Annotated in this window: 60 protein-coding genes (2 of these 60 running past the window's edge); 32 read left to right on the top strand and 28 right to left on the bottom strand. The window is 70.5% G+C overall.

From position 1 onward, the window contains the following. Nucleotides 1-667 carry the 3' portion of a helix-turn-helix transcriptional regulator gene (locus BJ988_RS15270; RefSeq protein WP_179658743.1) on the top strand. It extends 92 nt beyond the left edge of the window, so only the last 667 of its 759 coding nucleotides appear in the window; its start codon lies beyond the left edge, outside the window; its stop codon occupies nt 665-667. A gap of 29 nt (nt 668-696) precedes the next feature. On the opposite strand, the gene BJ988_RS15265 is transcribed toward BJ988_RS15270, so the two are convergent. The 4 genes from BJ988_RS15265 to BJ988_RS15250 all read right to left on the bottom strand — a co-directional run bounded on the left by BJ988_RS15265 (nt 697) and on the right by BJ988_RS15250 (nt 4552). Beyond that, entirely contained in the window at nt 697-2004 is a 1308-nt protein-coding gene (locus BJ988_RS15265; protein WP_179658742.1) for an LPXTG cell wall anchor domain-containing protein, read from the bottom strand. A 421-nt stretch (nt 2005-2425) separates the two neighbouring features. Further along, on the bottom strand, nt 2426-2785 hold the full coding sequence (locus BJ988_RS15260) for a VOC family protein (RefSeq protein ID WP_179658741.1): 360 nt from the start codon (nt 2783-2785) through the stop codon (nt 2426-2428). Beyond that, complete coding sequence (locus BJ988_RS15255; RefSeq protein WP_179658740.1) at nt 2782-3600, bottom strand: MerR family transcriptional regulator; 819 nt, start codon at nt 3598-3600, stop codon at nt 2782-2784. The genes BJ988_RS15260 and BJ988_RS15255 overlap by 4 nt, the downstream gene beginning before the upstream one ends. Before the next feature lie 88 nt (nt 3601-3688). After that, on the bottom strand, nt 3689-4552 hold the full coding sequence (locus tag BJ988_RS15250) for a LysR substrate-binding domain-containing protein (protein WP_179658739.1): 864 nt from the start codon (nt 4550-4552) through the stop codon (nt 3689-3691). Between the two features lie 84 nt (nt 4553-4636). Here BJ988_RS15250 and BJ988_RS15245 point away from each other — a divergent pair, with 84 nt between their 5' ends. Continuing rightward, complete coding sequence (locus BJ988_RS15245; protein WP_218860891.1) at nt 4637-5569, top strand: EamA family transporter; 933 nt, start codon at nt 4637-4639, stop codon at nt 5567-5569. Nucleotides 5570-5640: 71 nt separating this feature from the next. After that, a complete protein-coding gene (locus BJ988_RS15240; RefSeq protein ID WP_179658738.1) occupies nt 5641-7320 on the top strand; it encodes an alpha/beta-hydrolase family protein in 1680 nt (559 codons plus the stop codon). A 12-nt stretch (nt 7321-7332) separates the two neighbouring features. Here the strand turns inward: BJ988_RS15240 and BJ988_RS15235 are convergent, their stop codons facing one another. Together BJ988_RS15235 and BJ988_RS15230 are read right to left on the bottom strand one after the other, a co-directional pair. Continuing rightward, on the bottom strand, nt 7333-7806 hold the full coding sequence (locus tag BJ988_RS15235; RefSeq protein WP_179658737.1) for a hypothetical protein: 474 nt from the start codon (nt 7804-7806) through the stop codon (nt 7333-7335). Continuing rightward, nucleotides 7797-8315, bottom strand: coding sequence for an RNA polymerase sigma factor (locus tag BJ988_RS15230; RefSeq protein WP_343051625.1), 519 nt, complete (start codon nt 8313-8315; stop codon nt 7797-7799). Before BJ988_RS15230 ends, BJ988_RS15235 begins: the two co-directional genes overlap by 10 nt. A gap of 239 nt (nt 8316-8554) precedes the next feature. Between BJ988_RS15230 and BJ988_RS15225 the strand changes: the two genes are divergently transcribed. The 7 genes from BJ988_RS15225 to BJ988_RS15195 are packed head-to-tail and all read left to right on the top strand — an operon-like array spanning nt 8555 to nt 11402. Further along, nucleotides 8555-9037 carry an Asp23/Gls24 family envelope stress response protein gene (locus BJ988_RS15225; protein ID WP_179658735.1) on the top strand — a complete coding sequence of 161 codons (483 nt, stop codon included), beginning with the start codon at nt 8555-8557 and terminating at the stop codon, nt 9035-9037. Between the two features lie 2 nt (nt 9038-9039). Further along, a complete protein-coding gene (locus BJ988_RS15220; RefSeq protein WP_179658734.1) occupies nt 9040-9396 on the top strand; it encodes an Asp23/Gls24 family envelope stress response protein in 357 nt (118 codons plus the stop codon). 11 nt (nt 9397-9407) lie between these two features. After that, nucleotides 9408-9584 (top strand): DUF2273 domain-containing protein, encoded by a 177-nt coding sequence (locus tag BJ988_RS15215; protein WP_179658733.1) that lies wholly within the window; start codon nt 9408-9410, stop codon nt 9582-9584. Continuing rightward, the gene (locus tag BJ988_RS15210) at nt 9577-9987 is read left to right on the top strand and encodes an Asp23/Gls24 family envelope stress response protein (RefSeq protein WP_179658732.1); all 411 of its coding nucleotides are present in this window, start codon (nt 9577-9579) and stop codon (nt 9985-9987) included. Before BJ988_RS15215 ends, BJ988_RS15210 begins: the two co-directional genes overlap by 8 nt. Beyond that, on the top strand, nt 9984-10589 hold the full coding sequence (locus BJ988_RS15205) for an Asp23/Gls24 family envelope stress response protein (RefSeq protein ID WP_179658731.1): 606 nt from the start codon (nt 9984-9986) through the stop codon (nt 10587-10589). Before BJ988_RS15210 ends, BJ988_RS15205 begins: the two co-directional genes overlap by 4 nt. Further along, nucleotides 10586-11170 (top strand): hypothetical protein, encoded by a 585-nt coding sequence (locus BJ988_RS15200; protein WP_179658730.1) that lies wholly within the window; start codon nt 10586-10588, stop codon nt 11168-11170. Before BJ988_RS15205 ends, BJ988_RS15200 begins: the two co-directional genes overlap by 4 nt. 58 nt (nt 11171-11228) lie before the next feature. Continuing rightward, nucleotides 11229-11402, top strand: a complete 174-nt coding sequence (locus BJ988_RS15195; RefSeq protein ID WP_179658729.1) for a CsbD family protein — start codon at nt 11229-11231, stop codon at nt 11400-11402. A gap of 197 nt (nt 11403-11599) precedes the next feature. On the opposite strand, the gene egtD is transcribed toward BJ988_RS15195, so the two are convergent. From egtD to egtB, 3 genes are read right to left on the bottom strand one after another with little or no spacing between them, the layout of a single operon-like run. Further along, nucleotides 11600-12604 carry an L-histidine N(alpha)-methyltransferase gene (egtD, locus tag BJ988_RS15190; protein ID WP_179658728.1) on the bottom strand — a complete coding sequence of 335 codons (1005 nt, stop codon included), beginning with the start codon at nt 12602-12604 and terminating at the stop codon, nt 11600-11602. Next, nucleotides 12601-13071 (bottom strand): hypothetical protein, encoded by a 471-nt coding sequence (locus tag BJ988_RS15185; protein WP_179658727.1) that lies wholly within the window; start codon nt 13069-13071, stop codon nt 12601-12603. Before BJ988_RS15185 ends, egtD begins: the two co-directional genes overlap by 4 nt. Continuing rightward, nucleotides 13068-14324, bottom strand: coding sequence for an ergothioneine biosynthesis protein EgtB (egtB, locus tag BJ988_RS15180; RefSeq protein WP_179658726.1), 1257 nt, complete (start codon nt 14322-14324; stop codon nt 13068-13070). Before egtB ends, BJ988_RS15185 begins: the two co-directional genes overlap by 4 nt. Nucleotides 14325-14515: 191 nt before the next feature. On the opposite strand from egtB, the gene BJ988_RS15175 reads away from it, so the two are divergent. Continuing rightward, complete coding sequence (locus BJ988_RS15175; RefSeq protein ID WP_179658725.1) at nt 14516-16090, top strand: peptide chain release factor 3; 1575 nt, start codon at nt 14516-14518, stop codon at nt 16088-16090. Nucleotides 16091-16347: 257 nt separating this feature from the next. Here BJ988_RS15175 and BJ988_RS15170 read toward each other — a convergent pair whose 3' ends face one another. Together BJ988_RS15170 and mftR are read right to left on the bottom strand one after the other, a co-directional pair. Next, nucleotides 16348-16737, bottom strand: a complete 390-nt coding sequence (locus BJ988_RS15170; RefSeq protein WP_179658724.1) for a hypothetical protein — start codon at nt 16735-16737, stop codon at nt 16348-16350. Between the two features lie 495 nt (nt 16738-17232). Beyond that, nucleotides 17233-17844, bottom strand: a complete 612-nt coding sequence (gene mftR, locus BJ988_RS15165) for a mycofactocin system transcriptional regulator (RefSeq protein ID WP_179658723.1) — start codon at nt 17842-17844, stop codon at nt 17233-17235. A gap of 153 nt (nt 17845-17997) precedes the next feature. On the opposite strand from mftR, the gene mftA reads away from it, so the two are divergent. The 8 genes from mftA to BJ988_RS15125 are packed head-to-tail and all read left to right on the top strand — an operon-like array spanning nt 17998 to nt 24587. Continuing rightward, a complete protein-coding gene (mftA, locus tag BJ988_RS15160) occupies nt 17998-18096 on the top strand; it encodes a mycofactocin precursor MftA (RefSeq protein ID WP_179658722.1) in 99 nt (32 codons plus the stop codon). A 26-nt stretch (nt 18097-18122) separates the two neighbouring features. Beyond that, nucleotides 18123-18392 (top strand): mycofactocin biosynthesis chaperone MftB, encoded by a 270-nt coding sequence (mftB, locus tag BJ988_RS15155; RefSeq protein WP_218860889.1) that lies wholly within the window; start codon nt 18123-18125, stop codon nt 18390-18392. 10 nt (nt 18393-18402) lie between these two features. Further along, a complete protein-coding gene (gene mftC / locus BJ988_RS15150; RefSeq protein WP_179658720.1) occupies nt 18403-19626 on the top strand; it encodes a mycofactocin radical SAM maturase in 1224 nt (407 codons plus the stop codon). A 27-nt stretch (nt 19627-19653) separates the two neighbouring features. Then, entirely contained in the window at nt 19654-20916 is a 1263-nt protein-coding gene (mftD, locus tag BJ988_RS15145) for a pre-mycofactocin synthase MftD (protein ID WP_179658719.1), read from the top strand. Further along, nucleotides 20913-21584 carry a mycofactocin biosynthesis peptidyl-dipeptidase MftE gene (gene mftE / locus BJ988_RS15140; protein WP_179658718.1) on the top strand — a complete coding sequence of 224 codons (672 nt, stop codon included), beginning with the start codon at nt 20913-20915 and terminating at the stop codon, nt 21582-21584. Before mftD ends, mftE begins: the two co-directional genes overlap by 4 nt. After that, the gene (locus BJ988_RS15135) at nt 21581-22387 is read left to right on the top strand and encodes a mycofactocin-coupled SDR family oxidoreductase (protein ID WP_179658717.1); all 807 of its coding nucleotides are present in this window, start codon (nt 21581-21583) and stop codon (nt 22385-22387) included. The genes mftE and BJ988_RS15135 overlap by 4 nt, the downstream gene beginning before the upstream one ends. Then, complete coding sequence (gene mftF / locus BJ988_RS15130; RefSeq protein ID WP_179658716.1) at nt 22384-23832, top strand: mycofactocin biosynthesis glycosyltransferase MftF; 1449 nt, start codon at nt 22384-22386, stop codon at nt 23830-23832. The genes BJ988_RS15135 and mftF overlap by 4 nt, the downstream gene beginning before the upstream one ends. Further along, a complete protein-coding gene (locus tag BJ988_RS15125; RefSeq protein ID WP_179658715.1) occupies nt 23823-24587 on the top strand; it encodes an SDR family NAD(P)-dependent oxidoreductase in 765 nt (254 codons plus the stop codon). Before mftF ends, BJ988_RS15125 begins: the two co-directional genes overlap by 10 nt. Nucleotides 24588-24653: 66 nt before the next feature. On the opposite strand, the gene BJ988_RS31010 is transcribed toward BJ988_RS15125, so the two are convergent. Genes BJ988_RS31010 through BJ988_RS15105 form a run of 5 tightly spaced genes read right to left on the bottom strand, consistent with a single transcriptional unit; the run spans nt 24654 to nt 28525 of the window. Continuing rightward, a complete protein-coding gene (locus BJ988_RS31010) occupies nt 24654-24839 on the bottom strand; it encodes a cytochrome P450 (RefSeq protein WP_218860887.1) in 186 nt (61 codons plus the stop codon). Next, nucleotides 24794-25867 (bottom strand): cytochrome P450, encoded by a 1074-nt coding sequence (locus BJ988_RS31375; protein WP_218860885.1) that lies wholly within the window; start codon nt 25865-25867, stop codon nt 24794-24796. The genes BJ988_RS31010 and BJ988_RS31375 overlap by 46 nt, the downstream gene beginning before the upstream one ends. After that, a complete protein-coding gene (locus BJ988_RS15115; protein WP_179658714.1) occupies nt 25864-27138 on the bottom strand; it encodes an NAD(P)-binding domain-containing protein in 1275 nt (424 codons plus the stop codon). The genes BJ988_RS31375 and BJ988_RS15115 overlap by 4 nt, the downstream gene beginning before the upstream one ends. Further along, nucleotides 27135-28334: an FAD-dependent oxidoreductase gene (locus BJ988_RS15110; RefSeq protein ID WP_218860883.1), complete on the bottom strand. Its 1200-nt coding sequence runs from the start codon at nt 28332-28334 to the stop codon at nt 27135-27137. The genes BJ988_RS15115 and BJ988_RS15110 overlap by 4 nt, the downstream gene beginning before the upstream one ends. Further along, on the bottom strand, nt 28331-28525 hold the full coding sequence (locus BJ988_RS15105) for a ferredoxin (protein ID WP_179658712.1): 195 nt from the start codon (nt 28523-28525) through the stop codon (nt 28331-28333). Before BJ988_RS15105 ends, BJ988_RS15110 begins: the two co-directional genes overlap by 4 nt. 114 nt (nt 28526-28639) lie before the next feature. Between BJ988_RS15105 and BJ988_RS15100 the strand changes: the two genes are divergently transcribed. After that, the gene (locus BJ988_RS15100) at nt 28640-29290 is read left to right on the top strand and encodes a TetR/AcrR family transcriptional regulator (RefSeq protein WP_218860882.1); all 651 of its coding nucleotides are present in this window, start codon (nt 28640-28642) and stop codon (nt 29288-29290) included. Nucleotides 29291-29301: 11 nt separating this feature from the next. On the opposite strand, the gene BJ988_RS15095 is transcribed toward BJ988_RS15100, so the two are convergent. The 4 genes from BJ988_RS15095 to BJ988_RS15080 are packed head-to-tail and all read right to left on the bottom strand — an operon-like array spanning nt 29302 to nt 32890. Continuing rightward, on the bottom strand, nt 29302-29730 hold the full coding sequence (locus BJ988_RS15095; protein ID WP_179658711.1) for a Zn-ribbon domain-containing OB-fold protein: 429 nt from the start codon (nt 29728-29730) through the stop codon (nt 29302-29304). Beyond that, a complete protein-coding gene (locus tag BJ988_RS15090) occupies nt 29727-30902 on the bottom strand; it encodes a thiolase domain-containing protein (RefSeq protein WP_179658710.1) in 1176 nt (391 codons plus the stop codon). Before BJ988_RS15090 ends, BJ988_RS15095 begins: the two co-directional genes overlap by 4 nt. Beyond that, nucleotides 30899-32116, bottom strand: a complete 1218-nt coding sequence (locus tag BJ988_RS15085; protein WP_179658709.1) for a CaiB/BaiF CoA transferase family protein — start codon at nt 32114-32116, stop codon at nt 30899-30901. The genes BJ988_RS15090 and BJ988_RS15085 overlap by 4 nt, the downstream gene beginning before the upstream one ends. Beyond that, nucleotides 32117-32890, bottom strand: coding sequence for an enoyl-CoA hydratase-related protein (locus tag BJ988_RS15080; RefSeq protein ID WP_179658708.1), 774 nt, complete (start codon nt 32888-32890; stop codon nt 32117-32119). Nucleotides 32891-33063: 173 nt separating this feature from the next. Between BJ988_RS15080 and BJ988_RS15075 the strand changes: the two genes are divergently transcribed. From BJ988_RS15075 to BJ988_RS15050, 6 genes are read left to right on the top strand one after another with little or no spacing between them, the layout of a single operon-like run. Continuing rightward, the gene (locus BJ988_RS15075; RefSeq protein WP_179658707.1) at nt 33064-34281 is read left to right on the top strand and encodes a CaiB/BaiF CoA transferase family protein; all 1218 of its coding nucleotides are present in this window, start codon (nt 33064-33066) and stop codon (nt 34279-34281) included. Nucleotides 34282-34312: 31 nt separating this feature from the next. Beyond that, nucleotides 34313-35455: an acyl-CoA dehydrogenase family protein gene (locus BJ988_RS15070; RefSeq protein WP_343051624.1), complete on the top strand. Its 1143-nt coding sequence runs from the start codon at nt 34313-34315 to the stop codon at nt 35453-35455. Beyond that, on the top strand, nt 35452-36498 hold the full coding sequence (locus BJ988_RS15065) for an acyl-CoA dehydrogenase family protein (RefSeq protein WP_179658705.1): 1047 nt from the start codon (nt 35452-35454) through the stop codon (nt 36496-36498). Before BJ988_RS15070 ends, BJ988_RS15065 begins: the two co-directional genes overlap by 4 nt. Continuing rightward, a complete protein-coding gene (locus BJ988_RS15060) occupies nt 36495-37721 on the top strand; it encodes an acyl-CoA dehydrogenase family protein (RefSeq protein ID WP_179658704.1) in 1227 nt (408 codons plus the stop codon). Before BJ988_RS15065 ends, BJ988_RS15060 begins: the two co-directional genes overlap by 4 nt. Before the next feature lie 3 nt (nt 37722-37724). Next, nucleotides 37725-38822, top strand: coding sequence for an acyl-CoA dehydrogenase family protein (locus BJ988_RS15055; RefSeq protein ID WP_179658703.1), 1098 nt, complete (start codon nt 37725-37727; stop codon nt 38820-38822). Nucleotides 38823-38844: 22 nt separating this feature from the next. Then, on the top strand, nt 38845-39681 hold the full coding sequence (locus BJ988_RS15050) for an enoyl-CoA hydratase-related protein (protein WP_179658702.1): 837 nt from the start codon (nt 38845-38847) through the stop codon (nt 39679-39681). An 11-nt stretch (nt 39682-39692) separates the two neighbouring features. Here the strand turns inward: BJ988_RS15050 and BJ988_RS15045 are convergent, their stop codons facing one another. From BJ988_RS15045 to BJ988_RS15025, 5 genes are read right to left on the bottom strand one after another with little or no spacing between them, the layout of a single operon-like run. After that, nucleotides 39693-40823 (bottom strand): acyl-CoA dehydrogenase family protein, encoded by a 1131-nt coding sequence (locus BJ988_RS15045; protein ID WP_179658701.1) that lies wholly within the window; start codon nt 40821-40823, stop codon nt 39693-39695. Next, nucleotides 40820-42046 (bottom strand): acyl-CoA dehydrogenase family protein, encoded by a 1227-nt coding sequence (locus BJ988_RS15040; protein ID WP_179658700.1) that lies wholly within the window; start codon nt 42044-42046, stop codon nt 40820-40822. The genes BJ988_RS15045 and BJ988_RS15040 overlap by 4 nt, the downstream gene beginning before the upstream one ends. A 28-nt stretch (nt 42047-42074) precedes the next feature. Beyond that, nucleotides 42075-42986: an acyl-CoA dehydrogenase family protein gene (locus BJ988_RS15035; RefSeq protein WP_179658699.1), complete on the bottom strand. Its 912-nt coding sequence runs from the start codon at nt 42984-42986 to the stop codon at nt 42075-42077. After that, complete coding sequence (locus BJ988_RS15030) at nt 42983-44167, bottom strand: acyl-CoA dehydrogenase family protein (RefSeq protein ID WP_179658698.1); 1185 nt, start codon at nt 44165-44167, stop codon at nt 42983-42985. Before BJ988_RS15030 ends, BJ988_RS15035 begins: the two co-directional genes overlap by 4 nt. Next, nucleotides 44164-44961, bottom strand: a complete 798-nt coding sequence (locus BJ988_RS15025) for an enoyl-CoA hydratase/isomerase family protein (protein WP_179658697.1) — start codon at nt 44959-44961, stop codon at nt 44164-44166. Before BJ988_RS15025 ends, BJ988_RS15030 begins: the two co-directional genes overlap by 4 nt. Before the next feature lie 178 nt (nt 44962-45139). Here BJ988_RS15025 and BJ988_RS15020 point away from each other — a divergent pair, with 178 nt between their 5' ends. Beyond that, nucleotides 45140-46705, top strand: coding sequence for a class I adenylate-forming enzyme family protein (locus tag BJ988_RS15020; RefSeq protein ID WP_179658696.1), 1566 nt, complete (start codon nt 45140-45142; stop codon nt 46703-46705). On the opposite strand, the gene BJ988_RS15015 is transcribed toward BJ988_RS15020, so the two are convergent. Next, nucleotides 46695-47321: a TetR/AcrR family transcriptional regulator gene (locus tag BJ988_RS15015; RefSeq protein ID WP_179658695.1), complete on the bottom strand. Its 627-nt coding sequence runs from the start codon at nt 47319-47321 to the stop codon at nt 46695-46697. The genes BJ988_RS15020 and BJ988_RS15015 overlap by 11 nt on opposite strands. Before the next feature lie 231 nt (nt 47322-47552). On the opposite strand from BJ988_RS15015, the gene BJ988_RS15010 reads away from it, so the two are divergent. The 3 genes from BJ988_RS15010 to BJ988_RS15000 are packed head-to-tail and all read left to right on the top strand — an operon-like array spanning nt 47553 to nt 50336. Beyond that, entirely contained in the window at nt 47553-48044 is a 492-nt protein-coding gene (locus BJ988_RS15010; protein ID WP_179658694.1) for an OB-fold domain-containing protein, read from the top strand. Continuing rightward, nucleotides 48041-49231 (top strand): thiolase family protein, encoded by a 1191-nt coding sequence (locus BJ988_RS15005; protein WP_179658693.1) that lies wholly within the window; start codon nt 48041-48043, stop codon nt 49229-49231. Before BJ988_RS15010 ends, BJ988_RS15005 begins: the two co-directional genes overlap by 4 nt. A gap of 22 nt (nt 49232-49253) precedes the next feature. Further along, nucleotides 49254-50336, top strand: coding sequence for a Gfo/Idh/MocA family protein (locus BJ988_RS15000; protein WP_179658692.1), 1083 nt, complete (start codon nt 49254-49256; stop codon nt 50334-50336). Nucleotides 50337-50344: 8 nt separating this feature from the next. On the opposite strand, the gene BJ988_RS14995 is transcribed toward BJ988_RS15000, so the two are convergent. Further along, nucleotides 50345-51187, bottom strand: a complete 843-nt coding sequence (locus tag BJ988_RS14995; protein WP_179658691.1) for an acyl-CoA thioesterase — start codon at nt 51185-51187, stop codon at nt 50345-50347. 138 nt (nt 51188-51325) lie between these two features. Between BJ988_RS14995 and BJ988_RS14990 the strand changes: the two genes are divergently transcribed. Further along, nucleotides 51326-51940, top strand: coding sequence for a nuclear transport factor 2 family protein (locus tag BJ988_RS14990; protein ID WP_218860880.1), 615 nt, complete (start codon nt 51326-51328; stop codon nt 51938-51940). 68 nt (nt 51941-52008) lie between these two features. On the opposite strand, the gene BJ988_RS14985 is transcribed toward BJ988_RS14990, so the two are convergent. Continuing rightward, nucleotides 52009-52290 carry an acyl-CoA synthase gene (locus BJ988_RS14985; RefSeq protein WP_179658690.1) on the bottom strand — a complete coding sequence of 94 codons (282 nt, stop codon included), beginning with the start codon at nt 52288-52290 and terminating at the stop codon, nt 52009-52011. Between the two features lie 95 nt (nt 52291-52385). Here BJ988_RS14985 and BJ988_RS14980 point away from each other — a divergent pair, with 95 nt between their 5' ends. Then, on the top strand, nt 52386-53521 hold the 5' portion of the coding sequence (locus tag BJ988_RS14980) for an amidohydrolase family protein (RefSeq protein ID WP_179658689.1). It continues 40 nt past the right edge of the window; 1136 of the gene's 1176 nt are visible here — the first part of the coding sequence; its start codon is at nt 52386-52388; its stop codon lies off the right edge, out of view.

Genomic DNA, 53521 nt, shown 5'->3' with positions numbered 1-53521 from the left:
GATCGGTGCCGACGGGACCGTCCAGCTGGCCAATCAAGCCGCGCTGTCCCTGCTCGGCTACAGCTCGGCCGACGAGATCATCGGTTCGCCCAGCCATGAGACCCTGCACGATCACCGGCCCGATGGGACCGCGTACCCCTCCGAGGCCTGCCCGATTCTCGACCGCCCGGGGTCGTCCGCGGCCACTGCACCGGAGTGGTTCTTCACCCGCCAGGGCCGACCGTTACCGGTCGCCTGGTCCACCCGCTCCGTCGGTACGGCCGGGGCCAGGCTGCTCTCCTTCGCCCTTGCCCCCGCCGCCCCCGGATTCGCGGTCGACGAGGTCGACATCATCACGCGCGACGCCCTCCGCACAGCGGTGGACCAATGTGTGCGCGAGCGGTTCCGGGATCCGGAGTTCACCGCGGCCGACCTCGCCTCTGAGCTGCACGTGTCCGTACGTTCGGTCCAGGCTCTGCTGGCCGAGGACGGTCGCTCGCCCGCGGCCGAGATCCGACGTGCCCGCCTCGAGTTCGCCAGCACGCTGCTCGCCCGCGGAGTCGCGGTCTCCGACGCCTGCCGCGCCAGCGGGTTCAGCGAGGTCGGTACGTTCGGTCGTGCCTTCCGCCGCCAGTTCGGCCAGACCCCCAGCTCCTGGGCGCGAGTCGCCGGCAGCAGAGCTCAGTGACCGGTGGCGGCGCAGATTCTTCTGGTGAGTCAGGCGTTCCTCCGGCGACGGGCGAGGAAGGACCCGATGCCCCCGATGCTGACCAGCAGCCCGCCGGCGGCGAGGAGCACTCCGTTCGGACCGCCCGTGTTCGGCAGGTTCCCAGCCAGACCGGCATCGATCCGGCTCGGGACCTCGGAGGCGGCCTTGGTGCTGGCGTCTTTGACGACCGCCGCGCACTTCTCCGACTCGTTGGTCTTGGTCTCGTAGACAGCCGGGATGACGACCGTGACCGAAGAGGCAGGCGAGTCCACCACGGTGACGTCCGATGCTGCGCTGTCCTCCACCGTGCGGGTGTCGACCAGGTCCCAACCCGCAGGCTCGTCGGCGGTCCAGGATGCGTCGGCCAGGTTCGTGGTCGGCTCACCGTCCTCGACGAAGTAGAGCGTGGCGTCGAGATCGGTGTGGGCCTCCTTCGTGATCACGGTCTGCGCGTACTGCTCGCCGATCTGGGACAGGTTCAGGGGGTTGTCATCGCCGTCCTGACCGTCCTCATCGGCCGGGGTGCCCGACGTGGTGGTCCAGGTGGTGAAGCGGTCCCACTGCCACGGGCCGAAGACGGCAGAAGTGGCCTCTTCGACCACGATGGTCTCGGTCCAGGCCTCCTTGACCACTACGGTCTCGGTCCAGGCCTCCCTGTCCACTACGGTCTCGGTCCAGGCCTCCTTGTCCACGACCATCTCGTCCCACGCCGCCACGTCCACGACGGTGACGGTCTCGGTCAGGTCGCCCTCGGCGAAGCGGACCCAGCCCTTGTCGCCGTGCTCGTCCTCGCCGTTCCAGCCCGGCGTGTCCAGGTAGCGGACCTTGCCGGTCTGCTTCTGCTTGTAGGCGTAGCCACGGTCCTGGACGCGAGTCTCCTCGTGGGTGACCGCCTCGTGGTGGACGACGTGCGTCTCGGCCGGGTGCTCGACCGTGTGAGTCTCGGCCGGGTGCTCGACCGTGCGGGTCTCAGCCGGGTGCTCGATGGTGTCGGTCACCGCGGCGGTGCCGGGCGTGTAGGTCCGGGTGTAGACCGAGTTGCGGAACTGGTCCTCGGTGACAGCCTCGTGGCTCTCACCCTTGACCACCGTCGAGAAGCGGGACTCCTCGTGGGACACCGCGTCGGTGTGCTCCACGTGCGTGACCGCAGGCGTGACCTCGGTGGTCTTCTTCTCGTCGGCGACCTTGACCTGAGAGGTCACGGTGGTCGTCTTGCAGTCCTGCGCGGCCTGAGCCCCAGGGGCTGCGACGACCGAGGCGACTCCGGCAACGGCTACAGCCGCAAGGCCGATCTTGGTGGAGCTGTGCATGTTCATGGGTTGGTTCCTTCATGGGTTGTGGCGGTCCGTGCCTGTGGTGAGCAGGGCTGAGGCACCCGAGACGGGGCGGGCGGACAGAGATGCCTGTCGCGGTCGGCCCGGGCCGACCGCGGGTGCATCCTGGGGACCTCTTGAAACCGAGGAGCAAGTGCGGCTGGTGGGCCGCCTCGGCGAGGCCTGTGAGAGGAGGGTCTCCCGGCGCTGTCTCAGCGGGTTGCAGGAACTCTCTTCACCTACCCAATATTGGGGTAGACGGGACCTTCGACCCTCTCGAATTAGCTGATCCGGCCGGGGACCAGGTCCCGGTTCCGGCCATACCCCCGGTGAGGGTCCTCACCAGTTGTAGTCGAGGAACTTCCCGTCGAACGTGACCACCACCCGGTCGCCGAGCAGCTCGGCGAGTCGCCGGCAGCAGAGCTCAGTGCGCGGTGGCGACGCAGAACTCGTTGCCCTCGACGTCGCGCAGGACCGTCCACTCGATGCCGCTCTCCTCGTGCTCGCCGAGGACCGTGGCGCCGAGATCCACCAGGCGAGCGACCTCCGCCGGGCGGTCCGGAGCGATGAGGTCCGGGTGGGCGCGGTTCTTCGCCTGTCGCGGCTCGGGCACCCGCGCGAACAACCAAGCCGGTACGCCGGGGGCCGGCTGCTTCAGGCCGATGGAGCTGAACTCCTCGGTGCTGTCCTCGTCGAGCCTTCGGTCCAGCGCGGCGGCCCAGAACGTCGCGGTACGCAGCGCGTCGGAGCAGTCGAAGCTGATCGCGCCGAGGGTCAGTGTCATGGAGTGTCCTTTCGAGGGATGAGCGGCCAGACGATGTCGGTCTGGTAGGCCGACGGCGGCACGCTGTCGGAGACATTGGCGACGTACGCCTCCCGCAGCGGCTGCCCGCTCGGGGTTCCGTGCTGAGCGACCCAGGCGCCGAGGAGCCCGTAGGTGTCGGGCAGGGTCTCGTGGTCCCCGGCATGGGTGACGACCGCGGCCGTCACCGGCGGCAGCTGCAGCAGGGTCGTGCCCGCTGGGGCGGCCTGCGCCCGGACCGGGAAGTACGCCGTGACCTCCTGCTCGGCGTCGTCGAGGAACTCCGCGTCGTACAGGGCGGACGCCGGCCCGGTGACCTCGACGCCCGCGTCCCGGCAGCCCTCCTCGAGCCGCGCGTACGCCGCCACCAGGAAGGCGTCGTAGGCGCTGTCCCGGACGACACCGGTCACCGCGACCGCGCTCGTCGCCGGAAGCTCGACGAGACGCGGCGGGGTCCAGGTCTCCGGCGGCGCCGCGTGCAGGTCCTGGACGATCTGCTCGACCCGTCGCGCGCGCTCACGCATCTGGTCGGCATGGCGCGCCAGAGTCGCCGCGGTGACCTCCGGGTCCCGCGCGGCCAGGATCGTGGCGACGTCGGCGAGCGGAACCTCCAGGTCACGGAGCCGGCGGATCACGGCAGCATCCGCGAGCTGCCCGGCGGCGTACCGACGGAAACCGGTTTCCGGGTCCACCGCGGCCGGGGTGAGCAGGCCCTGCGCGTGGTAGGCGCGAAGCGTCTTGACGGACAGGCTGGCCGCGCGCGAGAACGTCCCGATGGACAGCAGCGGCTCGCTCATGCGGTCATCCTTGCCTCTCCCCCTGGGGGAGGGGCAAGCAGGGCGTGGGAGGTATGGGCACGAGACGATCTTGGCAGTCGGAGGCCGGTCAGACCTGGGGCAGCCGGTTCAGGAGTGCCCGTAGAGGTGGCCATCGGTCGCGCCCGCGGCGCGTCGCGGCATAGCCGCGCAGCCGTACCGTCGGGTCGGTCAACGGCCGTACGGTGACGCCGCGGCGAGACGTGCGCCCTCGCGGCAGCAACGCGAGCCCGTGACCAGCGAGGATGAGGTCGTCGACGAGCTCCAGAGCGTCGACACGGTGGACCACTCGGGGCGTGAATCCCGCCATCGAGGCCAGGGTGCGCAGCACCTCCTCGTCGGCGGTGTGGCGCGAGTTCACGATCCAGTCGCGGTCGGCGAAAGTCGCGAGCGGGGCACGCGGCTCGGACGTCGGCATCCCGAGACCCCATTCGACCTCCCACAGTGCGGTGGTGTCGTGGTCGCTGCGCCAGGAGGCGGGGGCGAGGTTGTAGTCGTAGACGAGAGCGAGGTCGACGTCGTCGCGTGCAAGCGACGCCAGCGCCTCGGGCGGCTCGTGCTCGCGCACCCGCACCTCGATGCCGGGATGAACGTGCCGGAGGTCGTCGATCACCGGCATGAGGGAGCGGCGGATCGCGGTGGCGAATCCGGCCACCCGGACCACACCGATCGGCTCCGCGTCGGGATCCAGGTCCAGACGGGCGGCATCGACCGCCGCCAGGATGGTGACGGCATGTTCGGCCAGACGATGGCCTGCTGGGGTGAGTCGCACCCGCCGGCCATCGGGCTCGATGAGCGCGGTACCGACGTCGCGGGCGAGGGCGGCGATGGCTTGGGACACGGTTGAGGTGGTGGTGCCGATCTCGTCGGCGACCTCGTGCATCGAGCCGAGGCGAGAGAGCTCGAGCAACATCTTGAGCCTGCGTACGTCCACGTGTCTATCGTTTCGGATCAATGAACATTATGTCTAGCAATGTCACGTGGACGCGAACAGATGGGATGAGGTCCACTGGTCCTCATGTTCAGATCGGCTGCCCGCCACGCCCCCTCCGCTCGCACCGGCACCTCGATGGCGGTGGTGGCCATGCTCTGCGTACAGCTCGGGCTCGCCGCCTCGGTTGGCCTGATCGATCAGCTCGGTTCGGCGGGGGTCGCCTGGCTGCGCCTGTTCTGGGCAGGTCTGCTCCTTCTCGTCCTCGTGCGACCGCGTCTCTCCTCGTTCAGCCGCGAGACGCTGCTGGCCGGTGTCGCACTCGGCGTGGTCACCTCCGGCATGACCCTGCTGTTCATGGCAGCGCTGACCCGGCTCCCGCTCGGCACGGCGGCTGCGCTGGAGTTCCTGGGACCGCTCGGGGTGGCTGTCCTCCGCAGCCGCGGCATCGCGCGAGCATGGGCTCTCGTGGCGGCCGGTGGTGTGGTGTGTCTGACCCAACCGTGGGACGGCGCTGTGGACGGGGTCGGTGTCGCGTTCGCCCTGAGCGCGGCGGTGTGCTGGGCGGGCTACATCCTGCTGACACAGCGAGTCGGCGATGCGGTCAGTGGCATCGGTGGCCTCGCGATCTCCATGCCGGTCGCGGCCGTGGTCGCAACCTTCGTGGTCGGACCGGGCATCGTCGGAAAGCTCACGCCCGAGCTCCTGCTGGCCGGCCTCGGACTGGCGCTCCTGGTGCCGGTGGTGCCCTTCGCCCTGGAGATGGGGGCGCTGCGTCGCCTCACCGCCGGCGCTTTCGGGACACTCATGGCGCTCGAGCCGGCGATCGCACTGGTGATCGGGTTCTTCGCCCTCCATCAGGTACCCAACCTCATCGCCGTCCTCGGGATCGGGCTGGTGGTCGCGGCCGGGGTGGGAGCAGAACGAGCAGGAGGCCGCAGCCCGTCCGGCATGGTCGAGGAGACCGACGGCACGCCGCCGACGCCAGCGGTCGGTGTCCCGGCACTGCCTCCAGGCTGAGTGCCGGCGCGCGCCGGGTTTCGCCTTGAAAGGGGGCCCGACCCACGAGGTGTGTCGCTAGCATCTTGACGGTGAGCGACATCTGGCGTCCAAGGGTCGCCCGCGCGATCAGCGCACTTCGCAGCCAGCTGCGAGCGCCGTTCGCGGCGACCGCCGGCGCCACCGTGCTCCTGTGGGCGTCACTGACCCCGTCACTGATGCCGCGGACAGCGCTCTTCCAGGCGCTGCTCACCGCGCTGTGCATGCTTGCCGGCTACGGCGCAGGCGCGTCGGCCGGGTGGCTGGTCCGCAGCTGCGGTGGGCGGTTGGCCGGCAGGGCGCGGGTGATCGCGTGGCGGGTCCTGGCCGTCGGCGGCGGTCTCGGCACCCTGGTGGCGCTGGGACTGGCTCTGCGCTGGGAGAACGAGGTCCGCGGCCTGGTCGAAGCCGACCAGGTGGGCGTCGGTCACCTGGTGCTCACCGTGCTGATCACCGCGGTCCTGTTCGCGCTGCTGCTCGGCCTGTCGCGAGGGATCAAGGCGCTAGGCCGCTCGATCGGCCGGTTCGTCGGCCGTTTCCTTCCCGCTGCCCCGTCTGCCGTGATCGGCGGCCTGCTCGCTGCGGTCCTGATCTACGAGCTGGCGATCGGGGTGGGCGGCAACCGGCTGCTGGGCGCCCTCGACGCGAGCTTCGCGACGATCAACGAGGAGTTCAGCACCGACGTACCCGCCCCGACGACGCCCGAGCTCACCGCCGGCCCGGCCTCGTCCCAGACATGGGACGCCCTGGGTCGCCAGGGGCGGGTCTTCATCGCGAGCGCCCCGACCGCCGCGGACATCGGCGAGTTCACCCAGGAGCCTGCCAAACAGCCGGTCCGGGCGTACGTCGGGGCCGGCCCTGAAGGCGTCGACATCCGCGACGAGGCGAGGACCGCGGTGGCCGAGCTCGACGCGCTCGGGGGTTTCGACCGTGCCGTGATCAACGTGGTGACCGGCACCGGTCGGGGCTGGGTCAACGAGAACCAGGCCCAGGCGCTGGAGTTCATGTGGGGTGGCGACACGGCGACGGTCAGCCTGCAGTACTCCTACCTCCCGAGCTGGATGTCCTTCATCCTGGACCGGCAGCGTGCGCAGGATGCCGGCTTGGCGCTCTTCGACGCCATCTACGGACGCTGGCTGGAGATCCCCGAGGCCGACCGCCCGCTGCTGGTCGTGAGCGGCGAGAGCCTGGGCAGCTTCGGTGGCGAGGCGGCGTTCAGCGGAGCCCATGACCTCGCCACCCGCACCGATGGCGCCCTCTTCGTGGGCCCGACCGCCGACAACCGACTCTGGGACCGGTTCACCGAGGAGCGCGAGCCGGGGACTCCTCAGGTGCTCCCAGTCGTGGACGACGGCGAGATCGTCCGGTTCGCCGACAGGCCCGAGGACTGGGAGGCTCCCGGAGCCTGGGACGGCACCCGGATCGGGTATCTCCAGCACGCGAACGACCCGATCACCTGGTGGTCGCCGTCAGTGGCGCTCGAACGTCCGGACTGGCTGGAGGAGGAGCGCGGACGCGACGTCTCCCCGAACGTACGCTGGATCCCCGGGGTGACGATGCTGCAGCTGGGCGTCGACCAGTTCTCTGCCAACTCGGTGCCGAGCGGACAGGGCCACCAGTTCGGCACGGCGCCGGTGCATGCCTGGGCGGCGATCCTGCCGCCGCCGGGCTGGACCGATCAGCGAACCGACGAGCTGGCCGCGGTGATCGGCGCTCGGAAATGGCTGCAGTGACCGACGACCCGGTCAGGTCTTGTTCGGGTCGCCTCGGGTGACGTCGACGTACTCGATCTCGATCATCGACGGGTCGACACCGGGCGCCGGACCGAGGAGGTCTCGGAGGATGGCGTAGATCTGCGGACGCAGGGTGTCCGCGAGCGGGTGGAGCTCGACGCCGAACCTGGCGACCAGGCGGATGTCGACGCCGGTCAGGCGGCTGTCGTCGACGTGCAGGTCGATGGTCTCCGGGGCGTGGGTCGGATGCTCCTGGAGCAGTCGGCGCAGCGCGGCGGTGACCACGCGTGCGGAGACGAAGGTCTCCGAGCCCTCCGTATCGCGCGAGGATGCGCCCTGCGCGGTGAACGTCAGGATCGGCTCGGACGGGACGACGACCCGGCGCACCCGCGACATGATCGACTCGGCAAGGTCAACCCATCCCTCGGGCTCATCGGCTCGGGCGGCGCGGACAGCGCGGTCGAGCGGGCTGGGATCTAGCGCCATCGTGCCATCCTCTCCGCGAGTGTGCGTCGACCACGGTAGAGATGTCCCCGGACGGCGCCGATCGGCATGGCCAGGGCGACGGAGATCTCCTCGTAGCTCATCTCTTCGACCTCCCGCAGGAGCCAGGCCGCCCTTTGGTGCCACGGTAGTTCATTCAATGCTAGCTGCAGCGCCTGTAGGAGCTCGGCGTCGATCACGGTCTGCAGCGGGTTGTCCGCCGCCGCCGGAGACAGTCGCGACAGCAGCCCGTCGTCGATCGGAGTCGCACGTCGGTTCCGCTGGAGATCGGCCGCACGGCGGTGCACGAGACGGATCAGCCACGTACGCAGCGAGGAGTGTCCGGCGAAGCCGGACAGGCCGCGCCAGGCCGAGACGAAGGCCTCCTGGGTCGCTTCGGCGGCGTCCGTGGAGTCACCGACCAGACGGAGGGCGTAGCGGTACATGGCGGGGCCGTGGCGATCCACGATCTCCCGGAAGGCCTCCTGGTCGCCCAGACGGGCCGCGCGCACAAGGGCATCATCCGTCGCCGACGGCTCCGATGACGCCTGCGGTTCCGACATTGCCCCCCGAGTCCTTCTTCTGCTGCCACGACGAGGCAGATTGCAGATAGGTGAAGTTCTACCACCCTTGAGCAAAGATATGTGATGTAGAACACACCAGGATTTCTGTGACATTTCGAGATGTAGCCGCGACTAACCGGCGTCAACACCCACGAACACCACCGAACATCATCAGGAAGGTTCTTCTCATGACGCAGTCGAAGACCGGAACCACGAGCTCGCTGACGAACGACAGCCAGAGCCAGTCGACGGACCGGGGCGACTCGGGCGCGTTGGCGAGCGAGTTCGGACGCACCTCGATCGCTGACACCGTGGTCTCGAAGATCGCAGGGATCGCTGCGCGCGAGATCAGTGGTGTGCACGACCTCGGCGGCGGCGCGGCGCGCGCTGCGGGGGCTCTCCGCGAGCGCATCCCCGGCTCGCGTACGAATCTCGGCCAGGGCGTCGCTGTGGAGGTGGGGGAGCGGCAGGCTGCCGCCGACCTCGACATCGTCGCTGAGTACGGCACCTCGATCCCTGACCTCGCCAGCGCCATCCGCCGCAACGTGAAGGCGTCGGTCGAGCGCATGACCGGCCTCGAGGTCACCGAGGTCAACATCACCGTGCACGACGTCTTCCTCGAGGACGAGACCAGCGACGCCGACCAGGACGCCGGCCGGCGGGTGGAGTGACGGTGCACACCGACCCTTCCCCGCAGGACCACGACGGCGCCGACGGCGCCGCGCCGGAGGTCGTCGACCTCGTCGCGGCCGCCGTCCTCGCGGTGCCTGGGGTCCACGATCTGCACGCCGGGGCCGTGGGGGAGGTGGCCACCTATCTTCCGGGCCGCCGCGTGAACGGAGTGCGGATGCGTGAGCCCGGCTGCTCGGTCCACGTCGTTCTCGACTGGGGCATACCGGTCCTCGACACCACCGCCGCGGTGCGCCAGGCGGTCCGGCCGTACGTGTCGGGCCCCGTGGACGTCACGGTGGAGGACATCTACCTGCCCGACAGCGCTTCCTCGGCTACGACCCGCTCTGACCTTCCTTAGGAGAACACGTCATGACCAACTCGACACTCGGCCTGGTCGCCGGACTGTTGCTCACGATCGCCATCGTCACCGGGGGGCTCGTCGGCCTGCTTCTGGCCATCGTGCTGGGCGGGGCCGGCTACCTCATCGGGGGCCAGGTCGACGGCGAGCTCGACCTTCGTAGCCTGCTGCGAGGACGCCGTGGTTGAGTCCCCGGCGCGCCAGACGGCCGTCCTCGAAACCGACCCCGAGCCCGCTGACCAGGCGGAGGACCGCGGGACGCTGGAGGTCCGGAACAAGGCGCTCCAGCGGATCGTCGAGCTCGCGGCGCTGCGGCTGCCGGGGACGGTGGCGCAGAGCAGCAAGCTCGGCCGCATCACCGGGATGGCGCTGCCGAAGGCCGACATCACGGCAGAGGGCCGTGCCGTCCGGGTCAAGCTCGACGTCGCGATGATCTGGCCCGGCAACGTCACCCGCATCGCCACGGCGGCGCGAGACACCGTACGCGAGGAGGCCTTTCGCCTCTCCGGCATCGAGGTCCGCAGCGTGGACGTCACCGTGCACGCGGTCGACCCGACCGCCGCCGACGACACCGGAAGGAGAGTGGAATGAGCACGCAGACCGTTGAACAGGACGAGCAGGTCGCACCGAGCTCTCGTCCGCCCGCGCCGCGCACCCAGCCTCGCCGCGCGCCGGTAGTGGTCCTGGCGGCCACGGTGCTCGCGCTGGTCCTGATCGGGATCGCCGTGATCGCGGTCCGTGACCTCCTGGTCAGCCAGGGGTGGGCCACCGGCTCGCCGATCGCTCCCGTCCTGGTGGACGGCAGCGACGGCCTGCGCGCCTCCGTCGGACTGGCGATCGTCGGCGGAGTCGTCGTGCTCGCCGGGCTGGTGCTGATCTGGCTCGGGCTCCGGCCCGGGCGGCGTACGCACCTGCGAGTGACGGGCGATGCCGACCTCTGGCTCGCGCCCGGTGCCGTCGCGGCCCTGGCTCAGGAGACCGCCGACCGGCTCCCCGGGGTCGTGTCCGCCGACTCCTCACGCAGCACTCGGCGTCGCACCGTCGTCGACATCGTCGTCGCTGCGCGCAACACTCCCGACGGTCCCCAGGAGGCGGCCGAGGTGGCCGAGCACGTGCGGGCCGTCCTCGACGAAGAGGTCGGCTGGCTCACCGGAGCCAGCATCAAGGTCCGAGCCACGGAGGTGCCCCGATGACTCCTCGAGTGATCAGGTTCGACCGAGGACTCACCCTGTTCGCCGGCGTACTTCTGGTCGCCCTCGGGCTGCTGATCGTCGACTGGCACTACCAGTGGGTGCTGCAGGGCTACCCGGACGAGCTGTCCGCCGACCCGGCCGCCGAGATCGTGGGCTCCAGCTGGTTCCCGTGGGCGTTCGCCGCAGTCGGCGTTCTGCTCGGGCTGCTCGGCCTGGTGTGGCTGGTGGCTCACCTCGGGCGTCGCGGCCCCTCGACCCTGCGCCTCCAGGCCAGTGACCAGACGGGGCGGGTCCAGGCCGACCTGCGTTCGATCGCGGACGCGGCCGCCGACCGGATCGAGAGCCTGGCTGCCCTCACCGGCGTCAGCGGGACGGTGGTGACCATCCGGTCGCGGCCGGTGATCCTGCTGCGCGGGCGGATCGACCCGGTCGCCTCGGTCGCGTCGATCACCGACGCCGCCGAGACCTGCTCGCAGGACCTCGCCTCGGCGTTCCCCGACAACGCGGTGACCTGCCGGATCCTGGTCGACTCGCCGCGACGCGGCAGAGCCAGCCGCCAGTCCAACGTACGAGTGCAGTGATCGCGCTCGTCGGAGTACCCGCACCATCCATCACAAAAGAGAGAGAAGGAGTCCGGATATGAGTATGAGTGACAAGGCGAAGAACGCCGCGCAGGACGCCAGGGGCAAGGCCAAGGAGGCCGCCGGCAAGGCGACCGACGACGAGTCCCTCGAGGCCGAGGGTAAGGGCGACCAGGCCGGGGCCTCGGTGAAGAAGGCCGCCGAGAACGTGAAGGACGCGTTCAAGAAGTAGCAGCGGTCGGTCTGCTCGATGCTCCTGATGACGACGCGGCCCCGAGCGGGGGCGGGGGCCGCGTCGTTCCCAGGAGCATCGAGCAGACCACGTTCACCCTGGACGTGCGATTCGCTGGGCAGCGTCCAAGAGAAGGTCGACCTCGCAGCCGGTGAGGACGCGGCGCTCGTCCTGCAACCCGCCGCTGGCCGTCGCGCTCAGCGCCTGGCCAGGACGAGTGCGTACGCCTCGTCCGGGTCGGTCCACCAGCGGGCGTCGCGGAAGCCTGCCGCAGCGAGCTCGCTGGCGGCGCTGCTCCGGCGGAACTTGCATGACAGCTCGGTGAGGAGCTCTTCGCCTTCGTCGAACTTGATGACGAGGTCGAGCTCGCGCAGCTCCACCCGGGCGGAGTCCTGGGCGACGAGTCGCATCTCGATCCGTTCCTCCGCGGTGTTCCAACGCGCCAGATGCCGGAACCCGTCGGCGTCGAAGTCGGCGCCGAGGCTGCGGTTGAGGACGTGCAGCGCGTTGAGGTTGAACTCGGCGGTCACCCCGGCGGCGTCGTCGTAGGCGGCGACCAGCTGCCCGGTGTCCTTGACCAGGTCCAGCCCGAGCAGCAGACCCTCCCCGGGCTGCATGGCGGCGGCGACGGATCGCAGGAACCGTTCCCGTCCGGGGCGGTCGTAGTTGCCCAGCGTGCTGCCGAGCAGCGCGATCAGCCGACGTCCCGGGGTCGGCAGCTGCGAAAGATGCTGGTCGAAGTCGGCGACGACGCCGTGCAGCGCGAGGCCCGGCCTCTCCTCGGCGAGCGCCTCCATCGCCTGGGTGAGTGCGCTGGCGCTGACATCGACGGGGACGTACGTCGTCAGCCGACCGGCCTGCGCCAGCGCGTCGAGCAGGAGCCGGGTCTTCTCCGAGGAGCCGGACCCCAGCTCGAGAAGCACTTCGGCATCGGAGCTCTCGGCGATCTCGCGTGCGTACTCGGTCAACAGCGCCCGTTCGGTGCGGGTCGGGTAGTACTCGGGCAGTCGGGTGATCTCCTCGAACAGCTCCGAACCACGCTGGTCGTAGAAGTACTTCGGCGGAAGCCACTTCGGTGATGCGCTCAAGCCGGTGCGTGCGTCCTCTGCAAGGCTCTGCCGCAGGTCCTCGGCGGTCAACAGCGTGGTGAGACTGCCCGGGGCTGGTGTGCGGGTGCTGGTCTGGCCGTCGTCGAGGTTCACGCGGAGTTCTCCTTCGGGTTGTGCTGCGGTGTGTCGAGCCGCCACCAGGTCGGCCCGCAGGGGCTGAGGACCCCGATGGTGCGTGGCGGGATCGAGGTCGACGGAGCGTCCGAGAGCGGACCGCCACTGACGACGTACTCCCAGGCCGCGGGCTGGACCAGGTGGCTGCCCTCGTCACCGGTCAGCAGGGCGAGCTCCTCCCCGTCGCTGAGGAGAACCGAGTAGTCACCCACCTCGATCTCGTTGGCGAGCTGGACCACGGCAGAGCCGACCGGCAGGCGCTGCTGCTGCGCTCTGTCGAGGACGAGCGTCCACGACTCCTCGATGGTGCCGCTGACCGCGACGGTCCATGGACCGACCTTCAGGGGAGCGGGGCAGTCGTCGTGATCACAGGCCCAGTCGGCGTGCGTCTTCGGCGGTCCGAGGATGCCGCGATGGGCACACGGAATGTCAGCTGACCAGGTCACGCACGGCGCCCGTCGTCGGCGAGCCGGAGGCCGGTGACCGGCCAGCGGGCGCCGGGCGGGAAGAAGTTGCGGTACGAGGCTCGCGTGTGTCCCGGTGGGGTGAGCGCGCAGCCGCCGCGGAGCACCATCTGGCTCGACATGAACTTTCCGTTGTACTCACCGATCGCACCGGCAGCGGGGTGGAAGCCCGGGTAGGGCAGGTAGGCCGAGGAGGTCCACTCCCAGCAGTCCCCGAAGAGCTGTCGCAGGCCGCCGGTCGCGGCTCCGGCCGCGCGTGGGTGGAAGCTGTCTCGGTCGGCGAGGTTGCCGGCCACCTCATGGGTCTGGGCAGCGTGCTCCCACTCGGCCTCGGTCGGGAGGCGCTTGCCGGCCCAGGTGGCGTACGCGTCGGCTTCGTAGTGGCTCAGGTGGCAGACCGGCAGCCCCGGGTCGAGCGGGACCGTGCCGTGCAGGGTGTGCTCGAACCACTCGCCGTCGGCCTCTCGCCAGTAGAAGGGCGCCTGCCAGTCCTCGGCGTTGACCCGAGCCCACCCGTCCGAGAGCCACAGCTCGGGGCGCCGGTAGCCGCCGTCGGCGATGAACTCCAGCCACTCGCCGTTGGTGATCAACCGATCGGCGAGCCGGTACGGCTCCAGCCACTGCTGGTGCCGCGGCAGCTCGTTGTCGAAACAGAACCCACCGCCCTCGGACCCGATCTCGACCAGGCCGCCGTCGAAGTCGACCCACCCCAGTCCCTCCGTCCCGCGGCCTGTGACCGGACGCCCGGCGTACACGGGCTCCAGCGGGTTGAGCGAGAGCACGTGCTTGATGTCCATCAGCAGCAGCTCCTGGTGCTGCTGCTCGTGGTGGAAGCCGAGCTCGATCGTCGGGGCGAGCTTGGCGAAGGTGCCCCCGTCCACGCGGTCGAGCAGGTCCCTGACCCGATCGTCGACGTTGCGCCGGTAGTCGCCGACCTCGTACGCGCCGGGGCGGCTGATCACGCCACGCATCGGCCGCGCGTACCTCGGCCCGACCTGCTCGTAGTAGCTGTTGAAGAGGAACCAGTACTTGTCCTGGAACGGGGTGAAGCCGGGCTCGTTCTCGGCCAGCACGAACGTCTCGAAGAACCAGGTCACGTGCGCGCGATGCCACTTCGTCGGGGAGACGTCGGGCATCGACTGGACCGTCTGGTCCTCGGGGGAGAGAGGTGCGGCGAGGCGTTCGGTGTCGGCCCGGACTTCGTCGAAGCGGGCGATCGCGGTGGTCGTGTCCATCTCACGTCTCCTGTCGGATCAGCCGAGACCATCAAGGTCGCGCAGGGCGTCCTGGATGCTGTGGTGGCAGGTTGGGTACGCCGGTTGCTACGAACCACTCTGCCTGGGTCGCCCAACCCAGCGCAGCACCCTTTCGATGGCCTCGAAGGGAATGCCATGCCAACTCTCACGTGGCGGTAGCCTCAAGGACGATGCCTGATCTAGACCGCCGCCCCCGACGTACCTTCGCCGTCATCAGCCACCCGGACGCCGGAAAGTCGACCCTGACCGAGGCCCTGGTCCTGCATGCGCAGGTGATCGCCGAGGCCGGCGCGGTCCACGGAAAGGCCGGCCGCAAGGGGACTGTCTCGGACTGGATGGCGATGGAACGCAGCCGTGGCATCTCGATCAGCTCGACGGCTCTGCAGTTCGCCTATCGCGACCATGTGGTCAACCTGGTCGACACCCCGGGCCACGCCGACTTCTCCGAGGACACCTACCGAGTGCTGTCCGCGGTCGACTCCGCGGTCATGCTCGTCGATGCCGCCAAGGGCCTGGAACCGCAGACGCTGAAGCTGTTCCGGGTCTGCGCTCGTCGCGGGCTCCCGGTGATCACCGTGATCAACAAGTGGGACCGGCCGGGGCGCGACGCTCTGGAGCTGATGGACGAGATCGAGTCGCAGATCGGACTCCGGCCCACTCCGCTGACCTGGCCGGTCGGTGTCCCCGGCGACTTCCACGGAGTCCTGGACCGGCGTACGGGCGGATTCGTCCGCTACACCCGCACCGCAGGCGGAGCCACTCGGGCGCCGGAGGAACACCTCACCGCTGAGGCTGCGCTCGCGGCGGCCGGTGAGGACTGGGAGCGGGCCAGCGAGGAGGCCGAGCTGCTCACCGCCGACGGCGGTGACCACGACCAGTCCACCTTCCTGGCAGGTAGGACCACCCCGGTGCTGTTCGCCTCGGCCCTGCTCAACTTCGGTGTCGCCCAGCTCCTCGACACCCTTCTCGAGCTCGCCCCGGCCCCCGGACCGACCCCGCTCGCCGCAGGTGGGGCGCGCGAGGTGGACGCGGACTTCTCGGCGTACGTCTTCAAGGTGCAGGCCGGCATGGATGCCAACCACCGCGACCGGCTGGCCTACGCGCGGGTCTGCTCGGGCGTCTTCGAGCGCGGCATGGTGGTCACCCATGCGGCCACCGGGAAGCCGTTCGCCACGAAGTACGCCCACACCGTCTTCGGCAAGGAACGCTCCTCGGTCGAGACGGCCTCGCCCGGCGACATCGTCGGGCTGGTCAACGCCAACGCGCTGCGCGTGGGCGACACCATCTACGACGGCGTGCCCGCGGAGTTCCCGGAGATCGAGAGCTTCGCCCCGGAGCACTTCGTCAGTGCCCGCGTCATCGACGCCGGCCGCTACAAGCGATTCCGGCGCGGGATCGAGCAGCTCGACCAGGAGGGCGTCGTCCAGGTGCTGCGCTCCGAGCTGCGCGGCGACCAGGCGCCGGTGCTCGCCGCGGTCGGGCCGATGCAGTTCGAGGTCGTCGCTGCCCGGATGGAGACCGAGTTCCACGCCCCGATCCGGATGGACAACCTCGCCTACTCGCTCGCACTGCACACCACCCCCGAGCACGCCGGCACCATCAGCGGCTTCAGCGGCGTCGAGGTGATGACCCGCTCCGACGGCACCGTCCTCGCCCTCTTCCCCGACAAGTGGAAGGCCGACTCCGTACGCCGCCAGGCCCCGGGTGTGGTGCTCGAAGCACTTCCGGTCGGCGGGGGAAGGTAACCAACGCCCTACCCGCGCCGTCTCACGCCTGACGAGCGCCCATGCCAGCCGATTCTCGGCGAGATCGGCGACTTTCGATCAGTGTGGTGCGGGCGGGCTGGCCTGTAAGCGGGAGTCCATTCCCGTGTGGACGGTGCTGGTTACCGTGGACGGATATGGGTGCTTGACCTGCGAAAACATGACTTCATCGACGGTTGCCGACGAGCTGAAGTGACTCTCGACCGGACGGCGCCGGCCAGCCACGGCGGCGAATGCTGTCAGTGTTCGGCGTCATCGTGATGGTTAACGCTGCTGAGCCCGACCTGACTCTTGTCGCGCTGCGATAGGTGAAGCATCAGGAAGATTTCGACGGCCAACAGCATCCCGAAGATGGTCATGGGGACGATGAACTCGATCGGAGGTTCTCTGGAGATGGTCAAGATCGTCGCCGGAAAGGGAATGGCTGTGGCGGTGACGGCCGCGAGAGTGGGCCATGGCGGCACAGGCGACCGGCGACGACTTCTGACCCACCGCAGCATCAGTGCATGGGGGAGCACTGCCAGCAATGCCAAGCCGGCGACGCTCAGGCCGAGGAACGCGACCAGCCGTTCCCAGCCGCTGTTGCCGAGCATTTCGAGGCCGACCCAGCCGATGGCCAGCGCTGCCACAGACAGACAGCCGATCACGACAGTTGTGGAGAGAGTGTTGAGAGCATCGGCTGCGGGACTTCTCTCTATGGACCTTGAGGGAGGGTCAGATGAAGCCGTCACCGCCCAACCATAGCGAGTGCGCGTGCTGACGGCGGTTGTCCGCTCCTCACTGGCATGACGGCGCACGGTCGGCCGTGAACACGTCAACCTGGAAAGTAAAACGCCAGGTCAGGCCGGTGAGAGCGAACGGGCTGGCCTGTAAGCCGGGGAGCGGTCCCGCGTGAAGGGTTGGTGATTGGGGCCGACGGAAACCGGCGGTTGACCTGCGGAAACATGATAGTTAGTGACGGTTGTCAATGGTCTGGAGTGACCCTCGACCGGACAGTAGCCGGACAGTATCCGGACGCAGGCGGTCCAGCCCTGGTCTGACGCATTCGTGCGCCGTCCCCAGTGGAAGCTGCCGCCGAGCTCGACGCGAAGCGCGCGATCGCCGCGGCCCTGTAGTCGCAGGCGTCAGCTCGAGACGTACGTGCGCAGGTGGCCCATCGTGGCGTCGAGCAGGTCGGGGAGCGAGGCGTCCTCGTCGTCGAGCCATGCCTGGTAGGAGGTCAGGGCGAGGGCGAGGGAGACCTGGCCGACGGTCTGGGGGAGGAGGTCGTCGGAGCGGAGGCCGGTGCGCTCGGCGACGTAGTCGGCGATGACCTCGCGCCAGCTGGCGTAGCGGAGTACCGAGTGGGCCTGGAGGGCCGGGGTGGTGAGGATCAGGCGCATCCGGTCGCGGTGGCTGGGGCTGGCGTCGGTGGGGAAGTCGTTGAAGGCGAGTACGCCGCGGTGGACCGCAATGTGGAGCGGGAGCTCGGTGGGCATGGAGCGCAGGATCTCGCGGAAGGCGTCGAGGGTGCGGTCGAACTGTCCCCAGGGGATGTCGTTCTTGGAGGGGTAGTAGCGGGTGATGGTGCGTCGGCCGACCCCGATCGCCTCGCCGATGTCGTCGAGGGTGGTGGCCTCGAAGCCCTTGGTCATGAAGAGCTGGAAGGCCGCCTGCTCGATCTCCGCGTGCGTGGTGGCGGCGGGGCGTCCGCGGAGCGAGCTGCGCCGCGTCGCGGGGGCGGGGCTGGTCGGCATTCGTCGGAATCTATCAGCCGCGTTAGGCGCGCCGAAGGCAAAAGAGTCGCCGATTCGGGCGAACCCCTATCTTTTTGACCCCGAGTGTCATTAATGTGGTGTGCGTCACCGAAGACCGCGTCCTCGGACGCCGAAAGATGAAGGAGAGCTGTCATGAACCCTGAAGAGAACACCCAGGTCGTGGACGAGGCCCTGACCGAAGAGTCGTTGATCGAAGAGGTCTCGATCGACGGCATGTGCGGCGTCTACTGAGCATCGTCATGCTGAGTGATCCGAGCATGGCCGTGAGCCTGGACAGCGCGTGGGCGCTGTCGCCGTCGGTCGAGCTGCGGCCCGAGCCGTTCGGGGCGCTGGCCTACCACTTCGGGAACCGGAAGCTGACCTTCCTCAAGCGTCCCGAGCTGGTGGCGGTGGTGCGTGCCCTGGGGTCGTACCCGGACGTGCGCGGTGCGCTCGTGGCATCGGGAGTGCCGGAGGGCCAGCACGCTGCGTACGTCGCTGCGCTCTCCGGCCTGGCCCGGACCGACATGATCCGTCCTGTGACGTGAGGAGCCTGTGATGAAGCTGGTGGAGCACTTCGAGCTCGGCCTGGATGCGCCGATCTGCCTGACCTGGGAGCTGACGTATGCGTGCAACCTGGAGTGCGCGCACTGCCTGTCGAGCAGCGGCCGGCGCGACCCGCGTGAGCTGAGCACCGAGCAGTGCGAGGCGGTGATCGACGAGCTGCAGCGGATGCAGGTCTTCTACGTGAACATCGGCGGTGGCGAGCCGACCGTACGTCCCGACTTCTGGCACCTGGTCGAATATGCGGTCGCTCACGATGTCGGGGTGAAGTTCTCGACCAACGGCGTCCGGCTCACCCCGGAGCGGGCGCGGTGGCTGGCCGCGAGCGACTATGTGGATGTCCAGATCTCGCTGGACGGTGCCACGGCCGAGGTCAACGACCGGGTGCGGGGGACGGGATCGTACGATACCGCGATCACCGCGCTGCGCAACCTGCACGAGGCTGGATTCCGCGACGCCAAGCTCAGCGTGGTCTGCACCCGGGAGAACATCGGGCAGCTCGACGAGTTCAAGGCGATCGCGAACCGGTTCGGGGCGACGCTGCGGCTGACCCGGCTGCGTCCTTCGGGCCGCGGCGCGGACGTGTGGGACGAGCTCCACCCGCTTCCTGAGCAGCAGCGGGAGCTCTACGAGTGGCTTGTCGCCAACGGTGACAACGTGCTGACCGGGGACTCCTTCTTCCATCTGGCTGCCTTCGGGCCGGAGGATGGCAGCGGTGCGTTGCCTGGTCTGAATCTGTGCGGCGCCGGGCGGGTGGTGTGCCTGATCGACCCCGTGGGCGACGTCTATGCCTGTCCGTTCGCGATCCACGACCAGTTCCTTGCCGGCAACCTGCTCACCGACGGCGGCTTCGACAAGGTGTGGAAGACCTCGGCGCTCTTCCAGGAGCTGCGCGAGCCGCAGACCGGTGGCGCCTGCTCGGGCTGCGCCCACTACGACTCCTGTCGCGGTGGCTGCATGGCTGCGAAGTTCTTCACCGGCCTGCCGCTGGACGGCCCGGACCCGGAGTGTGTCCAGGGATACGGCGAGACCGCACTGGCCGGGGCCCGGACCATTCCCGCGGTCGGACAGGACCACTCCCGCAGCGCGCCCAGCCGCAACGCACCGGTGCTGCTGACCCTCTCCCGACGGCGTCCGGACTCCGATCTGGCTGCACCCGTGAGCCCGCCGGTGAGTGCGTGCGCGGAGTCGCCGCTGGCCGGCTTCGCCCCCAACTGAAACCTGTAGACAGAAGCGAGAAGAGACATGGCCTGGAAGAACCCCTGGAAGCAGAACCCGTGGTTCGAGTCCGTCGCGGTGGCGCAGGAGCGTGCCCGCAAGCGGCTGCCGAAGCCGGTGTACGCGGCTTTGCTGGCCGGCTCGGAGCGCGGCCAGACGATCGCGGACAACCAGCAGGCGTTCGCCGACCTCGGGCTGGCGCCGCACGTGGCCGGCCATCACGACAAGCGCGAGCTGTCGACCACGGTGCTGGGCCAGGAGATCGGGTTCCCGGTGATCATCTCGCCCACCGGCGTACAGGCCGTCCATCCCGACGGTGAGGTCGCGGTCGCGCGGGCGGCGGCGGCCCGGGGCACGGTGATGGGGCTGTCCAACTTCGCCTCGAAGTCGGTCGAGGAGGTGGTGGCGGCCAACGCGGCGACGTTCTTCCAGATGTACTGGACCGGTGACCGCGACGTGATGATCCGCCGGATGCGCCGGGCCCACGCGGCCGGGGCGAAGGCGCTGATCGCCACCCTCGACTGGTCCTTCTCCATGGGCCGCGACTGGGGCAGCCCGGAGATCCCGGAGAAGGTCGACCTCTCCGCGATGCTCAGGTTCGCGCCCCAGGTGATGAGCCGCGGACGATGGCTGGCGGCGTACGCCCGCAGCGGCGGCATCCCGGACCTGACCGCCCCCAACCTGGCACCGATCGCCGACGACGGCAGCCTGGGGGAGCCGCCCACGTTCTTCGGTGCCTACTACGAGTGGATGACCACGCCGCCGCCGTCGTGGGACGACGTGGCCTGGATGGTGGCCACGTGGAAGGACGTGAGTGGAGGCAAGCCGTTCATGCTCAAGGGCGTGTGCCGGGTCGACGACGCGCTGCGTGCGGTCGACGCGGGGGTGGACGCGATCTCGGTCTCCAACCACGGCGGCAACAACCTCGACGGGACCCCGGCCACGATCCGGGTGCTGCCCCCGATCGCGACCGCGGTGGGCGACCAGATCGAGGTGCTCCTCGACGGTGGCGTACGCCGCGGCTCCGACGTCGCCAAGGCGCTGGCCCTGGGCGCTCGTGCGGTGATGGTCGGGCGCGCGTACCTGTGGGGCCTGGGCGCCAACGGCCAGGCCGGTGTCGAGAACGTCCTCGACATTCTCCGCAACGGCCTCGACTCCGCGGTCCTGGGCATGGGCAAGGCCTCCATCCACGACCTCACCCCGGCCGACCTGGTGATCCCCGACGGCTTCGAGCTCGCGCTCGGACAACCACCGGGCCAACCACTGGGCCAACCTTCGGACCGGCCGTGAGCCTGGTCGACCGTCCCTGGCCGGAGATCGTGCCGGGCGGCACGGTCCTGGTGCCGGTGGGGTCCACCGAGCAGCACGGCCCCCACCTGCCGCTCGACGTCGACACGGTGATCGCGACCGCGGTGGCCGACGAGCTCGCCCCGCTGATCGGCGCCTCCGTCGCCCCGGCGGTGCCGATCGGTGCCAGCGGGGAGCACCAGTCGTTTCCCGGGACCATCTCGATCGGGACCGCGGTGCTGACCTCGGTGCTGGTCGAGCTCGGCCGTTCGCTGACCACCTGGGCCTCCCGGGTCGTCATGGTCAACGGTCACGGCGGCAACCTGGACGCGGTCACGGCCGCCGTCACGGTCCTTCGCGCCGAGGGGAGAGAGGTGTCCTGGGTGCCGTGTCAGGTCCCGGACGCGGATCCGCACGCCGGCCACACCGAGACCTCGCTCATGCTGCACCTGGCCCCCGAACGGGTACGTCTGCGGCAGGCCGTCCCCGGCAACACCCGCCCGATCGCCGAGCTGCTGCCGGTGATGCGGGCAGGCGGCGTCGAAGCCGTCTCGGCCAACGGCGTCCTCGGCGACCCGACCGGAGCGAGCGCCGAGCAGGGCAAGCGCATCCTCGAGGCGATGGTCGTCGCTGCCTATGACCGGCTCCGGATCGGAGCAGCGGCACGATGAAGCCCAAACCAGCGCGCGCAGCGGCGACACGGGTCGCGCTGGTGACCGGCGCCGCGCGTGGGATCGGCGCGGCCACCGTGCGTGGCCTGGTGGCCGAGGGCGTACACGTCGTCGCGCTCGACTGGTGCGCGGGGGAGGACTCCCCGGCCGGCTATCCGCAGGCCACGAAGGCCGACCTGGACACCCTGGTCGCCTCGCTCCCGGCCGGCTGGGTCGAACCGGTCGTCGGTGACGTACGGGATCCGGCGGCGCTGACCGCCGCTGTCGGCACGGCGCAGGAGAGGTGGGGGCGGCTCGATGTCGCGGTCGCGGGCGCGGCGGTGATCGCCGGCGGTCGCCCGCTGTGGGAGGACACCTCGCTCGACCTGCAGTGGCAGATCGACGTCGCCGGGGTCTGGAACACCGCCGCGGCCGCCGTCCCCGCGATGCTAGCCGGGCCCGACCCCAGCGGCTGCCGGTTCGTCGCGCTCGCCTCCGCCGCGGGGTCGCGCGGGCTGTTCCACCTCGCCGCCTACAACGCCGCGAAACATGCCGTGATCGGCCTGGTGAGGGGCCTGGCCGCCGACCTGGCCGGCACGGGCGTGACCGCCTGCGCCGTCTCGCCGGGCTCCACCGACACCGTGATGCTCGCCGCGACCGCCGACCTCTACGCCGTCGGTCCCGACGACCTCGCTGCCCACCAGCTCCTGCGCCGACCGCTCACCCCCGACGAGGTCGCCGCCACCGTCGTGCACGCTTGCTCACGTGCCGGGGCAGTGCTCAACGGCTCGGTCGTCGCCGCCGACGGAGGCTTCGGCGGATGATGCTGCCGGATGGGTTCACGGTGCGGGTGCGCGATGACGTACGTCTCCTCCCGACGCCCGACGGTGGGCTGTCGCTGGTCGGCGGCTCCCCGCTGCGGTCCATGCGCCTGGCCTCCACGGCCGCTGACCGTGTCGCCGGCCGGCAGGTGCAGGTCCACGACGCCACCTCCGACCTCATCGCCCGCCGCCTGCTCGACGGCAATCTCGCCGATCCCGCCGGCCTGACGCCCGCCGACCCGGCCGAGCTCACCGTGATCGTCCCGGCCCACGACCGACCCGAGCTCCTCGACCGCTGCCTGGCCGCGCTGAGTGGGCTGGACGGGCTCGACGTCATCGTCGTCGACGACGCCTCCCACGACCCGGGCGCTGTCGCGGAGGTCGTACGCCGCCACGGCGCCACCCTCCTCGCGCTGACCGACAACCTGGGACCCGCCGGTGCCCGCAACGCCGGGCTGGCCCGGGTCGCCACGACCTACGTCGCCTTCGTCGACTCCGACGTCGCCGCCGCCCCGGAGATGCTCGCGAAGCTGGCCGGTCACCTAGCGGACCCGCGGGTCGCGCTGGTGGGGCCGCTGGTGCGCGGGCACAGGGACAAGGCTCGGCCGGCGTGGTTCGAACGCCACGACATGGCCGCCTCCTCGCTCTCCCTGGGCACCAGAGCGTGCTCGGTGCGCCCCGGCGCGGCCGTCGGCTGGCTGCCGTCGGCCTGCCTGGTCGCTCGTACCTCGACCCTGCGAGAGGTCGGCGGATTCGCCGGCGACCTGCGCGTGGGCGAGGACGTCGACCTGGTCTGGCGACTGGTCGAGGCCGGACACGTGGTCCGCTACGCGCCCGACCTCGAGGCCCTGCACGAGGTCCGCGGCACCGTACGCGGCTGGCTCGGCCGCAAGCTCGTCTACGGCACCGGCGGCGCCGAGCTCGGCCGCCGCCACGGGGAGGCGATCGCCCCGGCCGTACTCTCCCCGGCCATGGCCGCCGCCGCAGCCGCGATCCTGGCCGGCCGCTGGTGGTCGACGCCCGCGGCCCTCGCCTCACTGGCCTGGGGCAGCCGCGTCGTCTCGCAGGCTCTCCCCGACGTCCCCGGCCGCCGCAGCCTCGCCCTCCGCCTCGCCGTCCGAGGACTCGGCTGGTCGCTACGCCAGGAGTCAGCGCTCCTGCTGCGCCACTGGTGGCCACTCACGCTGGTCGCCTGCCTGCTCAGCCGCACCGCACGCCGCATGGTCCTCGCCGCGCTCCTCGTCGACACCGCCGTCGCCTTCCACGAGACCGACGTCCGCCCCACAACCCTCCTCGGCCGCCGCCTCGACGACCTCGCCTACGGCGCTGGGCTGTGGCTCGGAGCCGCGAGATCCAGGTCCGTGCAGTGCCTCACCCCGCGCCTCTTACGTCAGCACAGACCGACACCCGAGAAGAAGTTCGAGAAAGAAGTGCAGCCATGGCAGTGACTCGTCTGGATGGACGACGCATCATCATCACCGGCGGAGCGAGTGGCATGGGGGAGGGCCTCGTACGGTCCTTCCCGGCCCTGGGCGCCAAGGTCGTCTCGGTCGACCTCACCGAGGATGCCGGCGCCCGGATCGCCGAGGAGTCCGGTGCGGAGTTCCTCCCTGTCGACGTCGCCGACAAGGAGTCGGTCGACAGCACCTTCACCGCCGCGGTGGAGAAGCTGGGTGGCCTCGACGTCCTGGTCCACGCCGCCGGCATCGCGCCGTCCTCGCCCGCCGAGGAGAGCTCGGTGGACCTGTGGACCAAGGTGCTCTCGGTCAACACCCTGGGCACCATGCTGACCAACCAGGCCGCCTTCGCGCATCTGAAGGGCGAGGGTGGCCAGGTCATCAACTTCGCCTCCGCCGCCGGGGTCATCGGCTTGCCCAACAAGTCGGTCTACGCGATGAGCAAGGGTGGCGTGATCGCCTGGACCCGGACCGCGGCCAAGGAGTGGGGCAAGCACAACGTCTCGCTCAACATGATCGCCCCCGCGATCTGGACCCCGATGTACGACAAGACCCGCTCGGAGATGAGCCCCGAGGCTCTCGCCGCCCACGATGCGTACATGGGGCAGAACATCCCGCTCGGCGGCAAGCTCGGTGACGTGGAGAAGGACTTCATCCCGGTGCTCGCCTTCTATGCCTCAGAGGGGGCGCGCTTCATCACTGGACAGATCGTCTCGGTCGACGGCGGCACCCTGATGGTCCGCTGACGCGGATGCGCTGAGGCGCGGGGGTGCCGGGCTCGTGCTCGGCGCCCCCGCGTCGTACGAGACGGCTCAGCGGGTGAGCATGAGCTTGAGGACTCCGTAGTTGGTGCCGGTGAAGTCCATCGGCACCTCCTCCAGCGGGGTCGCCAGGCGCAGGTCGGGGAAGCGCTGGAACAGCTTGGGCAGGACCGTCCGCAGCTCGGCCCGGGCTACGTTCTGGCCCAGGCAGGCGTGGATGCCGTAGCCGAAGCCCATGTGGCGGAACGCCTTGCGGTCGATGTCGGGGTGTCGGGGTCGTCGAAGGCGCGGGGGTCGCGGTTGGCGGCGTTCATAGCCACGACTACGAGGTCGCCCTTCTCGATCTGGGCGCCGCCGAGCTCCAGGTCCTCCTTGGCCACGCGGCCCAGGCCGAACTGCACGATCGTGAGATAGCGCATCAGCTCCTCGACGGTACTGCCGATCTTCTCCGGGTGCTCCAGCAGGTCCCGACGCTGCTCGTCGTGGGTGAGCAGGGTCAGGGTCGAGAGGCCCATCATCGCGGCGGTGGTGTCGTGCCCGGCGAACAGGAGGAGTACACCGAGGCCGATCAGCTGCTCCTCGGTCATGGGGGTCTGGTCGCCGTCGGTCTTGTTGATCAGCTCGGCCAGGATGCCGTCGGTCGCGCCGGTACGCCGCTTGTCGGCGACGAGCTCGGTGATGTAGCTGATCAGCCAGTGGGCGCCCTTGTCCCGCACCTCGCGGGGCTTGCCCATGTCCATCAGGTCGACGGTGGCGTCGTGGAAGCCGTCGCGGTCCTCGTACGGGACGCCGAGGAGCTCGCAGATGACCAGGCATGGGATGGGCAGCGACATCGCCTGGACGAAGTCGAAGGTCTCCGGACCGGCCTCGATCGCGTCGAGGTGCTCGTCGACGATCTTGTCGATGTAGGGCTGGAGCTTGGTCTGGACCGCCTTCGGGGTGAACCGGCCGGTGAGCAGGCGACGGAAGACGCTGTGGTCGGGCTCGTCCATGAACACGAAGCCGACGTCGAACGGCGTCTCGTCGTCTGCCGCGGCCACCTCGCCCTCCGGGGTGTCGTGGCGGTGGCGCTTCGCGCTGAAGCGGGGGTCGGTGAAGACCTGGCCGCCCTCCTCGAAGCGGGTGACGAGCCAGCCGGTGCTGCCGTTGGGGAAGCGGACCTTGGTGACAGGCTCGTCCTCACGCAGGTCGGTGTACGCGGTGGGCGGGTCGAACGGCCTGTTCGGCTCGCGGAGGGTGGGCTGGTCGATGAGAGTCTCGGTCACTTGGACTCCTTGGTGTCGTCGGGGGTGCTGTCGGGCTCGGTGTTGGCCGCGATGGCGGCGGTGATGCCCGCGTGGGTGGCGGTGGCCTTGCACCAGCCGGTATAGGTCGCCAGGTGGAGCGCGGCCTCGCCGAGCTGATCGGCGGTCAGCTCGCCGTTGACGAGGCCGCCGTTCGCGATGATCTGGATCAGCTCGGGCCTACCGACGGTCGCGGCGACGCCGAGGGTGAGCAGACGGCGGTCCCTGACCGAGAGCCCGGGCCGGGACCAGACCTTGGCGAAGAGGTAGTCGACCGTCTCGGCCGTGAACGGGTCCGCTTCCTCCGGCATGGCGGCGCTGAAGCCCGGTCCGTAGACCTGGTCCATCATCTCCAGGCCGAACTGATGCAGGTCGGCAGCCTCGCCCGGTGTCTCTGTGACCTCGGGCAGCTGCGTGGTCTCCCGGACCTTGGCCTGGGCGACCTCGACCAGCGGGACGTCGACACCCAGCGTGGTGGCCAGGTCGCGGGCAGCGGCCAGGTCCTTGGTCATCAGCGGCTCGATCTTGCTCCCGATCCCGGCCGGCAGCGTGCCGTCGGGACCCTCCATGCGGAGCAGCTGCAGGAGCGTACGTCCCTCGGGGTCGGCGGTGTCGACGACCTCGGCGAGCCGGGCAGTGTCCACCCCGGCGGCCCGGGCGAGGGCCGCGGCCTCCGCGACCGTGCGCCAGCTGCCGTAGGTGATCACGTTGCGGGCGATCTTGGTGGCCATCCCGGCGCCGGTCGGGCCGCAGTGAACGACCTTCTTCGCCCAGTCCTCCAGGACCGGGTGGGCGGCATCGACGGTGTCCTGATCTCCGCCGATGATCGCGACCATGCCGTTCTCGGCGGCCTTGTCGCCGGGCGTCACGCCGCAGTCGATGAACCCGACACCGTGCTCGGCGCACAGGTCTGCGAGCTCGCGGACGACCGGGAGCGCGACCGTCGCCTGGAGGACGATGGTCAGGCCGGGGTGGGCTGCGGACAGCAGCCCGTCGGGGCCGCCGATCACCGCGCGGGCCTGGTCGGCGTCGACGACGGCGACCATCACCACGTCGCTCTCCTCGGCCACCTGCGCGGGGGAGGAGAGCGGGTCGGAGACGCCGGCAAGGTTGGCGGAGGCGTCGGGACGGATGTCGTAGACCGCGGGTACGCGGCCGCGGCGGGCGAGGCTGACGGCGACGCCGCCGCCGATCATGCCCAAGCCGATGACGCCGGACCTGAGCGTGTCGCTGGGAGTGTTCTGGGTGGTCATGCTGCGCTCGATTCCTCGATAGGGGCCGCCTCGGCGACCAGCTTGCGGTAGCCGCGGGTCGCGCGGGCCAGGTTCACCCCGACCACGCCGCTGACGCGGCCGTCCTTTCCGAACAGGGCGACGAGCCTGCGGTCCTCGAGGCTGCCCTCGACGATCCGCACCTCGTCGGCGCCGCGGGTGCGCCCGTAGATCTGGATCTTCAGGTCGTACTGGTCCGACCACACGTACGGCACCGACTCGAAGGCCGTCGCGCCATCCGGGCCGGCCAGGATGTTACGCGCCACGGCCAGGCCCTGCTCGGCGGCATTGGTCCGGTGCTCGATCCGCAGGCGCTCGCCGGTGCGTGGGTCGAGCCACGAGGCGATGTCGCCTGCCGCCCACACCCCTGAGCCGGCGTGGAGGGTGGCGTCGCACTCCACGCCGTTGCCCACCGGGAGACCGCTCGAAGCGAGCCACTCCACGTTGGGAACCGCGCCGATGCCGACCAGGACCGCGTCGGCGGCGATCATCCGGCCACCGGCCAGATGTACGCCGGCGACTCGACCGTCGGAGGTGAGCACACCTTCGACCATGGCATCGGTCTCGATCGAGACGCCGCGCTCGGCGTGGACGTCACGGAGCATCGCGCCGAGCTCGTCCCCGAGCGCATCGCCCATCGGCTGGGCGACGTTGGTGACGAGCGTGACCTCGCAGCCGAGGTCACGGGCGACCGCCGCCGCCTCGGCGCCGACGAACCCGCCACCGACCACGACCAGACGTGGCTTGCGAGCCAGTTCTTCACGCAGGGTGAGCGCGTCCTCCGACGTACGCAGCACGTGGACGCCTGCGACGCTGTCGGTCCCGGGCAGCCGTCGGGCGCGAGTCCCGGTGGCGACCACGAGGGCGTCGTAGCCGATCCGGTCGCCGTCGGCGAGCGTGACCTCGCGGGCCTCGGCGTCGAGCGCGACGGCGGCGCTGCCGAGCCGTAGGTCCAGGTCGAGCGCGTCGATCGCCTCGGGCGAGCGCAGCGCCAGCCGCTCTGGCGACCACTCGCCGGAGAGCAGCTGCTTGGACAGCGGCGGCCGGTCGTAGGGGAGATGTGACTCGTCGCCGATGAGGGTCAGCGACCCCTCGTAGCCGCCGCGCCGCAGCCCCTCGACCACGCTGAGGCCGGCGGCCGAGGCGCCGACCACGACGATGCGTGACGGGCGGCTCACTCGTGCACCGCGATGCATGCTGCCGGGCACAGGGCCGCGGCCTGGCGTACGTTCTCATGCTCCGACTCCGGCGGGTTCTCCTCCAACAGGATGACGATCCCGTCGTCCTCGCGCTGGTCGAACACCTCGGGAGCGGCCAGGACGCACTGTCCCGCGCCGCAGCACTTCTCGGTCTCGATGGAAATCTGCATCAACAACCTCCGATGGATGTGATTGGGTCGTTCGGATGGAACAGACGAGAACGTACTCTTTTTGGCGCGACGCGCCAAAAATGACACGGCGAGACAAAAAGTGAGAATTGCGACATGAGCACAGCCAGTGACCCGGCGGCCCCCGCAGGGCAGTCCGGTCCCCGTCTCGGCCGCCCCCGGATCAGCGATCGCCGCCGGCGCACCACCCAGCTGGAGATCGCCCACGAGGCCGTACGCCTCTTCATGGCGAAAGGGGTGGCGAGCACTTCGGCCGAGGAGATCGCCAACGCAGCTGGGATGTCGACCCGGACGCTGTGGCGCTACTTCTCGAGCAAGGAGCAGTGCGTGCAGCCCCTGCTCACCGCGGGCATCGACGGCCTGGTCGGTCGCCTGCGCGAGTGTCTGTCGGACGGGTCACCTTCCGACCTTCTGCGCGAGGGCGCCCTGGTCGCTTTCGCCACGGCCGGCGAGCTGGACTCGCTGCGCGGCCTGGTGCGTCTGACCAGGACCGAGCCCGGGCTGCGAGCCGTCTGGCTCCAAGGCCATGACGAAGCGGTCCGGGAGATCACTCACATGCTGGCCGACCGGAGCGGCCAGAGCCCTGACAGCCTGCCCGTGCTGGTCCAGGGCATGGTGCTCAATGCCGCTCTCACCGCGGCCGTCGAGCACTGGGCGTGGGCGGATCAGGAGGAGCTGAGCATCGACCAGGCCATCCGGGACGCACTGCATCTGGCTGCCTGTGCGCTGCCGGACCTGGAATGTTGACTCCCGCGTCGTCAGGAGCCGGCGCGCGGGGTGAACCGGAGCGCCGGCGGGTTGCCGTCTCCGGCCTCGAACAGCGCCGTCACGGGGAGGCCGACCGCTAGCTGGTCCTCTGTGCAGCCGACGACGTTGGTGAGCACGGTGACGCCGATGTCGAGGGTGACCCAGGCGATCACGAACGGGGTGTGCTTGGCCCAGGCGCCGAACCCGCGGCGTACGACCGAGTAGCTGTAGATCTCCCCGTGGCCACTCACCCGTGGCCACTCGACGGCGTCGCCCGTGCACCGGGGGCAGAAACCGCGGGGATACCAGAAGTGCTGCTCGCAGGCGGTACAGAACGGCACCACCAGGCTGTCCTGCTCGGCCGCGGCCCAGTAGGGGCGGGTCTCGGGGTCGAGGACCGGCGGGTCGGTGGGCAGGCCGGGCGGGAAGTAGGTGCTCATGAGAACTGCTCCAGGACGAGTGCGGCGCTGTAGTGGCGCTGGGAGAGCCGGAAACCGGTGCCCGCGACGAGGGCGAGCTCGCAGTCGGGCACCTGGACGGCGGGGGTCGCCTCGCCGCGCAGTTGGCGTACGGCTTCGATGACCTTGGTCATCCCGCCACGGTTGCCGGGGTGGTTGTTCATCAGTCCGCCGCCGTCGGTGTTCACCGGCACCCGACCGCCGGCGGCGGTGAGACCGAGATCCTCGACGTACGCCCCGCCTCGGCCGCGCTCGGCGAAGCCGAGATCCTCCAGAGCCAGCAGGACGGTGATCGTGAACGAGTCGTAGAGGCCGAGGTAGTCGATGTCGCGAGGACCCGCGCCGGCCTCGGCGTACGCCTGCTCGCCGGCGCGTCGGTTGGCCGAGTAGGTGAGGTCGACATGCCCGAACGCGGCGTCCTTGTGGGCCTCGCCGTAGCCGCGCAGGAGCGCGCCGCGGCGGCCGAGGTCGCGGGCGAGGTCGGGGTGGACCACCACCAGCGCGCCGCCGCCGTCGGTCATCACGCAGCAGTCGAGGCGGTGCAGCGGGTCGGCGATCAGGGGCGACTCGAGCACCTGCCCGACCGTCAGCGGCTCCTGGAGCTTGGCGTTCGGGTTGTGCTTGGCGTGCTCGGAGGCGGCGACCCGCACCCAGGCGAGGTGCTCAGAGGTGGTGCCGAACTCGTGCATGTGCCGCCGAGCGACCAGTGCGTAGTCGGCGACCGGGCCGTAACCGCCGCGGAAGCCGTTGCTCTCGAAGCTCGCCGCCGGGCCTGGGGCGGCTTCGAGCGCCGCACTCTTGGTGCTCGCCTGGCTCGGCAGCCCGGCGAGGGTGATCACCGCGACCCGGCAGTGCCCGGCGGCGATGGCCGCTGCCGCCTGACCGACATAGGCGACGTACGTCGCTCCGCCGAGCTCGCCGGAGGCGGTGACCCGCGCCTGGATGCCGAGATACTCCATGAGGTCTATCGGGCCGAGGCCGGGGGCGGTCGCGTCGCAGAAGAAGCCGTCGACGTCGGCGAGGGTGAGCCCGGAGTCGGCGAGCGCGCCGAGGACGACCTCGCGGTGCACCTGGTGGAGCGTGTGGTGGGGCAGCTTCCGCGCGGGGTGCTCGTAGGCGCCCACGATCACGGCGGCTCCGTTGAGGGAGTTCATCGAACGGCTCCGATCGTCTCGACCAGCACGCCCTCGTCGAGGAGCGTCTGGACGTCGGTGGGGGACAGGGACGTCTCCTGCGCGACCTCCCTGGTGTGCTGGCCCAGGAGCGGGGCGGGCGGCAGCGCGACCGGGTGGGTCGGGGAGAACGTCGCGGGGTAGGGGGCGAGCCGCAGTGGGCCGGCCACCGGATGGTCGACCGGCTCGAAGAAGCCGACCTCGCGCAGGTGCGGGTCATCGAGCAGGTCGCCGAGGGTGCGCACCTCGATCACCGGGATGTCCGCGGCGCGCAGCGCCTCGATCCAGTAGGCGGACGGGTGTTTGGTGAGCTCTCCCTCGACGAGCTGGTAGAGCTCGTCGATGTGCTGCGTACGCCCGGTGATGGTGCGGAACCGAGGCTCCTCGGCGAGCTCGGGCCGGCCGATCAGATCGAAGAACGACAGCCACATCCGGTCGGTGTAGACGACTACGCCGAGGTGGCCGTCGCTGGTGGCGTACGGGTGCCGGAACGGCGACATCAGCCGTGGGTAGCCGGTCTCTCCGCGGGGCGGGTCGTAGGTGTGCCCGCCCTGGTGGTCGAGGAGGTTGAAGGCCACCATCGCCTCGAACATCGGCACGGTGACGATCCGGCCGAGGCCGGTCCGCTCGCGAGCGAGCAGTGCCGCGAGGATCGAGTTCGCCGCGACCAGGCCGACGGTCTTGTCGGCGATCGCCGACCTCACGTACGCCGGCTCGCCGCCCCCGCCCTGGACGGCGGCCATCCCGCTGACGGCCTGGATCACGTCGTCGTACGCCGCCAGTCCGTCATAGCTGCCGCCCGGCCCGAATCCGACCAGGCTCGCGACCACGCAGCGCGGGTTGGTCTCCACGATCCGCTCCGGTGCCAACCCGAGCCGGGCGACCGCCTGGGGGCGCAGGTTGGTGACGAACACGTCAGCGGTGGCGGCCAGCTCCAGGAGCAGGTCGCGGCCGCGGGGGTCCTTCAGGTCGACCGCGAGGCTGCGCTTGCCGTGGTTGGCGCTGAGGAAGATCGGACCCAGCCCGAGGCCGTCGTGGTCGAGGATCCCGCGGGTGAGGTCGCCGCTCGGCTCCTCGACCTTGATCACCTCGGCGCCGAGCCGGGCCAGCTGCATCGTGCAGTAGGGCCCCATGAACGTGGTGGTCAGATCGAGGACGCGGAGACCGTCGAGCAGATCCGTGGACGGTGTCGGCATCTACCTGCTCGCGTCCTTGCCCGGGCGCTTCTCGGCGAAGTCGGCCAGGTAGGCGCGGAAGGCCTCGTCTCGGGTCGACTCCGCCTGGGCCCACGCCTCGGTCGCGATCGACTCCTCGAAATCCGCCCTCGTGGCCCCGTCGACGGAGCGTTTGACGGCCCGGCTGAGTCCAGCGCGGGACGCGTATGTCGCAGCCAGCGCATGCGCAGTCGTGAGCGGGTCCTCGGCGTCGAGGTCGCTCAGGCCGATCTCGCGGGCTCGGGACGCGTCGATGATCGCGCCGTCCAGCAGCAGCGACAGCGCCCGTGAGCGGCCCACGCGCTCGACAAGCATCCAGGTGCAGCCACCGCCCGGGTGCAGGCCGATCTGGGTGAAGGTGGGCCCGAAGCGGGCCCTCGGGCCGGCCACGATCAGGTCGCAGGCAAGCGCGATGTTGAGTCCGGCGCCGATCGCGGTGCCCTGCACCGCAGCCAGGGTTGGCACGGCGAGGTCGCGCAGGCCGAGGAACGAGGCGTACACCCCGCGGAGGTGGTCGCGGATCTCCTCGGTCGGCCGGTCGAGATCGCCGAACATCTCGTTCAGGTCGGCGCCCGCGCAGAAACCGCGTCCGGCGCCGGTCACGACGACGGCTCCGACGGTGTCGGTCGCCGCGGTGTCGGCGATGGCGGTTCGGAGGTCGGCCAGGAGGCCGAGATCGAGGGCGTTGAGGCGGTCAGGAGCGTTCAGGGTGATCGTCCGGACCGGTCCGTCATCGGTAACGAGGACGCGGGTCATGGGCACTCCTCCGGATGGGCTACGGGCTCGCCAACACCGTACTTGACAAAAGCGTCAAAAGAAAGAAGCGGTCGACGGCGCCTGGCAGGCAAAGGATGTTCGGAACCAGTTGACGCTATCGTCAACTCGATCTAGTGTCCTAGGTCACACAACGTTCTCACCGAGGGGTACGCATGTCTGACAACCAGGTGCTTTCCGGAATCCGCGTGGTCGAGCTCGCGGCCTGGACCTTCGTGCCCACTGCGGGCGCCGTTCTGGCCGACTGGGGAGCCGACGTCCTCAAGATCGAGCATCCCGAGACCGGCGACCCGCAGCGTGCACTGATCAACTCGGGAATGGTCCCCGGCGCCGGGGACATCAACCACTTCGTCGAGCAGCCGAACCGCGGCAAGCGCAGCGTCGGGATCGACGTGGCCAACCCGAAGGGCCGCGAGGTGCTCTTCAAGCTCATCGAGTCGGCCGACGTGTTCGTCACCAACCTGCTGCCCGACTCCCGCAAGCGCCTGGGCATCGAGCCCGAGGACCTGCGCAAGATCAACCCCAGGATCATCTACGCCCGCGGCCACGGCTACGGCACCAAGGGCGACGAGGCGGACCGCGGCGGCTACGACCTGGCGGCCTACTGGTCGCGTGGCGGCATCGGGGATGCGTACGCTCCGATCGGCGGTGGCTACCCGCCGATCCAGCGCCCGGCCTTCGGTGACCTGTTCGCCGGGTTCGCGCTCGCCTCGGGCATCGTCGGCGCGCTGTTCAAGCGCGACCGCACCGGGGAGGCGTCGCTGGTCGACGTCTCGCTGGTCTCGACCGCGATGTGGCAGATCGCCACCGACGTCGTCGCCGCGGGCGTCACCGGCAACCCGATGCCGAAGTACGACCTGGACAAGATGCCCAACCCGGTCACCAGCCTCTACCAGACCTCCGACGGCCGGTTCCTCGCGTTCGTACTGCTGCAGGCAGACCGGTTCTGGAAGGAGTTCTGCGAGCGGCTCGGCCGCCCGGACCTGATCGAGGACGAGCGCTTCGCCAACGCCGGGGTCCGCTTCCAGAACAGCGCGGAGTGCGTCACCGAGCTGCGGGCCGCCTTCGGCGCGCAGCCGCTGGAGCACTGGAAGAAGGCCTTCGACGGCTTCGAGGGCGTCTGGGACGTGGTGCAGAACGCCGTCGACCTCCACTCCGACCCGGTCGTGATCGCCAACGGCTACCTGCCCCGGCTCAAGGACGGCCGCGACAACGAGTTCGCCGTCGTCGACAGCCCGGTCCAGTTCGACGAGCAGCCCAACGCGCGCAGCCGAGCCCCCGAGCACGGCGAGCACACCGAGCTGGTGCTGATCGAGGCCGGGTACGACTGGGAGGACCTGCCCGCGCTCAAGGAGAGCGGGGCGATCCTGTGACGGCGGTCGCCAACCGATGGTTGCCGCAAGGGTGACCACGACCAGACGCCCTCACCTGCCACAGGTCGCTGTCGAGAGCGAGGACCTGCTCGACCTGCGCCGACAGGTGCGGGCGTTCCTCGACGAGGAGTTCGGCAGCGGCCGGATCACGCCGCAGGTCGACTCGTGGCTGACCGGCTGGGACGAGGAGTTCACCCGCCGGCTGGCCGCGTGCGGCTGGCTGGGAATGACGATCCCGACAGCGTACGGCGGGCGGGGACGTACGTTCCTGGAGAGGTTCGTGGTCACCGAGGAGTTGCTCGCCGCCGGTGCGCCACTGGCCGCGCACTGGATCGCCGACCGGCAGATCGCGCCGTCGGTGCTGAAGTACGGCACCGAGCACCAGAAGCGCACGCTGCTGCCGGCGATCGCGGCGGGGGAGACCTACTTTGCGATCGGCATGTCCGAACCCGACTCAGGCTCGGACCTCGCCTCGGTGCGCACCCGGGCGACCCGCGACGGCGACGGCTGGCGGATCAGCGGCACCAAGGTCTGGACCTCCGGGGCTCACCGGGCGCACCGGTTCATCGTGCTGGCCCGTACGGCGCCGGTCGACGAGCGCGACAGGCATGCCGGCCTGAGCCAGTTCGTAGTCGACCTGCGCGTGCCCGGGGTCGAGGTGCGGCCGATCGTCTCGATGGACGGGCGGCACCACTTCAACGAGGTCTTCCTCGACGAGGTGCGCGTGGCCGAGGAGTGGGTCTTCGGCACGATCGGCGCGGGCTGGGAGCAGGTGACCTCCGAGCTCGGCTACGAGCGCAGCGGACCGGAGCGGTTCCTGAGCACCTTCCCGCTGCTCGCCGCGCTGCTGTCCGCCGAGAGCCCCGGCGCCGAGGTGGGTCGCGCGCTGGCGCGCACCGCGGCGCTCCACCAGCTCTCCTCCGCGGTCGCCGGTGGACTCTCTCGAGGCGAGTCGGTCGACATGGCCGCCGCGATCACCAAGGTGCTGGGCACCGCCCACGAGGGCGACGTCGCCGAGCTCGGCGGCACGGTGGTCGGCGAGACCGCGACCGACGAGCGGCTGGCTCGGCTGGCGGCCACGGCCCTGGCCCAGCGCCCCGGGTTCACCATCCGGGGCGGCACCAACGAGATCCTGCGCGGCGTGATCGCGCGCGGCTGGGGACTGCGCGGATGACCGGAACCGAGGTGGCCGTCGACCCGGAGCTGGCCGCGCTCTTCGACAAGGTGCTCGCCGACTGGCGCGCCGCCCGGCCGTCCGCGGGCGCGACCCTCGACATGGATCGGACGCTGTGGGGGCGGCTGACCGAGCTCGGTCTGACCCGGCTGGCCCGCGAGGCCGACTGGCCCACCCTCGCCGAGCTGCTACGCGCCGCGGCCCGTCATGCTGCCCCGGTGCCGCTGGCCGAGCACGACGCCCTTGCCGGATGGGCCCTGGCAACGGCTGGGATCGAGGCCGACGACCAGATCCGTACGCTGGCCCGACTCGACTCCGCCGGCCTCGACCCGGCCGTGCCGTGGGCCTCGCAGGCCGACCGGATCGTCGGGCTCTGGCCCGCGGACGGGTCCTGGTTCGTGGCCGACCTCGCCGCGAGCGAGGTCATGATCGTCGCCGGCCGCGACCTCGCCGGCGCGCCTCGCGACCGGGTCAGCGTCGACCCGGTCGCACTGAGGGCCGCCGTGGAGATCTCGGCGGAGGTCGCGACCGCGCTCGGCCTGCGCGGCGCGCTCGTACGGGCGGTGCAGGCGAGCGGGGCGATCGAGCGCATCGTCGACCTGTGTGTGCGGCACGTCACCGAGCGTCACCAGTTCGGCCGCCCGCTGGCCCGCTTCCAGGCGGTGCAGCACCTGGTCGCCGACGCCGCCGCCGAGGCGACGCTGCTCACCGCGGCGACCGCCGCAGCGGTCGCGTTGGCCGCGGCGTACGACTCCTCCCAGGCGACCCTCGCCGAGCTGGAGCGGGCGGTCGCGGTGGCCCGCTCGGTGCTCGGCGTGTCCGCAGACGTGGTGGTGCGGAACGCCCACCAGGTGCACGGCGCGATCGGGACGACCCTGGAGCATCCGCTGCAGGAGCTGACCCGGCCGGTGCTGGCCTGGCGCAGCGACTACGGCTCCGTACGTCACTGGGACCGGCGCGTCGCCGAGATCGTGGCCTCTGCCGGCACCGACCCGTGGTCCGCACTCATCGGACGCATCGAGCATGAAGGAGAGACGCGTTGACCAGCACTGGTGAGACCCCGGGCTTCCGCGAGGAGGTGCGGGCGTTCCTGCGCGCCGAGCTGCCCGCCGACTGGCAGGGTGTGGGCGCGCTGCCGGCCCCTGAGCGGGCGGAGTTCGTGGCGCGCTGGCGCAAGATCGCCGGGTCGCGCGGCTACCTCGCGGTGGCTTGGCCCGAGGCGTACGGCGGCCGGGGGCTGACCAAGGTCGACCATCTGGTGGTCGTGGAGGAGTTCTCCCGAGCGAGGGTGCCGGTCGGCACCCCGGGTGACACCGTCTCGATCAAGATGCTGGGCAACACGGTGAACAAGTGGGGCACGCCGGAGCAGAAGGCGCGGATCCTGCCGAGGATCATCTCCGGCGAGGACGTCTGGTGCCAGGGCTACTCCGAGCCGGAGTCCGGCTCGGACCTCTCCAGCCTGCGTACGAAGGCGGTGCTGCGCGAGGGCGAGTGGCACATCGACGGGCAGAAGATCTGGACCTCCAACGCGGCGGGCGCCAACTGGATGTTCGCGCTGACCCGCACCAACCCCGACGCTCCCCGGACCCAGGGCATCACGATGCTCATCCTGCCGATGGACCAGCCCGGAGTCGAGGTGCGCCCCATCGAGATGCTCAGCGGTGGCCGCGACTTCTGCGAGGTCTTCTTCACCGACGCGCGTACGCCGGCCGAGAACGTGATCGGCGCCGTCGACGACGGCTGGACGGTGGCGAACTCGCTGCTCAGCCACGAGCGCGGCGAGGAGGCGGCGGTCAACCCGGTGCTGTTCGGGCTCGAGCTCGCCCGGCTGCTGGACCTGGTGCGCGAACGCGGCGCCGAGCGGAACCCGGCCGTCCGGGCACGGGTCGCCGCGGCGTACTCCGAGCTGTTGGTGATGAAGGCGATGGGTGACCGGATCCTGGCCTCGTACGTCCGTGGTGGGACGCTGGGACCGGAGGCGTCGGTCGCGAAGCTCTACTGGAGCGAGTACCACCAGCGGCTCTCCGCTATCGCGGTCGACGTCCTCGGCTCCGACGCGCTCGTCTGGGAGGGCGACCTGCCGATGCGCTGGTTCCGCGCGGACGACCCCGGCGCGCCGAACACCTCGGCCTCCTGGCTCGCCGTTCACCTGCAGAACTCGCTGGCCGGCACCGTCTACGCCGGCACCTCGCAGATCCAGCGCAACATCATCGCCGAGCGGGCCCTCGGCCTGCCTCGCGAGCCGCGTGTGACGAAGGAGCGTTGAGCGATGGAACGGCTCGACTACGACGAGCAGGCCGACTACCGCGACTGGATCCGGGAGGGGCTGGCCCGGCTGGCCCCGCTGGATCGGTCCCGGGTGCTGGTCGAGGAGGGGCGACGGACCGACCTGCGTGCCGGGCTGGGCGAGATGGGGGTGCTCGGGCTCGCGGTCGGTGCCGAGCACGGCGGCGCCGACGCCGGGCCCGAGGCACTGGCGATCTTCCTGGAGGAGGCCGGGCGGGTGCTGCTGCCCGCGGCTCACCTGACCTCGGTGGCGGTCGTGCCGTTCGTGCTTCGCCAGGACCTCGCCGGGGCCGGGCCTGACCTGCTGGCGGCGCTGGCTGGCGGTGAGGCCGTCGTGACGATCGCCGACCTCGACGATCCGGAGCGGCCGGTGACGCTGGCTGACGGGTCGGCGACCGGCACCAAGGTGGCGGTGATCGATGCGGACGTGGCGACCCATGCGCTGGTCGTCGTCGGGGACGCGATCGTGGTCCTGGACCTGGCCGGGCCCGGCGTACACGTCGAGCACCTGGACAACCTGGACCGGACCCGCCCGGTGGCTCGGCTGCACCTCGAGGCCGCCCCCGTGGTCCCGCTCGGCCTGGCGGATGCCGCCACGGTCATCGCCGAGGCTCGTACGCTGCTCCGGCTGGCCATCGCCACCGAGACTGCCGGCCAGGTGGCGGCCTGCTGCGACCTCTCGGTCGACTACGCCAAGACTCGACACCAGTTCGGTCGGCCGATCGGCGGGTTCCAGGCGGTCAAGCACGCCTGCGCGGACATGTTCGTCGCCGCTCAGGCGACCTCCGCGGCAGTCGCGGCGGCGTACGCCTCCTGGTTCGACGAGCCCGGGCATCGTGATCTCGTCGCCCCGGCGACGATCGCCTACGCGCTGCGGGCCGGGTTCGACGTGGCCGCCTCCACCATGCAGATCCATGGCGGCATCGCGTTCACCGCCGAGGCGACGCCGCAGCTCTATCTCAAGCGCGCCAAGGCTGCTCAGCTGCTCGCCGGCGGGGTCGACGCGACCACCGACTGGCTCGCCGCCGCGATCCTCGACGGGGCCACAGACCCGCTCGCGCCGATCCTCGGCCGACCCTGACCAGCCCGAAAGGACGGCACCGATGCCACAGCACATCAGCGTCGAGGTGGCCGACGGCGTCGCCACGGTGACCTTCGACAAGCCCGAGCGCAGGAATGCCTGGGACCCGGTCATGGAGCGGGAGTACTTCGCCGAGCTGGACCGGCTCGACCGTGACGACGAGGTCCGCGCGATCGTGGTGACCGGTGCGGGGAGCACCTTCTGCCCCGGTGTCGACGCCCAGCGCCTGGAGTCGGCCGTCGGCACTGGCATGAACCTGTCCGGCCGCGTCTCGCCGACCACGGCGGCTGGCTACCGCAAACCGATCGTGGCCGCGATCAACGGGGCCTGCGCAGGCATGGGCCTGGTGCAGGCGCTGATGTGCGACGTACGCTTCGCCGCCCGCGGCGCCCGGTTCACCACCGCCTTCTCCCGTCGCGGGCTCGCGGGGGAGTACGGCATCACCTGGATCCTGCCGCGGCTGGTCGGCATCGAGAACGCGCTCGACCTGCTGCTCTCGGGCCGGGTGATCGAGGCCGACGAGGCCCGCGAGCTCGGCCTCGTCAGCCGCGTCGTCGAGCCCGACGACCTGCTCGACGCTGCCCAGACGTACGCCGCCGACCTCGCCCGGCACTGCTCCCCGACCTCGATGGCCCTGATCAAGAACCAGGTCTGGAGCGGACTGGACACCGGCTTCGACGAGGCGCTCGCCGGCACCTATCGAGCCATGGCGTACGCGGCTGGTGGCCGTGACTTCGGCGAGGGCGTGGCCAGCTTCCTCGAGCGCCGGGACCCGGAGTTCGCCCCGCTCGACCCCGACCTCGCGCCCGAGGAGATCACCGGCCGCCGCGTCGCCCAGGCTGGTGACCTCCTCAGCTGATCAGACGCTGATCAGACGCCGAGGGTGGCGAGCAGGCGCTCGTGATAGACCGCGGGGCCGCCGAACATGAGCTGGTCGGCCTTGGCGCGCCGGTAGTAGAGGTGGGCCGGGTGCTCCCAGGTGAACCCGATCCCGCCGTGGACCTGGATGTTCTCGGCGGCGACGTACATGAACGCCTCTGAGCACACCGAGTGGGCGACGGCAGCGGCCACGGCCGCCGGTGGGGCGTCGTCGAAGCCGTCAGCGGCGCGGAGTCCCTCGGTGGCGGCGGCGTCGGCGAGGGTGACCCGGGCGAGCATGTCGGCGAGCTTGTGCTTGACCGCCTGGAAGGAGCCGATCGCGCGGCCGAACTGTTCGCGTTCCTTGGCGTACGCCACGGCCATCTCCAAGCAGGCGCGGGCGGCGCCGACCTGTTCGGCGGCCAGGGCGACGCTGGCGCGGACCAGTACGTCGGCGAGGATCTGCCGTGCGGCGCCGAGGTCGCCCACCAGGACCGCGGGCGTCTCGGAGAGGGCGACGCGGGAGATCGGCCGGGTGATGTCGAGCGTACGCAGCGCGCCGGCGCTCAGCCCGGCGGCGCCGGCGTCGACGGCGAAGAGCGCGGGCCCTGCCGGGGTCGAGGCTGCGACCAGGAGAAGGTCGGCGCTGCTGCCTTCGGGGACGAGCGTCTTCTCGCCGGTGAGCACCCAGCTGCCGCCGTCCTCCCGGGCGGTGGTGGCGAACCCGTCGGTACGCCACGCCCCATCCGCCTCTACCACTGCGAGCGTGCCGACCACCGACCCGTCCGCGATCCCCGGGAGACGGGTAGAGCAGGCGGTCTCGTCACCCGACGCGAGCAGTGCCCCGGCAGCGAGGATGACTGAGGAGAAGAACGGCCCGGGCGTCATCGCGCGCCCCATCTCGCCGAGCACGATGCCGAGCGTGACCAGACCGAACCCGTCCCCGCCGTACGCCTCCGGGATCGCCATCGCCGGCAACCCCAGCTCGGTGGCGAGCCGCCGCCACAGGTCGACGTCGTAGCCGGGGTCGGCGGCCACAGCCCGGCGTACGGCCTGCTCGCCGCTGTACTCGGCGAGAAAGGCGCGGACCGTGCCGCGCAGGTCCTCCAGCTCGCCCTCGGTGATGGTCGTGGTCTTGGTCATGACGGCTCCTTCGGAAGGCCGAGGACACGCTCGCCCAGGATGTTCTTCATGATCTCCTCGGTGCCGCCGAGGATGCGGAAGGCCGGGGCGGAGAGCAGCAGCTCGTTCCACGAGAACGTGCCCCACTCGCCGGTGTCCGCTGTCAGCCGCGGGCCGACCAACTCGGCGGCCAGGTGGGCGATCCGGGTGAGGTTCTGCGCCCACAGCAGCTTGGAGACCGAAGCCTCCGGGCCTGGCTGGGCGCCGCTGCGCAGCCGCCGGATCGTGGCTCGGTTGAGGTATTCGGCCGCGGTGAGGTCCGCGGTGATCTCGGCCAGCCGGCGGCGCGCGGCCGCGTCCTCGCCGTGCCCGGACTCGTGCAGCAGTGCGGCCAGGAACCCGTCGGACAGCACCCGGGCGACCCCGGTGGAGGCCTCGTTGCCCACGCTTGCCCGCTCGTTCATCAGCGTCGTGAGCGCGACCCGCCAGCCGCCGTTCACCTCGCCGAGCCGATGGTCGTCGGGCACGTGGACGTCGGTCAGGAAGACCTCGTTGAACTCCGCGCCGCCGCTCATCTGTCGCAGCGGCCGCACCTCGACGCCGGGCAGTGACAGGTCCACCAGGAACGCGGTGATCCCCTTGTGCTTGGGCGCGTCGGGGTCGGTGCGGCACAGCGCCATCCCGATCTGGGCGTGCTGGGCGACCGAGGTCCAGACCTTCTGGCCGCGCAGCACCCAGCCGTCCTCGGTGCGCGAGGCGCGGGTCTGCACCCCGGCGAGGTCGGAACCGGCGCCGGGCTCGCTGAAGAGCTGGCATGCGATCACCTCACCGCGGAACATCGCCGGCAGATAGCGGTCCCTGACCTCGTCGCGCCCATGAGCCAGGATCGTCGGCCCGATCATCCCCAGTCCGATCAGCGAGAGCACCCCGGTGTCAGGCACGTCGTACTCCGCCTCGATCTGGTCATAGACCAGATCGTGCACCCCGCTGAGCTCACGGCCGCCGTACGACTCCGGGCCGGTGATCCAGCCGAAACCGTTCTCGTAGCGGGTCCGCTGCCAGGCCCGGGCCTGGTCGACCAACGCCTGCTCCACCTCGGGCGGATCCTCGCTGAAGTATCCGGTGTGGTCCTCGCCCTTGCCCCAGATGACGGCGTCGGTGCTGCGGCGCTCGGCGTGGGCGTCCAGGAACGCGCGGGCCTCGTCGGCGAACGCGGCGAGCGGGTCCGCCTCGGTCGTGGTCATCACACAGGTCTCCTAGATCATGTTGAAGCTAGATGGCGGCGATCGGCTCGGCGGGCGCGCCGGACAGCAGGTCGAGGCCCAGCCGTGTGCTCAGCTCGCGAGAGGAGCCGAGCAGTACGTCGAGCGCGGCCGCCCGGGTCACGGCCCGATGCACGTCGCTCTCCAGGGTCAGCCCCATCGCGCCGTGCACCTGTACGACGTGTCGCATCACCAGCGCCTGGGTGGTGCCGGCACGGTGCTTGGCCACCCGGGCGGCACGCGCGACGGTCGCCACCGGGGCGTCGGCGACGGCCGCCGCCTCAAGGGTCGCGCGGGTGTTCTCGATGGCGGCGTGCGCCTCGGCCAAGGCGTGCCGCACGGCCTGGAACGAGGCGAGCGGGCGGCCGTACTGGTGCCGGACGGTGGTGTGTGAGACCGCCATCGCCAGCGCCGTCTCGCAGACGCCGACGATCTCGGCGGTGAGCGCCCTGCGCGCGGCAGCGACGGCGAGGGCCAAGGTCTCGGCGCTGACGTCGAGCGGCTCTCCGCTCGCGGTGGTGTCGAGGCGGTGCCATGTCGTGGCCCGGTCGAATCCCCGCACCGGCTGGAGCCGCCCGGACACCTCCGTGATCGGCAGCACGGCCGCGGCATTCTCGTCGAGGACCACCACCTGCTCGGTGCCTTCCTCGGGCCGACCCAGCAGGATCCCGGCGTACGCCACGACGGTGCCCTCCGGCGAGCCCAGTGCGTGCGTGACCACGTCGTCCAGGAGCCGTGTGGAGGCCAGCGCCCGGCCCTGGGCGCCGAAGAGCAGGACCGCTGCGGTCTCCCTGTCGGCCTCGACGACGTCCGCCCAGCCCAGCTCGGCCAGCGCGGAGGAGAGGTCGCCAGGGGTGCCGGCCAGCACCTCGTCGAGCGAGACACGCACCGAGGCGAGCGTCTGGGCATCGAGTGCGGTCATGAGGCCATCTCCTTCGGCAGCCGCAGCACGTGGTCGGCGAGGACGGTCCGCTGCACCTCCGCCGAGCCGCCGAGGATGGTCGCGGAGCGGCTGTACCACCACTCCTCGCGCCACTCCTCGTGCCTGACCGAGCCGCCCAGCACGAAGTCTGTCCCGAGCAGCTCGCGGGCCAGGTCGTGGAGCCCGGTCTCGGCCCGAGCCGTGGCGATCTTGTCGACCGCCGCCTCCGGGCCGACCGGCTCGCCGGCGGCCAGCCGCCGGATGGTCTGCGCGCTGCGAGCGCGGAGGGTGACCAGGTCGGCGTAGACCTCCCCGATCCGGGTGGTCAGCCCGTCAGGCACCTCCGAACCCCGCACGGTGCCGACCAGGTCGCGGAGCCGGCCGAGACCGGCGGCGGCCACCTGCCAGGGGTACATCGAGCGCTCGAACTGCATCAGATACATCGCCACGCCCCAGCCGCCGTCCTCAGGCCCGACCAGCCGGTCGGCGCTGACCCGGACGTCGTCGAAGAAGATCTCGGCGAGCTCGTTGCGGCCGCTCGCGATCGCGACCGGTCGCACGCTGACACCGGGGGAGTCCCGGTCGATCACGATCATCGAGAGGCCCCGGTGCCGCGACTCGACAGTGCCCGTACGAACCAGGCAGATGAAGCGCGATGCGGTCGCGCCCAGGCTGGTCCACAGCTTCTGACCCGAGACGACGTACGCATCGCCGTCACGACTCGCCCGGCAGCGCAGCCCGGCCAGGTCGCTCCCCGCCTCGGGCTCGGAGAACCCCTGCCCCCACCACTCCAGGCCGGCCAGGGCCCGGGGGAGCAGCTCGGCTGCGAGCGCCGGCGCGAAGCGCGCCAGGGTCGGCCCGAGCACCTCCAGCACGAGCGACGGCAGCGGGATGGCCAGGCCGGCGGCGATCAGCTCGTCGTAGAGCACCGCCCGGTGGCGTACGTCGCCGCCCAGGCCGCCCGCCTCGGCGGGCCACCCGACCCGGTTCCATCCGCCGGCATGGAGCTCGCCCATCAGCCCGGCGTCGGCGGCGCACTGCTCCTCGGTCGTCCGATGCCGTACGCCGCGCCAACCCGCGAACCGATCCGCCTCCTGACGGGGTGGCGCCAGGTGGGCTCGCAGCGCGGCGGCGTACGCCCGGTGGTCCGCAACCAGATCGGCGGCAGTCTCGGGGATCACGACGACGCGGCCGCCTTGGCACGGCTCTTCTCCAGGAACGCGGTGATCAGGGCGCGGTGCTCGGGAGTGTCGAAGGCGGCGTACTCCTCGGTGAGGGCGTACTCCAGCACACCGGTGACCGCCCGCTTGAGGTGGATGTTGAGCGCGCGCTTGGTGGTCTGCACGGCGTGCGGCGGCTGGGCGGCGAGCCGCTCGGCCAGCGCGAGCGCCTCACCGAGCACGTCGGCATCGGGCACGACACGGTTGGCCAGCCCGATCTCGACGGCGAGCGCCGCGGGGATCCGGGCGCTGGTCAGCAGATACTCCTTGGCGCGGAGCATGCTCATCATCAGCGGCCAGGTGGGTGCACCGCCGTCGGCGGCGGTGAGCCCGACCCCGACATGCGGGTCGCACAGATAGGCCGACTCCGCGATCAGCACGATGTCGCTGCAGGCGGCGAGGCTGGCGCCGAGGCCGACCGCCGGGCCGTTGACGGCGGCCACGACCGGCAGCGGGAACTCCAGCAGCTCGCGGACCAGGCGTCCGGCACCGTCGATCTCCTGGCGCCGTGCGGGCCTGTCGTCCCACAGCTCGACGAAGTGCTCGAAGTCGCCGCCGGCGCTGAACGCCCGGCCGGCGCCGGTCAGGACCACGGCGCGGGCGTCGCGGTCCTGAGCGAGGTGCTGCCAGACCGAGACCAGGGCGTCGTGGAGGGCCTCGTTGGTGGCGTTCATCGCCTCGGGTCGGTTCAAGGTCACGACGCGAACGGCACCTCGTGACTCGATGAGGAGCTCGGGGGCGAAGGGGTTGTCCATCATCTCTCCTCGTAGCCGTCACGGTTGGGTGCGGGGATCCCATTCGAGCGTTAGTTGACGTTAATGTCAAGTGGCTCTAATGTCGTCGATGTGGCTCATGTCACAGGTCGTGCGGGCGAGGACGTGCACAGGGCGCGTCGGTCGACCGGGTCGCCCGCACCTACGTCGAGGAGCAGAGATGACCTCACCATGGCCATGGGCCTTGGATGCCCGCACGGTGAACGGCCTGTTGGCCGAACGGGCGCGAACGACGCCGACGCAGCCCGGACTCATCGACGAGGGCGGCACGACGCTGAGCTGGTCGGAGCTGGAGCGAGCGGTCGATGGTGCTGTCGGTTGGCTGAGCGCGCAGGGGATCGAGCCGGGCACCCGGGTGGCCTGGCAGCTCCCGACCCGCATCTCGACCGCCGTCACCATGCTGGCCCTGCGCCGCCTGGGTGCCGTCCAGGCACCGATCATCCATCTCTATCGCGACAAGGAGGTCACCGCGGCGCTGCGTACGTTCGTGGCCGACGTCCTGCTCGTGCCCGGCTTGTGGAACGGGTTCGACTACGCCGAGATGGCCGGTGGGCTCGACCTCGCCGAGGCGCCGCGGGTGATCGAGGTCGGCCACGAGATCCCGGCCGAGGCGGCGGGGCACGATCACCGGGAACCCTCGGACGCCGACCCCGACGAGGTGGCCTGGGTCTACTTTACCTCCGGATCCAGCGGGGCGCCGAAGGGCGCCCGGCACACCGACACCAGCCTGCTGACCACCGGCAGGGCCTTCGGTGGACAGGGCCGGCTGGGGGAGAAGTTCGGCGAGGTCGCCGCGATGGGCTTCCCGATCGCCCACGTCGGCGGGATCGAATACCTCATCGCCGCGCTCGCCGGCGGCTACCCGATGCTTCTGCTCGAGGCATTCGTCCCGGACCGGGCGATCAAGGCCTTCCGCGAGTACGGAGTCACGACCACGGGCGGTGCGCCGCCGTTCTACCAGGCGCTGGTCGCGGTCGCCCGCAGCATGGCTCCCGAGCCGCTGCTGCCGACCCTGCGTACGCTCAAGGGTGGTGGCGCTCCGTGCTCGCCGGAGCTCTTCGCGGCCGTGCGCGAGACGCTCGGGATCCCGGTCGCGCACGACTACGGGATGACCGAGGTGCCGATGCTCGGCGTTGCCGACCCGCGCGACCCCGACGAGATCCTGGCGGCGACCGACGGCCGGCCGGTGCCGGGCAACGAGGTGCGGATCATGGGCCCCGACGGCGTGCCCTGCCCGCCGATGGTGCCGGGAGAGATCCAGGTCTCCGGTGCCGGTGTGTGCCGCGGCTACACCGACCCGGAGGAGACCACCAAGGCGTTCACCGCGGACGGCTGGTTCCGCACCGGTGACCTCGGGCTTCTCCATCCGACCGGGCACATCGAGGTCACCGGCAGGCTCAAGGAGCTGATCATCCGCAAGGGGGAGAACATCGCGCCGCTCGAGATCGAGTCGGCTCTCGTCACCCACCCCGCGATCGCCGAGGCGGCCGTCGTCGGGCTCCCGGACGAGGACCGTGGCGAGCTGGTCTGCGCCGTGGTCGTGTCCGCTCCAGGCACCGAGCCACCCACCCTGGACGACCTGTGCGACTTCCTCCTCGATGCCGGACTCATGCGTCAGAAGCTGCCCGAGCGGCTCGAGGTCGTGGACGAGCTGCCGCGCACAGGGCTGGCGAAGGTGGCCAAGGCGGACCTGCGTCGCCGCTACGCCACCCCGGTCAGCCCTTGAGCGTGTGCAGGATCGTCTCGGAGATCGCGTCGACGACCTCGCGCTGGTCGATCGGGAGCTTGCGTACGCGGATCTGCGACCAGGAGTGGTCGAGCATCGCCAGGATGCTCAGCCCGAGCGCCTCGGGTGCGCTGGTGGGGGAGGCTTGCCGGCTCCTCAGGCCCACCCCGAGCAGGAAGGCGGCGCGCACCTGGAGGCGCCGGGCGGTCGCTCGGAACTCCTCGTCGGTCGGGCCCGACTGGGCCAGGGCGTAGATGAAGGCGCCGTGCACGTCCATGAAGTCGAAGTAGGCCTGCACCCAGTCGCGGATCTCGTCGACCGTGGGCCGCTTCGGCATCTCGTCCCACATGCCGACGACCCTCATGCAGTCCTTGTAGGGCTCCACCCCGAGGATGTCGACGACCTCGTGCTTGTCCTTGAAGTAGGTGTAGAAACCTGCTCGCGAGACCCCGGCCTCGTCGGTGATGTTGTTGATCCGGGTGCCGGCGTACCCGCGGTCGAGGAAGAGCTTGCGGGCCGCGTCGAGGATGGCCTCTCGGGTGCGCAGCGCGCGGGGCCCGAGCTCGGAGGCGTCCTCGGTTCCGGCGACGTGGGTCGGACTGGCTTCCAGCGTCATCGTGCGGCCCCTCGGCGTTCGGGGAGTTCCATCCCGTCATTCTAAACGCAAAACTTGACACTGTTGTCCGGTGGGCCCCGTGACACGCTGTGCTGTTGATCACCAGTGATCGCGGAGCTGGTGACGGAGTTCCATCCGCACGCGACGGATTGGGCCTACCGTCGCCGAAGGTTCACGGCTAGGATCAGATGACAAAACTGTCAGATTGTCCCACTTCTCCGAGGAGAGTCAGTGACCGCTCCCGCACCTGCAGCGCCGCAGCCATATACGCGCCCGAGCCTGAGACTGGCCCCGAGCCCCACCCCCGAGTCACGGCAGTTCTGGACCGGCGGCGAGCGCGGCGAGCTGCTGATCTCACACTGCCGCGCCTGTGGCCACTTCTTCCACCCGCCCGCCCCGACTTGCTGGCGGTGCCGCAGCTTCGACGTCGCCCCCGAGCCGGTCTCCGGACGTGCGGTCGTCGCGGCGTACACGATCAACCGGCAGCCGTGGATCCCCGGCCTGGAGCCGCCGTACGTCGTCGCGATGGTCGAGCTGGTAGAGGACCGCGACGTACGCCTGATGACCAACCTCGTCGACGTCGCGCTCGACGACGTCGCGATCGGGCTCGACGTCGAGGTGTTCTTCGAGCAGTGGGGGGAACAGACCGACCAGGTGGACAAGCGGGTCTGGATCCCGCTGTTCCGACCGGTGAGCAACGCAGGAGAGGTGGGCATGGAATGAACCGCGGACCCTTCGACGGTAGGGCCGTCATCACCGGCGCCGGCAAGTCCCAGGTCGGTCGCCGGCTCGGCCGCACCGGCCTGGACCTGACCCTGGAGGCGGTCACCCGGGCGATCGCCGACGCCGGACTCGACATCGACGACGTCGACGGCATCGCCAGCTATCCCGGCCCTGGCGTCCCTGACCCCGGCTTCTCGGGCGCGGGCATCCAGGAGGTACGCAACGCGCTCGGCCTGCGCAGCCGCTGGTACGTCTCCTCGCTGGAGACCGCCGGTCAGATCGGCCCGGCGATCGAGGCATGCATGGCCGTCACCCTCGGCCTGGCCGATCACGTCGTGGTCTTCCGCTCGGTGTGGGAGTCGACGGCACAGGCGCAGGCCGGCGGGCGCGGCTCGGTGCTCTTCAGTGGCGGCGACCTGCCTCCTCACCTGGAGTGGAGCGCCCCGTTCGGGGCCCTCTCGGCAGCCAACTGGCTCTCGATGCCGACCCAGCGCTACATGCACGAGTTCGGCCTGACCCGCGAGCAGCTCGGTGCCATCGCGGTCAACGCCCGCCGCAACGCGGGGCTGAACCCCGACGGGATCTACCGAGACCCGATGACGCTGGCCGACTACCTCGACGCCCGGATGATCTCCGAGCCCCTGTGCCTCTACGACTGCGACGTACCGTGCGACGGCGCCACCGCGGTGGTGATCTCCCGCCGGGACGCGGCCGCCGGTCTGCCGCGCCACCCGCTCACCGTCGAGTCGGTGGGCCCGGCGATGTACGAGCGGGCGACCTGGGACCAGCGCACGGATCTGACCACGATGGCCGCCCACGACTCCGGCGCCGAGCTGTGGAAGAACACCTCGCTGACGCCGGCCGATGTCGACGTCGCCCAGCTCTACGACGGGTTCAGCTTCCTGACGGTGATGTGGTTGGAGGCTCTCGGCTTCGCCGAGCATGGCCAGGTCGGCAAGCTCATCGAGGGCGGGGAGCGGATCGCGCTCGAGGGCGAGCTGCCGTTGAACACCAGCGGTGGCCAGCTCTCCGGCGGCCGGCTGCACGGCATGGGCTTCCTGCACGAGGCCTGCGTCCAGCTCTGGGGCGAGGGCGGCGAGCGCCAGGTCGGCAACGACCCCGACGTCGCGGTCGTCGGTGTCGGCGGCGGTCCGGTCGCCGGGTCGATGCTGCTCAGCACCCGCTGATCCAGAAGGGACGAGCAGTCGGATGGACCTGCGAGTGGGAATCGTCGGGATCGGCTGGGGCGCGCACGTCCAGGTGCCCGGTTTCCGGGCCGCGGACGGGTTGGACCCGGTCGCGCTCTGTGCCCGTACGCCCGAACGGCTCGCCAAGGTCTCGGCGCGGGTGGGCATCGAGGACACCTCGACGAGCTGGCGCGAGTTCGTACGCCGTGACGACCTCGATGTGATCTCGGTGGCCACCCCGACGGCGCTGCACGCCGAGATCACCCTCGCGGCTCTCGAAGCGGGCAAGGCGGTGCTGTGCGAGAAGCCGCTCACCGACGACCTCGACCAGGCCCGGGCGCTCGTGAAGGCCGCGACCGAGGCGGGCCGGCCGACCGCCTGCTGCTTCGAGAACCGCTGGAACCCGGACTGGCTCGCGGTCGCCGAGCAGGTCGGCGGCAGCTTCCTCGGGAAGCCGTACCTGGCCCGGGTCAGCCGCGCCGCGTCGTACTGGCATCCGAGCAGGCCTCCGCAGGCGGCCTGGATGTACGACCGCGAGCAGGGTGGCGGCTACCTGGCGGGCATGCTCGTGCACGACCTCGACTTCGTCCCTCACCTCTTGGGACGTCCGGTCGAGGTCTGCGCCGACGTACGCACGAGCGAGCCCGAGCGACGGCTGCCCGACGGCAGCATCCTCGCGGTCACCGCGGACGACACCGCCGCCGTCCTGCTGCGGTTCGAGTCCGGGGCGCTCGGCGTGCTGAGCGTGTCGGTCATGGGCGCGCACGCCGACCACTACCGCCTCGAGCTCCTCGGTGCCGAAGGCACCATCATCGGCGACGGCACGCTCCGCTCGGCGGCATACGCGGCGGGTCGCCCGAGCGACGAGGCGCTCGCGCCACTCGTGCCGGCGGAGCGTGAGCCGGCCCATCCCGAGCAGCTCCCCGAGGGGCTCGCCGGTCACGCGAGCCGGGCGATGGCGTTGATGCTGGAAGACTGGCTCCCGGCCTTCCACGGTGGAGCGACCAGGGCGCCGAGCTTCGAGGACGGCCTGCTCAGCCTGGCGATCGTGGACGCCGCTCGCCGCTCCTCCGATGATGGCGGCTGGGTCCGGGTGGAAGCGTGAACAGAGCGCTACTGGCCGCGGGTCGCCGGTTGGTAGCCGACCCTCTGGTAGAGGCCCTCCTGCGCGATGGACGCCACGACTGCGCCACTCTGGTCGAAGATCGAGCCGGTGTAGAGGCCGCGGCCGTCTGCGACGGTCTGCGGCGTGTAGTGGGACAGCAGCCACTCGTCCACTCGTGTCGGGTGGTGGAACCAGACGGCATGGTCGAGACTGGCGGCGCCGTCCCAGCCCGGCGTCTCGAAGTGGTCGACGGCCCCGCTGACGTCGGACAGATAGGTGAGGGCGCACGCGTTGAGCAGGGGCGAGTCGCCGAGCCCGTCGCGGCTGCGAGCCCAGAACGTGCTCGGCCAGGCGCTGTTGCGCCGCCCCTGCGGAGCGGGCGGGACGGCGCCGACCAGGGAGAACATCCGGGGGATCTCCCAGACCCGGCACTCCTCCGGTGCCGGCACCTGCGGCATCTCGTGCGCCTGCCGGTTGAGGTCGGGGCCGCCGCCGGTGAACGAGGCCGCCATCGAGAAGATCACCTTCCCGTTCTGCCGAGCCACGACCCGGCGGGCGGAGAAGGACCGGCCGTCACGGTCACGGTCGACGACGAAGATCGTCGGGATCGAGGCATCGCCGGGCCGCAGGAAGTAGCCGTGCAGCGAGTGCGGCCGGCGTTCCTCGGTCACGGTGCGACCGGCCGCCATCAGCGCCTGCGCGGCGACCTGCCCCCCGTAGAGATGCCACTGATCCTCGAAGACCAGGTTGGCCCGGAAGATGTCCGGCTCGATCTGCTCCAGCTCCAGCAGCGTGGCCAGGTCAGCGTCAGGGAACGTCGAGGATTCTTGAAGTCCACGGGGCAGGGTCATGAGGATACGGTATGTCAGATTTGCGCGGTGCGTGTCATTGGCCACTATGTGATTCAGGCCCGAATCGACGCCAGTCACCGTCCCACAACCTGACCATTCATGTCAGACAGGGTTGTCAAGAAGAGCGAGGAGCAAACGATGGACAATGCAAACACGGCACCGCGCCCCGAGATGGAGGAGGCCTTCCGGAACTACTTCCTCACCGGCCCGGTGCATGAGGACTGGGCTGCCTGGTCGCGGCTGTTCACCGACGACGCGACATACGACGACCACTTCTGGGGCACGTTCCGGGGACCCGCGGAGATCCAGCGGTTCCTCGAGGGGACCATGTCGTTCGCGGCGCACGTCTACTCCCCGCTGATGTGGTACGCCATCGACGGAACCCGGGTCGTCTACCAGGTGGTCAACCGCGCCGACAACCCAGCCGGCGGCGCGCCGATCGACTTCCCCTCCCTGCAGATCATCGAGTACGCCGGTGGTGGCCGCTGGGCCGCCGAGTCGGACTGGTGGACGGTGCAGGAGATGAAGCTGTTCAACCAGCGCCACCGCGCCGCCCTGGCAGAAGCGGGAGGCCAGGTGGCTGACCCGCTGTCTCGCGCCGACTGGGGAGACTGGGTCGACTGGGCCAGGCCGGCCGAGGGCCACGTGGCGAGGCCGTCGTGGCTCGGACGGGACGTGCGGCCGATCGGAAGCATGGCGGACATGGACTTCGGCGTCCGTCACGAGAGGCCGGATCGGGCTCCGCGCGGTTGACGGCCGGCGACCGCGAAACTGACGATTACGCCAGATTCTCTGGCTATCGACGCCCGTGGGTACGCGGCTCAGGTGTTGCGTACGGCCTTCCCTCGGTAGCCGAAGAAGCGCTCGAAGTTCTCGTCGTTGATCGGCTGACGGGCGTTGCGGGCGGCCGCTTCCTCCAGCTCGCCGAGGCGGGCCCGGGCAACCGCCAATTCGCTCGATCCCTCGTCAGCAAGGCTTTTCACCAGGTCTCGCTGGGCCCTCACGGCCTCTTGAAGACGTACGCCGGCCTCCCCGTAGGTGAGTAGGTCATGGTCGTCCTCGTCTTCTCGGGTCAGCAGCTCGTCCGGGTCGGGCAGGGTCATCTCGATCGCCTCTGTATCTAGTGGTGACGCAACTGTCAAATAGGGTATACGCTCGATCGCATCTGCACGACGGGGAGCGAGAGGAAGTAGCAAAGATGCCACTGCAGGACCACCACCAGATCGTCTCGGTCGACGACCACCTGATCGAGCACCCACGGGTGTGGCAGGACCGGCTCCCGGAGAAGTTCAGGGAGAAGGGGCCGCGGATCATCGAGACCGACGGCAAGCACCTGTGGCACTACGACGGGATCGTCTCGCCGACCATCGGCCTCAACGCCGTCGCGGGCAAGCCTCCCGAGGAGTGGGGGATGGACCCGGTGCGCTATGAGGACATGATCCCCGGCTGCTACGACCCGGCTGCCCGGGTCAAGGACATGGACACCGACGGCGTCCAGTCCGCGCTCTGCTTCCCGTCGTTCCCCGGCTTCGGTGGTGGCACGTTCTTCCGTGCCCCCGACAAGGAGCTGGCGCTCCTGTGCGTCCAGGCGTGGAACGACTTCCACATCGACGAGTGGTGCGCGACCGCGCCGGACCGTTACATCCCGCTGGCGATCCTGCCGCTGTGGGACATCGAGCTGATGAAGGCCGAGGTCGCCAGGGTTGCGGCGAAGGGGGCGCGAACGGTCTCGTTCCCGGACAGCCCCGTGCCGCTCGGCCTGCCGAGCTTCCACAGCCGCGAATGGGACGAGTTCTTCTCGCTGTGTGAGGAGACCGACATGGTCCTCTCGATGCACTTCGGCTCCAGCGCGTACGTCCCGGGCTTCTCGTTCTCGGGAATGCAGGCGACCGCCGACGGCCTGCAGCGGATGCCTGACGCCCCGTTCGCCGTCGCGATCACGCTGTTCTCGTCCAACCTGATGTGGAGCACCACCGATCTGCTCTTCTCCGGGGCGCTTCAGCGTCACCCGAACCTGAAGTTCTCCCTCGCCGAGGGCGGCATCGGCTGGATCCCCTACATCCTGGAGCGCTGCGACTTCGTCTGGGAGCGGCACCGCTACTACCAGCCGATCGACTTCGACGCCCGCCCCTCGGACCTGTTCCAGAAGCACATCTGGGGCTGCTTCATCGACGACGACTTCGGGGTCAAGAACCGCAACGTCATCGGCGTGGACAAGATGATGCTGGAGATCGACTTCCCGCACTCCGACTCCAACTGGCCCAACAGTCGCAAGCGGGCCGCCGAGGTGCTGGCCGACGTGCCCGACGACGAGGTCACCAAGATCACCGAGAC

The organism is Nocardioides panzhihuensis (assembly GCF_013408335.1).
Classification (GTDB): domain Bacteria; phylum Actinomycetota; class Actinomycetes; order Propionibacteriales; family Nocardioidaceae; genus Nocardioides; species Nocardioides panzhihuensis.
The sequence above is the reverse complement of the archived record's forward strand: the minus strand, read 5'-3'. Positions and strand labels throughout refer to the sequence as shown.

Excerpts from the sequence above, each read along its gene's own strand:
- BJ988_RS15125 (WP_179658715.1), top strand. The coding sequence starts at position 23,823 with ATGGCAGTGACTCGTCTGGATGGACGACGCATCATCATCACCGGCGGA.
- egtB (WP_179658726.1), bottom strand. The coding sequence starts at position 14,324 with ATGGACACGACCACCGCGATCGCCCGCTTCGACGAAGTCCGGGCCGAC.
- BJ988_RS15260 (WP_179658741.1), bottom strand. The coding sequence starts at position 2,785 with ATGACACTGACCCTCGGCGCGATCAGCTTCGACTGCTCCGACGCGCTG.
- BJ988_RS15215 (WP_179658733.1), top strand. The coding sequence starts at position 9,408 with ATGACCAACTCGACACTCGGCCTGGTCGCCGGACTGTTGCTCACGATC.
- BJ988_RS15040 (WP_179658700.1), bottom strand. The coding sequence starts at position 42,046 with ATGACCACGACCGAGGCGGACCCGCTCGCCGCGTTCGCCGACGAGGCC.
- BJ988_RS15175 (WP_179658725.1), top strand. The coding sequence starts at position 14,516 with ATGCCTGATCTAGACCGCCGCCCCCGACGTACCTTCGCCGTCATCAGC.
- BJ988_RS15245 (WP_218860891.1), top strand. The coding sequence starts at position 4,637 with ATGTTCAGATCGGCTGCCCGCCACGCCCCCTCCGCTCGCACCGGCACC.
- BJ988_RS14985 (WP_179658690.1), bottom strand. The coding sequence starts at position 52,290 with ATGACCCTGCCCGACCCGGACGAGCTGCTGACCCGAGAAGACGAGGAC.
- BJ988_RS15045 (WP_179658701.1), bottom strand. The coding sequence starts at position 40,823 with ATGACCAAGACCACGACCATCACCGAGGGCGAGCTGGAGGACCTGCGC.
- mftC (WP_179658720.1), top strand. The coding sequence starts at position 18,403 with ATGAAGCTGGTGGAGCACTTCGAGCTCGGCCTGGATGCGCCGATCTGC.
- BJ988_RS31010 (WP_218860887.1), bottom strand. The coding sequence starts at position 24,839 with ATGGGCTTCGGCTACGGCATCCACGCCTGCCTGGGCCAGAACGTAGCC.
- BJ988_RS15095 (WP_179658711.1), bottom strand. The coding sequence starts at position 29,730 with ATGAGCACCTACTTCCCGCCCGGCCTGCCCACCGACCCGCCGGTCCTC.
- BJ988_RS15055 (WP_179658703.1), top strand. The coding sequence starts at position 37,725 with ATGGAACGGCTCGACTACGACGAGCAGGCCGACTACCGCGACTGGATC.
- mftB (WP_218860889.1), top strand. The coding sequence starts at position 18,123 with ATGGCCGTGAGCCTGGACAGCGCGTGGGCGCTGTCGCCGTCGGTCGAG.
- BJ988_RS15135 (WP_179658717.1), top strand. The coding sequence starts at position 21,581 with ATGAAGCCCAAACCAGCGCGCGCAGCGGCGACACGGGTCGCGCTGGTG.
- BJ988_RS15235 (WP_179658737.1), bottom strand. The coding sequence starts at position 7,806 with ATGGCGCTAGATCCCAGCCCGCTCGACCGCGCTGTCCGCGCCGCCCGA.
- BJ988_RS15050 (WP_179658702.1), top strand. The coding sequence starts at position 38,845 with ATGCCACAGCACATCAGCGTCGAGGTGGCCGACGGCGTCGCCACGGTG.
- BJ988_RS15075 (WP_179658707.1), top strand. The coding sequence starts at position 33,064 with ATGTCTGACAACCAGGTGCTTTCCGGAATCCGCGTGGTCGAGCTCGCG.
- BJ988_RS15020 (WP_179658696.1), top strand. The coding sequence starts at position 45,140 with ATGACCTCACCATGGCCATGGGCCTTGGATGCCCGCACGGTGAACGGC.
- BJ988_RS14990 (WP_218860880.1), top strand. The coding sequence starts at position 51,326 with ATGGACAATGCAAACACGGCACCGCGCCCCGAGATGGAGGAGGCCTTC.
- BJ988_RS15080 (WP_179658708.1), bottom strand. The coding sequence starts at position 32,890 with ATGACCCGCGTCCTCGTTACCGATGACGGACCGGTCCGGACGATCACC.
- BJ988_RS15225 (WP_179658735.1), top strand. The coding sequence starts at position 8,555 with ATGACGCAGTCGAAGACCGGAACCACGAGCTCGCTGACGAACGACAGC.
- BJ988_RS15200 (WP_179658730.1), top strand. The coding sequence starts at position 10,586 with ATGACTCCTCGAGTGATCAGGTTCGACCGAGGACTCACCCTGTTCGCC.
- BJ988_RS15065 (WP_179658705.1), top strand. The coding sequence starts at position 35,452 with ATGACCGGAACCGAGGTGGCCGTCGACCCGGAGCTGGCCGCGCTCTTC.
- mftF (WP_179658716.1), top strand. The coding sequence starts at position 22,384 with ATGATGCTGCCGGATGGGTTCACGGTGCGGGTGCGCGATGACGTACGT.
- BJ988_RS15195 (WP_179658729.1), top strand. The coding sequence starts at position 11,229 with ATGAGTATGAGTGACAAGGCGAAGAACGCCGCGCAGGACGCCAGGGGC.
- BJ988_RS15000 (WP_179658692.1), top strand. The coding sequence starts at position 49,254 with ATGGACCTGCGAGTGGGAATCGTCGGGATCGGCTGGGGCGCGCACGTC.
- BJ988_RS15035 (WP_179658699.1), bottom strand. The coding sequence starts at position 42,986 with ATGACCGCACTCGATGCCCAGACGCTCGCCTCGGTGCGTGTCTCGCTC.
- BJ988_RS15105 (WP_179658712.1), bottom strand. The coding sequence starts at position 28,525 with ATGCAGATTTCCATCGAGACCGAGAAGTGCTGCGGCGCGGGACAGTGC.
- BJ988_RS14995 (WP_179658691.1), bottom strand. The coding sequence starts at position 51,187 with ATGACCCTGCCCCGTGGACTTCAAGAATCCTCGACGTTCCCTGACGCT.
- mftR (WP_179658723.1), bottom strand. The coding sequence starts at position 17,844 with ATGCCGACCAGCCCCGCCCCCGCGACGCGGCGCAGCTCGCTCCGCGGA.
- BJ988_RS15090 (WP_179658710.1), bottom strand. The coding sequence starts at position 30,902 with ATGAACTCCCTCAACGGAGCCGCCGTGATCGTGGGCGCCTACGAGCAC.
- BJ988_RS15015 (WP_179658695.1), bottom strand. The coding sequence starts at position 47,321 with ATGACGCTGGAAGCCAGTCCGACCCACGTCGCCGGAACCGAGGACGCC.
- mftA (WP_179658722.1), top strand. The coding sequence starts at position 17,998 with ATGAACCCTGAAGAGAACACCCAGGTCGTGGACGAGGCCCTGACCGAA.
- BJ988_RS15115 (WP_179658714.1), bottom strand. The coding sequence starts at position 27,138 with ATGACCACCCAGAACACTCCCAGCGACACGCTCAGGTCCGGCGTCATC.
- BJ988_RS15255 (WP_179658740.1), bottom strand. The coding sequence starts at position 3,600 with ATGAGCGAGCCGCTGCTGTCCATCGGGACGTTCTCGCGCGCGGCCAGC.
- BJ988_RS15100 (WP_218860882.1), top strand. The coding sequence starts at position 28,640 with ATGAGCACAGCCAGTGACCCGGCGGCCCCCGCAGGGCAGTCCGGTCCC.
- BJ988_RS15265 (WP_179658742.1), bottom strand. The coding sequence starts at position 2,004 with ATGAACATGCACAGCTCCACCAAGATCGGCCTTGCGGCTGTAGCCGTT.
- BJ988_RS15005 (WP_179658693.1), top strand. The coding sequence starts at position 48,041 with ATGAACCGCGGACCCTTCGACGGTAGGGCCGTCATCACCGGCGCCGGC.
- BJ988_RS15025 (WP_179658697.1), bottom strand. The coding sequence starts at position 44,961 with ATGGACAACCCCTTCGCCCCCGAGCTCCTCATCGAGTCACGAGGTGCC.
- BJ988_RS15205 (WP_179658731.1), top strand. The coding sequence starts at position 9,984 with ATGAGCACGCAGACCGTTGAACAGGACGAGCAGGTCGCACCGAGCTCT.
- BJ988_RS15085 (WP_179658709.1), bottom strand. The coding sequence starts at position 32,116 with ATGCCGACACCGTCCACGGATCTGCTCGACGGTCTCCGCGTCCTCGAT.
- mftD (WP_179658719.1), top strand. The coding sequence starts at position 19,654 with ATGGCCTGGAAGAACCCCTGGAAGCAGAACCCGTGGTTCGAGTCCGTC.